Consider the following 54,951-nt stretch of genomic DNA (forward strand, 5'->3'; position numbering starts at 1 on the left):
CGCTAACACATATGGTCGGGGATGCGAGGGGGGATTTAAGGGATATCGACAGCCGTACCGCTTTGGGCTGCAGATTTAATCGCCTCGATCACCTGCACGGCGCGCAAACCGTCCGCTGCGGTGACCAGCGGCTGTGCATCGCCTCGGATCACGTCAGCGAAATGGGTGACTTGCGCAACCAGCGAGTCGCCCGGATCGACGGGAACGGCCGTGTCGTGAATGGGCGCCCACCAATCCGGGCCTTGTTCCTGCGACCACACGGTCAGGTTTGGCAAGGCGAGCGATCCATGGGTGCCACCGATGAGGTAAGAGGATTGATCCGTCTTCGGATAGGCCGGGTTTTCACCTGCGGTCAGTTCCCAACTCCACGGCCCCAGGGCGACGTCGGCCAGGTTCACCGTGCCGAGAACCCCGCTCGCAAACCGCAGGATGGCGACGCTGACCTCTTCGGCCTGTGCGCCGCGCACCGGGTTGCTTTCAAATGCCTGCACCTGCGTGATCGGCCCACACAGATGCATCAGCACATCTACATCATGGATCAGGTTGATGAACAGCGGCCCCGCGCCCGCACCCTGGCGCCACGTAGCCTCGAAGTAGTGGTCGGGTTTCGGCAGCCAGCACTGTCCGTGCACCGTGGTCAATGTGCCAAGCTTCCCACTTTCCACGATCTCCTTGGCCTTGGCGACCAGCGGGTTGTGGCGGCGGTGATGCCCCACAAGGATCGGCACGTCGCCCGCCGCCTCGACCAGCGCCTTGCCTTCGGCGGCTGTGCCGGTCAGCGGCTTTTCGATCAACATGGGGCAGGCGGCCGCGATCAGGCTGTGTGCCATGGGGGCGTGCAGCGCATTTGGCACGGCTAGGATGATACCATCCGACATCCCTGCGAGGCTGTGCAGATCAGGCGCGGTTGGCCAATCGGCATCATCGCCGACAGCGGGGTCGAAAATGGCGGAGAGGGTAATGCCCTGCGCCCGCTCAATCGCCGCGATGTGTTGCTTGCCGATCAGCCCGGCCCCGGCCACGCCGATGCGGATCATGCAGCACCCACTGCCGCCATGATGCCGCGCAGCTCTGCCAATCCGCGCATGCGTCCGATCAGCGGATAGCCGGGTAAGCTGTCGCGGTCGCGATCCAGCAGCAATTCCTGCCCGTGATCGGGGCGCATGGGGATGGCATGATCATCGCGCCCTTCGCTGTGCCGCCGAGCCTCTTCAGCCATGAGCGCGGTAATGGTGGCGACCATGTCGGTATCCCCCTCAAGGTGCGGCGCCTCGAAGAAGGATGCGCGCGCTGGGTCGGGAGAGGGGAGCCGCTTGGTATTGCGCAGGTGGGCAAAGTGGATGCGCGGGCCAAGGCGGTGCACGAACTCAGTCGCGTCAAACGCGGGCGCAACGCCCAGTGATCCCGTGCATAGGGTTGCGCCATTCGCTGGTGTATCCACAGCCTCCAGCACATGGGCGTAATCGTCGGTCGACGACATCACGCGGGGCAGGCCAAGAAGGGAAAAGGGCGGATCGTCAGGATGGCAGCATAGCCGCAGGCCCAGCGTTTCGGCCAATGGCGCGACTTCGGACAGAAAGTCGATCAGGTTCTGGCGCAGGCGATCCGCAGTGATCCCATCATAGCTGCGCAAGCGTGCGCGCACGTCGTCCAGCATCCAGCCGTCATTGGCACCGGGCAAGCCTGCGATCACAGTGCGGGTCAGCTCTGTTTTGGCTGTGTCGTCCATGCCTGCCAAGGCGTCTGCCGCGGCGTCTTGCACTGTGGCAGGATAATCCTCTGCTGCGCCGGGGCGGGCAAGGATATGCAGATCGAAGGCGGCAAAGGTGGGCAAGTCGAACAGCATCGCCGTGCCGCCATGTGGCTGAGGCGCGCGGGTTTGCGTGCGCGTCCAATCAAGGATCGGCATGAAGTTGTAGCAGATCGTGCGCACGCCCTGATCGGCCAGCGCGCGCAGGCTGGTTTTATAGTTGGCGAGGTGGGCGGCCATGTCCGGCCCCTGGGTCTTGATCGCTTCGGACACGGGCAGGCTTTCGACCACTTCCCATGTCAGCCCTGCGCGTTCGATCATGGCCTTGCGCTCGGCAATGGCTGTCGCGGACCACACCTCGCCGGGCGCGAATTCATGCAATGCTGTGACCACGCCTGTTGCCCCGACTTGCGGTAGGTCGCTCAGATGTGTGGGATCGTCGGGGCCAAACCAGCGCCAGCATTCAATCATGGCTGCCATCCTTGTCTGAGGGGGTGGGTGCCGGGCAGGGGCAGGGCCACGCGGGTGCCGTCACGGTGGGAGGCATAGATCGCAGTGACCAGCGCGATAGATTTTGCGCCATCCTCGAAAGACACGGCGCGGTTGGGCTGTCGCTTGATGGCCTTTGCGACTTCGGTCAGGAAACCGGCAAACCCGGATGGTCCCGGATCGGTCGTTGCCAGAACGTGATCCACCTTTGCCTGATCTGCTGGATCGCGCGCTGTGAACTGCCATGTGCCTTCGGCGGGGGCATAGGGGATCGTATCCGACGTGGCCGTCAGGTGTTCGAACACGAGGCGCAGCCGTGTTTCATCCGCTGCATTGCCCAGCGTAATGGAGCTCGTCGCCAGCGCGCCGCCCTCAAGATCAAAGATCAGGGCGGCCGTGTCTTCCGTCTCGATCGGGTTCACAAGAGAGGCGAGGCGCGCCGTGACCCCGGCAATGGGTGCCATGAAGTGGGACAGCAGATCGTGGGCATGGATGGCATGCCCAAGCACTGCACCGCCCTGTTCCCCGGCCCATGTTCCACGCCAAGGGATGGCGTAGTAATCCGCGCCCCGGTTCCAATGCGTCTCCAACGCTGCCGCCCTTGGCGCGCCAAGCAGACCGGCCGCGCGCAGGGCGTTCAGTTGATCAAAGGCGGGGCCGAAACGATATTGGAAAACCGGGAACACCTGTCGGTTTGCCTGCGTGGCCGCGCCCCTGATCTCGTCGATTTGCTCCATCGACGTTGCGAGGGGCTTTTCGCAAATCACGTGTTTGCCCGCCCTGAGTGCAGCAACCGCGACAGGGGCGTGCAGGTGGGGTGGCAGGCAGATGTCGATCACATCCACATCGGCGGCAATCGCGGTGTCGATATCCGCCATGCCAATGATCTCGTCGCCGCATAAGGCCGTCCGCCGGTCCGCATCCTGATCCGCCAGATGGGTGACGGTGAATGCATCAAGCGTGCGATAGGCATCCAAGTGCTGCGCCCCGATCCCGCCGCCCAGAATGGCAACGCGGATCATGGCGTGTTGTCCTCGGCCATCGCCTGCGCTTGCAGGGCCAGTTCCATCACCTTGAAACAGTGGACCTGGGTCATGGCCGTTTCAGTGCGGTGGGCAATGTCGTGGGCGAGGCGTTCGAAATAGGGCAGGCCCGCTCCGCGCGCATCCAGCGTTTCGCATCGGGTGCCGTTCACCAGCACGAGGTTGTCGGTGCCGTCGCGCCCGCCCACATCCACGTACTTGCGCAATTCGATGTACCCATCCGTCCCCAGAAGGGTCAGCCGTCCGTCGCCCCAATTGGGCAGCGCATCGGGCGTGTACCAGTCCACCCGGATGTAGCCCGAGGCGTTGGCAGAGCGCAGTGCAACCTCGCCAAAATCCTGCAAGCCCGGATCGTCCGGGTTCGCATGATTGGCGACATGCGCCATCGTCACCTCTGCCGTGTCCGACCCGGTAAAGTGCAGGAACTGGTCGATCTGGTGCGAGGCGATGTCGGTCAGCACGCCGCCATACCTCTCGCGCGCAAAGAACCAGTCGGGCCGTGTGGGCCGGTTCAGCCGATGCGGGCCCAGCCCGGTTGTGTGCACCACCCGGCCAATCGCGCCCTCTTGCACCAGTTGGTCGGCAAGGGTCACGCAAGGCACCTCGAACCGTTCGGAAAAGTTGATGGACCAGATGCGGCCCGTTTCGGCCACCGTCGCCTTGATCCGCTCTAGTTGCTCCAGCGTGGTGCAGCCCGGTTTGTCGGTCATCACGTCGTGTCCGGCTTGCATCGCGCGGATGGCCAGATCGGCGCGGTCAGCGGGAATGCAGGACACCAGCGCCAGGTCCGCCCCTGCGGCCAGCGCCGCCTCGCGCGTCTCAAACCGGTGCAGATCGGGAAAACGCTTGGTGTAACCTTCGAGCGGTTGCGGGGTGCCCTCGGTCCAAAAGCCAAGGCAGCGCGCGCCGATGCGCTGCATGTTTTCGGTCATGCCATAGATGTGGCGGTGGTCGAGGCCGAGGGCGACAAATGTCAGGGTCATGTCAGAACATCCACTGTTGCACCGCTGCGGGCGGCCTGTTCCATCGCATCGATAATGGCGTGGACATGCAACGCCTCATCCGGTGGGGCGAGCGGCGGTTTGCCTGCTTTGACTGCGCCTACAAAATCCTCGATGACGGCCTGATGCCAGGCGTGGGTAAAGGCCATGGGGTCAGCTCCGCCGCCGGTGCTTGTGTCAGCCTCTGGCGCGATAACCTCGGTGCGCCCGTCGTGCCAGTCGAGGCGCAACGTATCGCCCTCCAGATGCGCTTGTGCGCGGGTGGTGGTGAGCGTGATGCTTTCGGCGTTGCCGGGATAGGCCACGGTGCTGGCGCTGAGAACGCCAGACGCGCCGGATGTGAAGGTCAGCAGGGCGGATGCGATGTCTTCCGCTTCCATCTTATGGATCGGGCTGGTCCGCATCTGTGCTTGCAGGCGCGCCACCGGACCGATCAGCCAAGTGGCGAGGTCCAGCGTGTGGATCGCCTGGTTGATCATGACGCCCCCACCATCGCGGTCATATGTGCCACGGCCCGGCACATCATAGTAGGCCTGATTGCGCCACCATGGCACCCGGATATCGGCATGCACAATGTCGCCTAGGTCGCCACTAACGATCCGTGCCTTCAGCGCCTGTGCGGCTGCGCGGGTGCGATGCTGAAAACACAGGCCAAGCGGGACATTGGCGCGCGCATAGGTGTCGACCACGGATTTTGCGGCTACATGTGTCCGCTCGACCGGCTTTTCCATCAGCGTGGGAATGCCCGCATTGGCAAGGGCCTCTGCATAAGTCATGCGCGCGTTTGGCGGGGTGATCAGAATCGCCATGTCGGGGGAAGTTGCGAGGGCCTGTTCCAGATCGTTCAGGGCTGTGACGGGATGCCCGTTGATCGCGCGCGCCGTGTCGCAAAATGCCTGCGTGCGTGCCGCGTCACGTCCCAGCACTGACGTCAAACGCGCGCCAGCGACGTTGTCGCGCAAGGCCATCACATGGGTCTGGGCCACCATGCCCATCCCGATCAGCAACACATCCATCTATGTCCTCCCACGCGCCAGAGTGGCGGCATTTAGCACATGCGCCAAGGGGCATTCGTGCTAGTCTGCCGAAAAAGGGAGGGGCCGGAATGGTGCAGCAATTATCGGGGGTTGCCGAAACCTTGTACAACGGGGTGAAGGATGCCGCCATCGTATCGCCGCACGGGCATTGCGACCCGTCCTGGTTTGCGCAGGACACGGCATTTGCCGACCCGGCAGAGCTGTTGGTGATCCCGGATCACTACGTGTTTCGCATGCTCTATTCCCAAGGTGTGTCCTTGCGCGATCTGGGCATTGGCGTGCCGCCCGATCAGCGCGACCCGCGCGCGATCTTTCGTCTTTTTGCTGCACATTGGCACCTGTTTCTGGGCACGCCCAGCCGCACATGGATCGACTATGTGCTGCGCGAGACGCTGGGCTGTGAGATCCCGCTGAGTGTTGAGACGGCGGATGCGATCTATGACCACATCGCCGCGTGGCTGGCCGCGCCGCAGAACAGACCGCGTGCGCTGTTTGATCGTTTCGGGATCGAGGCGCTTGCCACCACGGATGCCGCCCTGGACAATCTGGGCCATCACGCTGCCATTCGCGACAGCGGGTGGCGCGGGCGTGTCATTCCCACGTTCCGTCCCGATGCGTTGTTGGACCCGACTGCCGATGGATGGCGCACATCCGTAGATGCGCTCGGGGATATGACGGGTGCGGACTCAGGCAGTTTTGAGGGTTTTCTCGAAGCCCTGCGCATCCGTCGTGCTGCGTTCAAGGCGCTGGGCGCCACCGCCACCGATCACGCAATCGAAGATCCGCGCACGGTCTGGCTGTCTGATCCGGCCGCGACATACGCGCAGTTGTTGCAAGGCGACATGGCAGGGGCCGCAGCCTTTCACGGACACATGTTGATCGAGATGGCTCAGATGTCGCTTGAGGATGGGCTGGTCATGCAATTGCATGCAGGTAGTCGGCGCAACACCAACCGCGCCATTCTGGATCAGTTCGGGCGCGACAAGGGCGCAGACATTCCCGTGGCGACAAACTGGGTGCGCGGGCTGGAACCCTTGCTGAACCGCGTGGGCAACGATCCGCGGCTGACCCTGATCCTGTTCACGCTGGACGAGACGACATATGCGCGCGAACTGGCCCCCATGGCCGGGCACTGGCCCTGCTTGCGCATTGGGCCGCCATGGTGGTTCCACGACAGCGCGGCGGGCATCGCGCGCTTCTTCGATCAGGTGGTCGAAACGGCAGGCTACTGGAACCTTGCCGGGTTCAACGATGACACCCGCGCCTTCCTGTCCATCCCGGCCCGCCATGACCTGTGGCGGCGCGCCGTGGCCGTGCATCTGGCCGGGCAGGTCGATCGCGGGTATTTCAGCACCGACACTGCTGCCGAATTGGCCACCCTGCTGGCCACTGACCTTGCCCGCACGACATACAGACTGGATTGATCATGCCCCGGATTCTGCACCTTGGCGTCGGCAACTTTTTCCGCGCGCATCTGGCGGATTACACGCAATCCTGCCCGGACTGGCGGATCACCGGGGTCAGTTTCCGGTCGCCCACCGTGCGCGACGGACTGAAGGGGAATGGGTATGCCTATGCGCTGGTCATCAAGGACGCGCACGGGACCGAGATCAAGCAGATCACCGCGTTGGACGAGATGCTTGTCCTGTCCGAGGACCCCCAGGCGATCCTGACCGCGATGCGCGATCCCGAGGTCGCGGTCATTTCGCTGACCGTCACGGAAAAGGCGTATCACCTGAACGGCGCGGGCCATCTGGATCTGGCCGCGCCTGCCATTGTCGCGGACTTGTCCGGGGGCGCATTGACACCCGTGGGTGCCCTCGCCCGGGGCCTCGTCGCGCGCACTACGCCAGTCACCGTGCTGTGCTGTGACAACCTGCCGGAGAACGGGCGCAAGTTGGAAGCTGCCGTTGCGGCGTTTGCCCACGCTGCGGGTTTGAGCCTGCTGGCCGATGTAACCTATCCCGCGACGATGGTGGACAGGATAACGCCAGCGACAACGGATGACATCCGTGCCGAGGCGGGGGACGACATGGCCGTCCCGACCGAGGCGTTCAGCGAATGGGTGGTCGAGGACCGCTTTGCCGCCGCCCGCCCCGACTGGCCGGGTGTGCAGTGGGTCGATGATGTGGCGCCGCATGAAATGCGCAAGCTGCGGATGCTGAACGGTGCACATTCCTATCTTGCTTATGCGGGCACCTTGCGTGGCCATACCTTTGTGCACGAGGCCGTTGGTGATCCGGTCTTGCGGGCAGGCGCGCAGCAGCTGATGGAAGAGGCGGCGGCCACGCTGCCCCCATCCGTGCAGGCTCAGGCAGCCGACTACACCAAGGCACTGCTCGACCGGTTCGACAACCCCAACCTTCATCACCGGCTGCGCCAGATCGCCATGGACGGCAGCCAGAAGATGCCCATTCGCATCGTCGCCACGTTGAAGGATCGCGCAGGCGCGCACAGCCCGGCGCTGCACAATGCGGTCGCGGCCTGGTGCGCCTTTGTGCAAGCCGATGTGGCGGCGGGGCGGGCGCTGGATGATCCGATGGCGGATCAGATTGCGACGGCCTGCCAGTCAGGTGATCCGGATGCCGCCTTGCGCACCCTTATCGGGGCATGATCGCGCCCTTGTGCCCGATGACCTTGGCCGCCAGATCGTGACCTGCACGCAAGGCGCGTTGCTGTGATCCGCCCGTCAGCAACGTGCCCAGGTAGCCACCGTTGAAACTGTCGCCCGCTGCTGTCGTGTCCACCACTGTCGTCGCCGCGGGAAAGTCGCACGGCCCACCAGTGCTGAGGCAAAGCGGCCCGGACGGCCCGCGCTTGAGCGCGCCGGTGCGGTCCATGAACAGGAAGCGGCGCGCGATGGTCTCGGCATCCTCGCCGGTCATGTTTTCCTCGTCATCCACGGAGGGCAACGCGATGTCCGTCAACGACCACATTGCCGTGTTCGCGGCCAGTGCGGTGTCGGCATCGACCCAGAGCTTGGGGCGGTAATTGCTGTCGTAGCAGACACGCCCGCCCGCATTGCGAAAGCTTTGCAGGAACCGCAGCAACGCGGTGCGGACGGAAGAGGACAGAATGGCCAGCGTGATGCCGGACAGATAGATCACGTCATACCGCTCGAGCGCGTAAAAATCAGGGCCGGTATCCGTGATGAACATCCGCCGCGCCGCAGAACTGTCGCGCCAATAGGTGAACGACCGTTCGCCTGTGTCGTCGGTGTTGATGGCATAGAGGCCGGGCGTGCCAGCCGGGTCACGCTCGATCCGGTCGGTGCCGATGTCTTCGCTTGCGATGAAATCCGCGATCCGATCGGAAAACGCATCCGTGCCCAGGCGGGTGATGTAATCCACCGTCAATTTCGGTGCTGTTCGTTTGAGGTAGATGGCGGTGTTCAGCGTATCGCCCGCCACGCCGACACCTGCCGTATCCCCCGCCATGGAGAGTTCAATCATCGCCTCGCCTATTGCCGCGACTTTCATGCCCGATCCTTTCGTGCTGTGCGCCACCAGATGATGAAACCGGAGATCACGATGATCGCCGCCCCCAACAAGGTCCATCCATCCGGGACATCCTTGAATACGATGTAGCTGGCGATCGCCAGATACAAAAGAAAGCTGTAGGTGTAGGGCATCAAAGTATTGGCGGGGGCGTATGCGTGGGCCCGCGAAAAGATCTCGTGCCCGGCCCAGCCCCAGATGCCCAGGCCAATCATCAGCGCCCATTGCAGCCCTGTTTCCGGCGGAATCCATGCCCAGTAGGCAAACGGTGCCAAGGTGATCGCCCCGAACGCGCCCATGTAGAACTGCATCGTTTCCGCTGCGACAATCCCGGAAATCTTGCGCGTGATGATCGAATACAGCGCGAGCGAAAACGCATTGTAGACATTCAGCAGTGCAATCCAGTGAAATTCGGCATCAAACGGGCGGATGACCACCAGCACGCCCATGAACCCCAGGATGATCGCAAACCACCGCCAGGGCCCCACCCGTTCCCCCAGCAGCGGCCAGGACAGCGCGCACACGATGATGGGGGCCGAAAACATGATCGACCCGGTCACCGTCAGCGACAGATACTTCAGCGTGATAAAGTTGAACAGTGTGGCCGAGGCCAACAGGAACCCGCGCAACAGCACCAGTCCCATATGCGCCGACTGAAAGCTTGACCAGCCCTCGCCCCGCCGCAGCAGCAGAAAGGTCGAGATCACCGCATGAGGCGCGTAGCGCATGAAGGCCAATTGGAACGCAGGCAGCCCCGCGATCACAAGCCACTTCACCGACGTGTCGATCAGCGTGAAAAACGCGTAAGCCGCCAGCGTCATCACGATGCCAAGCGCGGCACGGTCCTGTGTGGCTTGTGCCGCTATGGCCACGTGTCAGCCTTTGAACCTGTCGGCGTAGTAGTCCACCATTTGCGATACCATGTCGTCGGCCCGGCCACTGTCGCGCGCATCGCTCAGCGCCCCGAGGGCGCATTTCGACATGATCGATTCCGCCCCAGCATCCGATGCCATCTGCGCGTAATACCCGACATCCTTGGCCGCGTTCTTGATCGCAAAGGCCAGTTGGTTCGGATCACCATCAACGCCATAGCCTTTGACGAAATCCATCATGCCTGACTTGAGCGGCCCCGCAGCCATCACGTCATAGGCCTGTTGCCGGTCTACGCCCATCACATCCGCCATCGCGAACGCCTCGGCCATCGCGTTGGCGACCGTCATGCCAAAGAAGTTGTTGATCAGCTTGATCGTGTGCCCCGACCCCAGCGCGCCGAGGTGAAAGACGTTTTCGCCCAGATCGTCCAGCACGGGGCGGACGGTGTTGAACGCGCCCTCATCGCCTGCGCACATGATGTTCAGCAACCCGTCCACGGCATGGGCAGGCGTGCGGCCCAGCGGCGCGTCCAGATAATGCCCACCAGCGGCAGCCACCTCTTCGCCTAACGCGCGGGTCGATCCGGGCAACGAGGTGCCGAAATCAATCACCACCGCACCGGGCTTCAGCCCCGCAATCACGCCCTCTGCCCCGCGCATCCGCGCCTCGACATTGGCCGACGTGTCCATGCACAGCATCACGATGTCGCTGGCGGCGGCCACGTCCTTGGCTGTTGTGACTTCACTCGCGCCGCGTGCCACGGCCTGATCCACATAGGTGCGGGTGCGGTTGGCGATCACCGTCAGGGCGTATCCCTGATCCTGCAGACGCCCCACCATGGCACCCCCCATCAGGCCCAGGCCAATAAATCCGATTGTCGGTTTGCTCATGTGTCGTTTCCTTTTCCCGGAATTGTGTCGAAGGCGCGTGTCTTCAGCCCCTTCTGGATTTCATAGATCGAGATCGGCACATCCGGCTGTGGTTGCGGAATGCGGATCGGAATATTTTTCAGGCGAGGCGTCAGCGTCGGCTCCCCGCACAGCATGCGGGTGTTGTAGTCTTCGATCCCGTCCCACTTCGTCATGCTGCCCATGATCGGAAAGGCATCCGCTGCCATCATCTCGTAAAACAGAATGCGCCGCGCACGGTCGCTGGTGTTGAGGGCCGAGCCATGCACGATCCGCCCGTGATGGATGCTGATCGAACCCGCAGGGCCGGTCAGTTCCACCGCATCCGTTGGGTTCAGCCCGTTTTCCTCGGGCAGCATCGCACCGGCAAACACGCCATCGACATGGTGATCAAACACCGGCCCCTTGTGCGAGCCCGGGTAAACCATCAGCGGCCCGTTTTCCGAGGCCATGTCGTCGATGCAGATACCTATGGCGAGGATGTCGTCATTGGTGTGCGGGTAAAACGCGTAGTCCTGATGCCATTCGACGGCGGCACCATAGCCCGCTGACTTCATGTTCAGCTTGGTCGTGTGCAGGCGCAGGTTCGGGCCGATCAGGTCGCGGGCCGGGGCCAGCACATGGTCCGAATACATCAACTCGCGCATCACATCCGAAATCGTATGGGGCAGCTTGATCCGGCGCAGGCGCGGATCATCAGGGGTGTGGCTGTCCTCCAGGTCCAGCCGTTCATTGCTGGTGGTCATCGTCGCCGCTTCGGCCTCGAACCGAGTGATCTCGTCCCTGATCTTTTGCAACCACTCCGGCGGGATCTGATCTTTGACCAGCAGATAGCCATGCTCTTCGAAATGCGCCTTTTGCGCAGCGCTCAAACACTCCATCACATCACCGCGCCAATTTGCCAGGGCACGAATTCGTAATCCCCCAGCCCTTGCGCCTCTGATTTGCTCATCTCGCCGCTCGCCACACGCAGGAACAGCTCGTAAATCTCGCGCCCTTTCTCCTCTAGGCTCACACCATCGCTCAGCATCGCGCCCGCGTTGACGTCCATATCTTCGGTCATGCGGTTGAACATCTCGGTGTTGGTCGCAACCTTGATCGTCGGGCTGGGTTTCGAGCCAAAGGCAGACCCCCGCCCGGTCGTAAAGCACACAAGGTTACACCCGCCCGCAATCTGCCCGGTGACAGAGGCCGGGTCATAGCCGGGGCTGTCCATGAAGGTGAAACCGCGCGCGCGCACGATCTCGGCGTATTTGTAGACACCGGTCAGGGGGGTCGTGCCACCCTTGGCAGCAGCCCCCAGCGACTTTTCCAGGATCGTGGTCAGCCCACCGGCCTTGTTGCCGGGGGAGGGGTTGTTGTCCATGCTGCCCTTGTTGCGGGCCGTGTAATCCTCCCACCACCGGATCAGGTCCAGCAACCGCTCACCTGTTGCCTCATCCACCGCACGGGCCGTCAACAAATGCTCGGCCCCGTAAATCTCGGGCGTTTCGGCCAGCACACCGGTGCCGCCCTGGGCCGCCAGCAGATCGGTCGCATAGCCCAGCGCCGGGTTCGCGGTGATGCCCGACCACGCATCCGACCCGCCGCATTGCAGGGCCACCTTCAACTCCGACGCCGGGCACTCCGTGCGCACGGCGCCATTGGCGATGGGCAGCATCGCGGCGACCTTTTCGATCCCCTTTTCCACCGTGCGGCGCAGTCCGGCGACGGACTGGATGTTCATGGTCTGGAATGTCGGCCCCTGCTTCAGCCCCCACGCCTCAAGCAGCCAGTCGATCTGGTTCATCTCGCAGCCGAGGCCAACCATCAAGACAGCCGCATGGTTGGGATGCGCCGCATAGCCCCACATGACGCGCTGTAACGCCTCGAACCCGTCGCCATCACCAGCCATGCCACAGCCCGTGCCGTGGACAAAGGCGACAACGCCATCAACGTTCGGATAATCGGCCAGCACCTCGGGCGTGAAATGCGCCGCGATCATCCGCGCCGCCGTGGCTGAACAGTTCACGGACGTGACAATCGCGATGTAGTTGCGCGTGCCCACCTGACCGTTCTCGCGGCGGTAGCCCATGAACGTATCGCCCGTTGCGGGCGGGACCGGGCGCAGGTTGGTGCCGAATTCGTACTCCACGTCCGTTGCGCGGAACTCCACGTTGTGGGTGTGGACGTGATCGCCCGCTGCAATGTCTGCGGCGGCATAGCCGATGACTTGTGCGTACTTTCGGATCGCTGTGCCGCTGGCCATACCCACCGTTGCGATCTTGTGCCCCGACGGGATCAGGGCGCGCGTGGCCACGCCGTCGACTGCAACGCCAACCTGCAAGGCGCGGGTGGCGGTCACGACGGTGTCGGATGGATCAAGGCGGATGAAATCCATGGGGCCTCAGGCGCAAAAGGGGGCGTCGGATGCCCATCGGTGTATGGGGAAATGCGGGGTTGTTGCAAGGCGGCTGCGCGCATTGTGCCAGGCATCGCGCCAGACACGCCAATCGCGCAGGGCGGTTTCAGGTGCCGCACGGCTGCGGGCCACAAAGCTGGGGAAGTGATCGCGCCCCGTGGGCTGCCCCGTCACGTTAAAGCGCAGATCGAAAGACCAGCGGAACCCATCCGACAGGTTGGGCAGCGATGCATGCGGGACAAGCGGGTGGAACAACACGACACCCCCCGCCCTGACAGGCAGGGGCACGGCGCGGCCTGTGTCGAGGTGTCTGGGCGCAATGGCGGTCTGCACCTGCGGGCAATGGGGCAACAGACCACCGTCAATGCCGGGCACGACTTGCAGACAGCCGTTTTCGATCATTGCATCGGTGATTGCGACCCAGGCCGTGACCATGTCGGTGGTGTCCGCATCCTCGTGCCCCACACCGCGATCTTGATGCCAGTCGGTGGCGGTGATATGCGCCCGGATTTCGTCTGCCGCCAGCTCCGGGGCCGGGGGCTTGATGCGCACATGCTGGATCGGGTTGGAGGTGATTTCAGGGCCGATCAGGTCCTCGACGAGGTCCAGCAACCGGTCATGGAACACCAGATCAAAGATCGCAGGGCCAAAATGCATCGGGCAATCAGGTGTGATCTCTCCCCCCGGCAGGCTGATGTCCATGGGCTGGAACCAGTCGCAGCCCACCGCATAAGACGCGCTCAGCTTGCCCCAGAAATCCATGCCTGTGCCATCCGGCACGCGCCCCTCGGCGTGCCAGCTGGTGTAGAGCGTGTTTATCAGATCGGCATATTCTGCACGCACCCCATCAAGAACAGGGGCGGGCAAAACATCTTCGATGACCAAATACCCGTCAGTGCGGAACTGCGTCACTTGGGCCGTGGTCAGCATGGGTCACCTCTATAGCAGGATCGAGATGATGGGTGGCCAGATCAGCAACACCGACAGCGCGATCAGCTGGATCCCGATGAAGGGCAGGAACCCTTTGAAGATATCGGTCAGCGTGATGTGCGGCGGTGCCACGGACTTGAGGTAGAAGGCCGCCGGGCCAAAGGGTGGCGAAAGGAAGCTCACCTGCATGTTCATACAGAACACCACCCCGAACCAGATCGCGACATGGCGCGGGTTCAACTCTCCGAACAGGCCAATCTCGTCCAGCGGCAGCTTCAGCACGATGGGCAGGAACACCGGGATGATCAGCAGCACGATACCGACCCAATCCATGAACGCACCCATGAACAGCAGGATCAGCATCATGAACAGGATCACGACCATCGTCGGCAATTCCGATCCGACGATAAAGTCGGCCACATAGTTCGGACCGCCTGCGATGGTGTAGGCCCCGGCAAGGGCGGTGGCCCCAATGGTCACCCACACGATTGTACCGGTCGATTTCAGGGTCCGCATCAGCGAATCCCAGACCAGTTCGAACGATGCCTCGCCCCGCAGAACAGCGATCACAAAGACTGCCATCGCGCCCATGCCCGCCGCCTCGGTGATGCCGGTGATACCGCCATAGATCGACCCCATGACGACACCGATCACGACGATGGGCGGCACGAGGCCCTTGCCCATGGACCAGCCCGTCGCGGTGCGCGCGCGCCCGAACACAAAGAAGGCCAGACCCATCGAGGCCACGAACATGCCGGCAAAAATCCCGATATACTCTGCCGTTCCCCAGAATGCCGCGTCGCCCGTATTGGCCGCGTTCGAGCCGGAGAACTCAAAGAACGACGCACGCAGGAACAGTGCGGCGGTGAACCCTGCGAGAACGACATTCAGGAATGCGCCAAACAGCTTCCACTTTTCGGCCCCTCGGGGCTGCGATTCCAGGTCGGCCTGTTCGGCCAGAAGGTCCGCTTTTTCGGCTTTTTCCTCGTCAGTCAGGTCTGCAATGCCGTCCAAGGCCGCCAGCCGCTTGGCAATCGTTTCCTCGGGCAGTGGCGCGTCCTCTGGTTTCAGCGTGGTGCGGATGATGATGTAGATGATGATGAACGAGGCCAGCATGAAACCGGGGATAAAGGCGGCAGTGAACAGCGCCTTGATCGAGGTTTCGGTGATGAGGCCATAGATGATCAGAACAATCGACGGCGGGATCATCGTACCAAGTGACCCCGAAGCACAGATCACACCAATGGCGAGGTTCTGGTTGTAGCCCAGCCGCAGCATCTGCGGCAGCGCGATCAGGCCCAGCAAGACGACCTCGCCCCCGATGATCCCCGACATCGCGGCCATGATCACGGCCATGATCGACGTCACGATAGCGATGCCGCCGCGCGTGCGGTTCAGCCAGACGTTCAGCGATGAATACATCTCCTTGGCGATGCCCGACCGCTCCAGCAGGGCGGCCATGAAGATGAACAGCGGAATGGATATGAGGACGTAACTGGTTAAAACATCGCCGTATATTCGTTGCGGCAGGATGTTCAGCGGCCCGGATCCCGGGCGCCCGGTCAACAGGCCCTCGCCCCACAGCGACGGGTTCATCAGCAGCGCAGGCTCGAATTTCATGAACAGCACGGCAACGGCCATGAAGGCCGAGGCAAAGCCAAGCGGCATGCCGATGGCCAGCAGCAGGATCAGGCCCAGCATCAGGACCAGAGAAATTGTTCCGACGTCCATGACTTAGTCCCCTGCCACTTGCGCTTTGATACGCTCAATTTCTTCTTCGTCGAGGTCTTCGCCGCCGTAGTGCACCTCGTCCTTGTTCCAGTCCGAGATCAGGTTGACGACGGCCTGCAGGGCCACAAGCGACACGATCAGCAGCACCATGGGTTTCATGGTTGCGGGGATGGGCGGGTCAAAGGCGGTGCCAAAGGTTTCCCAGCGATAGAACTTGTCAAAGGCCTCACCATAGCCGCCGTAGCAGAGGAAGAAGGCGAAGATGATGATGCACAGGGTCGAAATCACGTCGAACACACGCTGCACGTTGCGCGGCACGGCGTCATAAAGGAGGACAATGCGGATGTGGCTGCGTTGCTGCATGGCATAAAGGCCCGCGCACAGGAAAACGAACCCGGCCAGCCAAAGGCTCATCTCGTTGGCCCAAAGCGTCGGCGCTTCGAACACGTAGCGCAGCAGCACCTCGAACAGCATCACACCGGTCAGGATAACAATCAGCATCATGGTGACGCGGCCAATGAACACGGCGAGGCGGTCGGCTGGCTTCCAGCTTTCAAACTCCATGCCAGCGCGCCGCACGGTGCGCACGCCGAAATAGGCGGTGACGGGGATGCCGATCAGGGCCAGCCAGTCGACAACGTCGGCAAAACCGCCAAACAGGCCGCCAAGGCCGGAACTGACGTCAACACGCTGAAACAGCGCCGACAGTTTATCGAATTGGGACGGGTCAGTGGGCGGATAAAATGTCAGGGTAAAGGCAGGCATGTGCCAGATCACCCAACCTGCGCACAAGATAAAGGCCAGTGGCACAAGCCATTCAACTGGAGTGCCGGAGCGCACCTGCATCTTCATATCCCCCTCTTGTCGTGGAAAATCCCGGCCCGGTCTTGCCGTCAGCCTCGGGTCAGTATGGGGCCCCGCGCGTGCAGGGCCCCAAAAGTCGCTTACTCGGACACGAGGCCGAGCTGCGTCAGGTAGCTCAGGTGCGCTTCGACCAGCGCCTTGGCTTCCGGCGTGTCGGCGAACTCGGGCCATGTGGCCTGTGCCGCGTTACGGAACTTCTGCAGTTCTTCAGGCGCCCACTGGCTCAGTGTCACACCGTCGGCGCGCAGTTGTGCCGCCGCTTCGGCGTTCTTTTTCTCGAACGTCAGGGCGGTGCGCAGTGCCAGCGCTTCCATGGCGACCTTCATGATGGTCTGGTGCGCTTCGGGCATCGCGTCGAACACGGCCTTGTTGCACGCCAGGTGATCCGAAGGCATCGAGTGGAAGCCGGGGAAGTTGGCGTACTTCACGATGTCATAGAGACCAAGGCCGACGTTGTTGGCGAGGCCAGAGGCGTCCGCACCGTCGATGATGCCTGTTTCCAGAGCGGTAAAGATCTCGGTGAAGTCCATCACGATGGGCGAGGCGCCCAGCTTTTCAAAGATCTTGGTTTCCATGCCGGGGGCGACCGGAATTTCCAGTCTTTGAAGTCGGCAACCTTCTCGATCGGCTTGGACGAGGCAAAAGATTCCTGGCCGTAAACCCACCAGCCGATCAGCTCCATGCCATACTTGTTGTACAGCGGTGCCGCCGCTTCACGACCGCCACCGAAATACAGCCAGCTCAGCTGTTGGTAAGGCGTTTCATAGCCGCCCATGATGTCGCCCACGAACTGGAACGCCGAGTTCTTGCCGGTCTGATACCCGCCGCCCGTCATGTCGCAATCCAGAATACCCGTGGCTGCCGCGTCGAATGTCTCGACCGACTTCACAACGGACGAGCTGTAGAACATCTCGACCTGAATGCCGCCACCAGACATGGTCTGAATGTCTTCGACATACTGCGCTGCCAGCTTGCCCGACACAGTTTCAGGCGCATAGTGGGTTTGAATCCGCAGTTTGGTTTCGGCGTGGCCGTCTGCCATCGCGCCGGTTGCAGCCAGTGTGGCCGCGACAGCGACAGATGCCGCCTTTTTCATGAATGTCATGTTTTCCTCCCAGACAATTCGCACATGCGCACGGCAAGGATCTTTTGCCCTCTTTGACGCACCGTAAGGAAAGGCTAAGCGCAGATTTCCAGCACGACAACACAAAAAGTGAAATTCGGCTGATTTTTGAGATTTCGTTGAAATTTCGAGATTTTATGATTTAAGTCGGGGATACGAAGCGATTCCCTACGGCCCCACATGTCCTACGACGCCGACATATTTGAGATCCTGCGGCACCGGTTGATGACCAACGGATTCGAACATGGCCAGAAGGTCAAAGCCGAGCATTTGCGGGTGGAATTCGGCTGTTCTGCCAGCACGATACGCGAGGTTCTGTTCCGGCTGTCCACCCTTGGCCTGGTCGAGTTTCGCGAACAGCGCGGATTTCGTGTGCCAGAGAAATCTCGCAAGGTTCTCAACCAGTTAACTCATCTGCGTGTGCTGCTCGAGGCGGAAGGAACGGCCATGTCCATTCGCATGGGTGGCGTCGCATGGGAGGCGCGCCTGACGGCCGCGCATCATCAGCTCAGCCATCTCGAGATGCGGCTGCAATCTGCGACCGATACGACACCGTTCGTCGATTTGTGGTTCGCCGCCGAACGTCAGTTTCACGAAACCCTTATCTCGGCCTGTGGGTCCGACGTTTTGCGCGCGGCACATAACCAGGTCTACTGCCAGTTCCGCCAGCAGCTAATGGTCGAGGACAAGGCGTTCGATTTCATCTCGGAAAACATCAAGCACCACCAGCAGATTCTGGATGCCGCAATGTCCGGGGACGAGGCGCTGACGCGTCAGAAAATCCACGACCACCTCGCGCGACATCTGACGCCCGAAACGGTAATGGAACCGGGCTGAACCGGCCCTATCGCGGCAGCGGATTGGCTGCCTTGTTATAGGCTGTCCAGTCGGTGATCTCGGGGTAGTACATCTCGCGCCACTTGTTCACCCGCGGGTTCATCACGCGCCGCCAGATACGCGGCATCATCGCGGCGATGGTCATCACCGGATAGCCGTAGGGCAGTTGCGGCGCGTCCGCCTCGGTATAGTTTTGCAGGACGGGAAAGCGGCGGTCGGGCTTGTAGTGGTGATCCGAGTGCCGCTGCAGGTTGATCAGCAGCCAGTTCGACGCCTTGTGCGCTGCATTCCACGAATGACGTGGCTGGACGTGCTCGTACTTGCCGTCGCCCAGATGTTTGCGGGTCAGGCCGTAATGTTCGATGTAGTTCACAAGCTCAAGCTGCCAGATCGCGACACCGGCCTGCACGATGAACAGACCGACCCCGGCCCAGCCACCCAGTGCAAAGGCCAGCACAAAGCAGATCAGTTGCAGGCCCGCATATTTCCAGAACGGGTTTGAAAAGTCGCTCGATGGCAGATCCTTGCGCGCCAGCATCGCCTTTTCCGCATTCCATGCCGAATGAAAGCACTGTTTCAGCACGCGCGGGTAAAAGCGGTAGAAACTCTCGCCCAGACGCGCCGTGACCGGATCGCGTGGTGTGGCGACATAGCGGTGATGCACCAGCAGGTGTTCCGAGCGGAAGTGCGAGTAGAGCACCATGGCCAACAGCGCATCGCCCAGCCAACGCTCAAGCTTGTTCTTCTGGTGCATCAGCTCGTGGCTGTAGTTGATGCCGACCGTGCCGGTGACTACCCCAACGCCAAAGAACACGGCGATCTTCTCGAATGTGTTGAGGTGTTCGGCGGGCGCCACGTAGGCGATCAGGCCAAACAGCATCAGGAATTGCGCAGGGACCCAGGCGGTTGTGATGGCGCGGTACCAGAACAACTCGTCCTCGGTCGTGTCCAGATCGGCATTGTCGGTGTTCAGACCCACCGCCAGATCGAGGATCGAAAACATGTACCACGTCACCACTGGCAACAGGATCACCGTCCAGCCGCCATAGATGGCTGTGAGGATCGCCAGCGGGATCAACAGGAACGACATGGCAAAAGGCAGGGCGTTTTGCAGTTTGGCCACGGTCTGTGGGGGTAGGATCATCTGGGTTCCTCGGTTTGCGCGCGTGAAAAACATAAAGCGCGATGCGACCGCCTGCCAAGCGTGACGCTGCGCCGCGCCCTATTTCTGCGCCAGATCGAAGGCTTTGCGCATCACTGTCGGCAGATCGGATGGGCGAAACTGGTCGCGCGGCAGGAAGGTGCCTGTCGCCGTCTCGTGCACCTCTGCCACCATCACATCCAACAGCAGGTGAAAATGGGTGAACGTGTGACGCACTTCGCCCGGCAGTTTTACCCAATCCGCGTCGAGCGGAGGTTTGGTGGGGCGCGGCCCGCTGGCATCGACCCAGTCCGATCCGGGCCAGCCCAGCATGCCGCCCAGCAACCCGCTGTCGGGGCGCGTTTCCAGCAGCCATGCGCCGTCGCTGCGTTGTGCCAGATAGACAGTGCCGTGGCGCACAGGCTTGGCCTTTTTCGGGGTCTTTTTCGGCAGTTCGGGCGCGGTGCCTTTGTCACGCGCGCGGCAAGGATCGCGCCAGGGGCAGATACCACAGGCCGGGTTCTTGGGGCTGCAGATGGTCGCCCCCAGGTCCATGACCGCCTGCGCGTAGTCACCCGGGCGCTTATCGGGGGTCAGGCGTTCGGCATGGGCGGTCAATATAGGCTTGGCCGCGGGCAGGGGCGTGTGTTCGTCAAACATGCGGGCCATGACACGTTCGACATTGCCGTCCACCACGGTGTGGCGCAGGTCGAACGCGATAGAGGCGATGGCCGCCGCCGTGTAGGGCCCAATGCCCGGCAGTTTGAGCAGGGCCGCGTGATCGGCTGGAAACGCACCGCCATGATCGGCCACAACGGCGCGGGCGCATTTCAACAGGTTGCGCGCACGGGCGTAATAGCCAAGGCCCGCCCACTCGCCCATCACCTCTGCATCCTCTGCTGCGGCCAGATCGGCCACGGTTGGCCAACGCGCGATGAAGCGTTGAAAATAGGCGGTGACGGCGGCAACGGTGGTCTGTTGCAGCATGATCTCTGACATCCAGACGGCATAGGCATCCGGGCGCACACCGGCCTGTTTGTCAGCAGGCGGCACCCGCCATGGCATCGCGCGGGCATGCACATCGTACCAATCCAACAGATGATCGCTCAGGTCACGCAAGATTTATGACTCCGGATGTGGTGACGGCTGGTTGCTCACGCCGTCATCCTCTATGTTCAAATTCAAGTGAAGGAGAACATAGCCATGGCCCCGCGCCGCGCCACTACAAAAGGGTTCAAACGGACAGCATCGCTGCTGACCGGGCGAATCCGGCAGGCCAGCGAAAGCCGTGGGTTCGCACAAAGCCGCCTTTTGACCGACTGGGCCGAGGTGGCCGGGGCCGACGTGGCGGCGGTCGCCCGCCCTGTCGAGGTCAGCTATGGCCGGGGTGGCATGGGCGCGACGCTGACATTGCTGACCACCGGCGCGCAGGCCCCGATGCTCGAGATGCAAAAGGACCAGTTGCGCGAAAAGGTGAACGCGGTCTATGGCTACAACGCCATTGCGCGCATTCGGATCACGCAGACAGCGGCCACGGGGTTCGCCGAAGGCCGCGTGGCGTTTGATCACAGGCCCAAGGACACCGGCCCGAAAGACCCCGCGCCCGAAATGCACAAAGCGGCAGGCAAGGTTGTGGCCCCGGTCGAAGACGAGACATTGCGCGCAGCCCTCGAGCGGCTGGGCGCGAACATCCTGACAAAAGAAAAACAAGGAACACGCACATGAAGCGCATCATTCCCGTCCTTGCCGTGATCATCGGCGTGGCTGGCTATTTCTGGTATTCGTCGACGCAGACGAGCGGGCCGACACCACAGCAGCAGGCGCAGGCCGAAAGCCTGCTGGGGGCCGCGAACGCGCAAACGGCAAGTGACGATATCGACACATCCGGCGTGGTCGAGATGATGATCGGGAACCCGGATGCGGCGGTGACCGTCATCGAATATGCGAGCTATACCTGCCCCCATTGCGGCCGCTTCCATGAAGGGCCGTTCAAGCAGTTGAAGGCGGACTATATCGACACGGGCAAGATCAACTTCATCTACCGCGAAGTCTATTTCGATCGCTTCGGTTTGTGGGCTTCGGCCATTGCGCGCTGCGCGGGCACGACCGAGACGTTCTTTGGCATCACCGACATGCTTTATGCCTCGCAAGCCGAATGGAGCCGTGCGGGCGGTGGTGATCCGGCGGTGATCGCGGATGAGTTGCGCAAGATTGGCCGCTTGGCGGGTCTTGATGGCGACACGATCGAGGCTTGCCTGACGGATGCGGAGAGCCTGCGCACACTGGTGGCCTGGTATCAGGGCAACGCAGAAGCGGACGGCATCCGCTCCACCCCCAGTTTTGTCATCAATGGCACCACATACAACAACATGGCCTATCCCGAGATGGTCAACCTGATCGAAGAAGCTGCAGGCAGCTGATGGTTGAACGGCCTGCGGGGCCCCTTGCGGGGCTTCGCGTTGTGGAACTCGCACGTGTGCTGGCCGGCCCATGGGCCGGCCAAACGCTTTCTGACCTTGGGGCCGAGGTGATCAAGGTCGAGGCGCCGCGCGGTGATGACACGCGCCAATGGGGCCCACCCTTTGTCACCCGGGACGAGGACGTGTCGGCCTCGTATTTCCATTCGACCAATCGCGGCAAGGCATCTGTCGTGATCGATTTTCGGCAAGAGGCGGGGCGCGCGCGGCTGCTGGAGCTGATCGCAAGCGCCGACATCCTGATCGAGAATTACAAGGTTGGCGGGCTGGCCAAGTACGGGCTGGATTACGAGTCGCTGAAGGACCGGTTTCCGGCGCTGATCTATTGCTCGATCACGGGGTTCGGACAGACTGGACCTTACGCGCATCGCGCAGGGTACGATTTCATCATTCGGGGCATGTCGGGCCTGATGTCGATCACGGGCGAGCCCGAAGGGCAGCCGCAGAAATCCGGCGTTGCGATCACCGATATCTTTACCGGCATCTATGCGACCACGGCCATTCTGGCAGCCATTCACCAGCGCAGCCAGACGGGGCGGGGGCAGCATATCGACATGGCCCTGCTGGATGTGGCCGTGGCGGTGACGGCCAATCAGGCCATGAACTATCTGACCAGCGGCGTGGCACCGGGGCGCATGGGCAACGCGCATATGAACCTCACGCCCTATCAGGTGTTTGACTGCGCGGACGGGCATATCATCATCGCCACCGGCAACGATGCGCAGTATCAGCGCCTGTGCAGGCTGCTGGGGCTGGATGACATGGCCGAGGCGCCTGCGTTCCTGCGCAATGCGGACCGCATTGCCAACCGGGACGAGATGACACGCAAGCTGACGGCGGCGACCGTATTGCGCAGTCGTGCCGATTTGCTGGCGGCGTGTGAGGCCGAGGGTGTTCCGGCAGGGCCGATCAACGATCTGGGCGACGTGATGGCGGACCCGCAGGTGCAGGCGCGCGGCATGCAGATTGAACTCGATGGTGTGCCCGGCATTCGCACGCCAGTTCAGTTTTCCGATGCGGCCCTGGCCTTGCACCGTCCCGCGCCCAAACTTGGTGAAGACGACTGAGGCTGCTGTCGAATAGAGGCGCTGCCGCGCCACGCGATTTTATTCAGAAGGGCCTTTTCAGACCCTTCTGGCACATGCCTCCGGCGGGGATTTTCCTGGAACAGAGAAGGTCAGGGTTTGGCCAGGGTCGCGAGCGCGCTGTCCAAGATGTCCGTCTCTTCAAAGGTCAGGCGCACGGGCAGGGTGATGACCTTGGCGCGGAAGCTGGCAGGCAAGCGCACCGCGTCCTTTTCCGTGGTGACCAGCTGTGCGCCTGTTGCACGTGCTTCACTCTCGAGCCGGGTGAGAAACGCCTGGGACAGCGGTTGGTGGTCGGCCAGCGCTTCGGTGCGCAACAGCGTGGCGCCAAGCGAGCGGAGCGTGTCGAAGAATTTTTCGGGCCGCCCGATCCCCGCAAAGGCGATCAGCGGTGTGTCTGTCCAGTCCATGCCGGTTTGCAGCGGGGCGAGTTCGGCGCGGACACGGGGCAGGGTCGCGGGCAAGGGCGTGCTGTCGAATTGTGTCTGGGCGCCCTCTGACCCGATGGAGAGCAGCAGATCGGCGCGGGCCAGACCGACGCTTGCAGGTTCGCGCAAAGGCCCGGCAGGCAGGCAGAGCCCGTTGCCGAAACCGGTTTCCGCGTCCACCACCACGATGGACAGGTCATATGCGAGGCTGGGGTTCTGGAAGCCGTCATCCAGCACGATGACCGTGGCCCCGGCCTCCACCGCCGCCTGCGCGCCTGCGCCCCGATCCTGCGCCACCCACGTGCGGGCAAACGCGCTCAGCAGGAGCGGCTCGTCGCCCACTTGATCCGCGCGGTGTCGTGCCGGGTCGACCTCTACCGGCCCCTCGAGTGTGCCGCCATAGCCGCGGCTGATGATATGCGGATCGTGAAAGGCATCGCGCAACCGTTCGACCAGGGCCATGACGGTTGGTGTTTTACCGGTGCCGCCCGCATTGATGTTGCCCACGCAGATCACGTGAACGGGCAGGCGGGTACGGGCGCCCCCCGCCAAGCGGCGCGCCGTGGCGCGGGCATACAGCGCACCAATTGGCGACAGCAGGCGTGCGCGCCAGTCACGCGGCCCTTCGGGGGATGTCCAGAAGCCCGGGGCGCGCATTATGCGGCCCCGCCTTCCACGCCATCGAGTTGCGCCTGAACGAGGTCGATGATGCGATCAAGGCTGTCAGCGCCCTGGGTCACGACCTCCCATCCGGCCATGGCCATCTGGGCCGCTTGATCGGGGGCGATCATCTGGCTGACCGCGCGGCCAAGCGTGTCCGAACTGTTGACGATCCGGGCCGCGCCCGCATTCATCAGCCGTGTGAACGCATCTGCGTGACCGCCCAGATTGGGGCCATAGATCAGCGCCGTGCCATGCGCCGCCGCGCTGTAGGGGTCGCAGACCTCGTGCCCTGCACGCAGCGATCCCGCCAGAAAGGTCACCGGCGCAACGCGCAGCCACAGCCCCAGATCATCGGCCGAGTCCGCCAGCAACACCTGGCAGTTGTCATCCGGCAATTCGCCCGCGCCCCAGGAGGCAATGCGCAGGCCCATGTCGCGCGCGATGTCGCACACCCCACCGGCGTCCGCATGATCCGCAATCTGCAGGATCAGCAGCAGGCGGTGCGATGCCTTGAGCGAGAGCTTGTGCGCGGCCAGAACGGTATGTGCCTCGGAGAGGGGCGCACCGGTGGCAAGCCAGACAGGGCGGCCCCCCAATGCTTCGGTCACATCCGTGATATCGCTGTCGGCGGCATGCAACATGCGTCCGAACGGATGCAGAGGCTCGGTCAGTTCGATCAGTTCGAGCGGGCGGCCAAGTTGGGCGATGCGCAGATGTGCCTCGGAATCGCGGGCCATGACCTTGTGGAACTGCGCGAGAAGGCGGCGGGGCACTTCGGGCAACCAGCGGTCGCGGCGGCGGTCAAATCCGTCACGGGCGGCGTCGACCAGCATCATGTAGGCCCCGCTTTGGGCCGCGGACAGGATCAGGTTGGGTCGTAGTCCGCCCCAGGCCCAGATCACCACATCCGGTTGCCAGTGTTTCAGGAACACATCCGTCACGCTGGGGTGGTCGGGCGGCAGCGCCTCGCACAGCACCGCGTCATTGCCGCGTTTGCCGATCTGTCCATGTTCGGCGGTGATCATCACGTGGCAGCCGTGCCGTGACCCCGCAAGACGGTGGGCCAGGTCGTTGAGGGCGCGGTTGTTGCCCTCTTCTGCGGCGTGGATCCACACCAGTTCGCCCCGGGGGCGGGCGTGTTCGGGCACGTAGTCGGGCGGCGCGCGCCGACCGGACAGGGTCCGGTAGGCCGACAGCCCCAGAGATCCCCGCACGGGCTGCGTCAGCCCAGCTCTTCGGTCGAGGTGGCTGCGTTTTCCTCGTCCCGAAGGCGGTGCAGGTGCGCGATGTAGTAACGGGCGTGGGCGTTGTCCACGGTCCGCTGCGCTTCGGATTTCCAGGCGTCGTAGGCGCTGGCGTAATCGGGAAAAATCCCCACGATGTGCAGGTCATCCACGTTTTTGAACACGTTCTTGGATGGGTCCACCAATTCACCACCGAAAACGAGGTGCAGGCGCTGGGGCATGGGATGTTCCTTTGCAAAGCGGGGTTGAGCGGAGTCTCGCGCAGTTTGCGCAATTGGGAAGGGTGGTCAAGCAGGGTGGGGGCCCAGCCGTGCGGCCAATGCGCCGTGCAGGGGCGGGCCTGCTGCAAGAACGCCGTTCAGTGTCGGGTAGGGATTGTTGAACCTCAGGGCCGCGCCGGTGCGGTCCGTGATGGTGCCCCCGGCCTCTTCCACGATCAGGGCACCGGCGGCGATGTCCCATTCCCAACTCGGGCGCAGCGTCAGCATTGCGTCGAATTTTCCTTCGCCCACAAGGGACAGACGATAGGCGAGTGAGGGTCGATAATGGCGATCGATTGCGGGCGCCTCACCCCGCCAGTTCTTGGCCTCGAGGTTGGGGCGCGCTGCCAGAACCGTGCTGTCGGTGCTCATCGGTTGCGTTGTCACCGTCAGGTCTGATCCGTTCAGCGAGGCACCGGCACCCAGACCCGCGGCATACAGCTTGTTCCGCAACGGCAGGTAGATCGCCGCGGCGGTCACAGCGCCACGATGGGCCACGGCGATTGAGATGGCCCAGGTGCGCGCGCCTTCGACAAAGCTGCGGGTGCCATCGATTGGGTCGATGATGAACACGGTGTCCCGGCCCAGGCGGCATTCGTCATCCTCGGTTTCTTCGGACAACCAGCCATAGTCGGGGCGCGCCGTGCGCAGGGTGGATTCCAGGACAGCGTTCACCGCCAGATCAGCCTCGGTCACGGGGCCTGCACCGCCCGGTTTGTCCCAGCGCGCAGCGGTCGGGCCGGAATAGCTGGACGCCACCCGGCCTGCGACGCGCGCGGCGTCCATGAGCAAAGGCAGATCAGCTGCCGGCAAGGGTCATCCCCGGCACAAGGAGCGAGGGCACAACGCGTGACAGATGCGTGCGCGCATCATTGGCAGGCACCAGGCTGCGCAGCATGTCCGGCAGGCTGCCCGCGATGGTACATTCGTTGACGGGATAGGTGACCTCGCCATTTTCGATCCATACACCCGCCGCCCCGCGCGAATAATCCCCGGTATTGGGATTGATGGTCGAGCCGATCATCGACGTGACCAGCAGCCCCGTGCCCATGTCACGGATCAGATCCTCGCGGCTGGCGCTGCCCTGATCGAGGGCGACGTTCCAGTTCGACGGGCCGGGCGGCGAGGATGTGCCGCGCGCCGCATTGGCGGTCGAGGGCATGCCCAGCTTGCGCCCCGATGACAGATCAAGGGTCCAGCCCGTCAGAACTCCGTCTTCGACAATAGCGCGACGACGTGTGGGTAGGCCCTCGGCGTCAAAGGGGCGGGTGCCGCTGGTCCTTGGGCGGTGCGGGTCTTCGACCAGGTTGATGCCTGCGGGCAGCACCTGTTCGCCCAGCAGGTCCCGCAACCAGGACGCCCCGCGCGCGATGCTGCTGCCATTGGCAGCCGCCAGCAAATGACCGATCAACGAGGAGGCGATGCGTTCGTCAAAGAGAACCGGAAACGCCCCCGTGGGGGGCTTGCGCGCGCCATTGCGTGCCACGGCGCGTTCTGCCGCCTCGCGCCCGATCTCGGCGGCATCGCGCAGGTCGGACTGAAAGATACGGCTGTCGCCGCTGTAGTCCCGCTCCATCCCGGCACCGGTGCCGCTGATCGCCACACAGCTCAGCGCGCGGTCGGTCCGGCTGTAGCCGCCGGAAAACCCGTTTGACGCAGCGAGCCAGATATCGCGCGACCCATAGGCCCCCGTCGCCTGCTGCACCTGCGTGACACCGGCCACGTCCATCGCGGCGGCTTCGGCGGCCAACGCATCGGCTTGCAACGCATCGGGGCTGGGTTCGGGCGTGGCGTCGTACAATTCCAGCGCGTCGATGTCCCAATCGGTTGCCAGTTGATCCGCCTCTGCCAGCCCTGCATTGGGATCATCGGGGGCTTCATTGGCCATGGCCACGGCGCGGGCGGCCATCTCTTCCACAGTGCGGTCCGAGGCATCGGACGAGGACACATTGGCCTGTTTCTGACCCACAAACACCCGCAGGCCCAGATCGATCCCTTCGGACCGTTCCGCCTGTTCCAGTGCCCCGGCGCGCACATCCACCGAAACCGACGTGCCCTGAACGGCCATTGCATCCGCCGCGTCGGCGCCTGCGTTACGGGCGGCCTCGATCAGGCGCTGCGTCAGGGTCGATAAGTCGGAAGGGGTCATGGGCGATGCTCCGCTGGCTTGGGCATCAGGTAGCGGTGCAAACGCATGGGCGCAAGGGCGGGCACCATCGGCCCGCCCCGGCCAAGTCTGTCTCAGCGGATGCGCTGACCGTTGGCCAGCACGTGGCCTTCGTCGTTCACTTCGATGCGGGAATTCAGTGTATCCTCGCCCTCACCCGGTACGGCAAAAAGGCCCATCATCATGCGCGCACCCATGGCCTGTTCCTCCGGCAAGAGGCCCATGCCGACCAGTTTGTCGATCAGCCCGTTGCCGCCCACCAGGGTCAGATCCACTCCGCCCTTGGGGCGGGGCAGACCGTCGAACGTGGTCAGATCGCTGTTGTCAAAGGTGAAATCACCCGCACCGGTCAGGCGCGCGCCTGCGGCATCGACCTCGAGCGTGTTCAGCGTCAGCGCGTTCAACTCGCCCGGTACGGCGCCTGTTTCCTCAAGCACGGCCGCCTGCGCGGGGTCGAGGAAATCAAACAGCACCTTGGCCTGACCGCTCAGGTCCAGAACCAGCGTGGCCGGGTCACGCGGCAGTGTGCCTGCCGGATCGAACAGACCCCAGATGACATCAGACATGGTAAAATCGCTCAGACCGATGCCAAAGCCGAACTCCTGTTCCTCGGGTGACTTCTGGAGGGGGATCAGAACGTTCGTGCCGACTTCGGCGGCGGAAAAGGAAATCGGCAGGGGGAATTCGGTCAGCAGCACATTTGTGGTCACGTCTTTCTGCACAACGTCATAAAGTAGACCGTCGGATGTGAAGGCCATGCGCAGATCGGCCCCTTGCGACGCGCTGTTGGCGGTGCCGCTGCCGTCGGGCCCGCTGAACGACATGTCATAGTTGCCGCTGGTGGTGGTGAACGTACCATCAAAGCCGAAACCGTCGTTCAGCATGGCGTTGACGTCCTGCGTGTCCGTCTCAAGAGGCAAGTCGCCGCCGCCTTCGAAATTCAGGCCCTGCATCGCGCCGACCAGCTTGATTGATCCCTCGCCCTCGGGATCGGTAAAGCTGAGGTTATAGCTGAGGCCCGCCACGTCCATGGATTGCGCGATGTTCCGTAACTCGCCGACGCTGGTGGTGGTGACATAGGACAGATCGCTCATGTTGATATCGACCTTGGCGATATCCTCGCCGATGCCGACACCGTCCACCGTCAGGTTCGACATGACCATCGCCGCCGCAGAGGCGCCGTATTCATAGGTCAACTCGGCCGGATCGCCGGTGGCGGTCATGACCGGGTCCGTCTGGGTGAAATCAATGGTGACCTTGATGTCTTCGCCCGTTTCGGGGGCAAATGCCATGTCAAAGGATGTCTCGGCAGGAACTTCGATGGCTACGCTGCCATCACCTTGCTCGACAAAGCGGATGGCGTCCATTGCAACGGTCATCGTACCGTCGCCCGTGTCATCGCTCAAATCCATCGACATGGTCATGTCGGACACGGTCAGCGTGTCGCCATCACGCGCCTCGGACGAGGTCAGGGTGTAGCCTGCGCTGGCCATGTAGGACTGCCAGTCCGCCCACACATCGTCGGCTGTGAGGTCGGCAAATGCTGCCGTTGCGGGCAGGCAGAGCGCGAGGGCCGTGCTGCGATACATCAGGGAAATACGGGGCATATAAGAATCCTTACGTCTGACTATAGGCACATCGTCCGGCAGTGCGCGGGATGCGTCAAGGCTACTAGGGTGGACGTAGGCGCGCGCCCGCCCTACCACAAGACCAAAGGTAGACGACGAAGGGGCATCACTATGCAGGATTTGACCGGAAAGACGGTTCTCATCACCGGGGCAAGTCGCGGGATCGGCGCAGATACGGCACGCGTGTTTGCTCGTGCCGGGGCCAATGTGGCGTTGGCCGCGCGGGGCGAGGCCGCGATTGCTGCACTGGCGGCCGAGATTGGCGCACAGGCCATCGCACTGCCCTGTGACGTCAGCCGATATGCGGATGTCGACGCCGCCGTGCAGCGCACCGTCGCGCAGTTTGGCGGTCTCGATGTGCTGATTGGCAATGCCGGGGCGGTCGAGCCGATTTCCCACCTTGCCACAGCCGATCCCGAAGACTGGGGCCATGTGATCGACATCAACCTCAAGGGCGTCTTTTACGGTATGCGCGCCGCGTTGCCCGTGATGCTTGAGGCCGGTGGCGGCAGCATCTTTACCATCAGTTCGGGTGCGGCACATGGCCCGGTCGAGGCCTGGTCGCACTACTGCGCGTCCAAGGCGGGGGCCGCGATGCTGACGCGCTGCGTGGACAAGGAAAACGGCGGCGATGGCATCCGCGCTATCGGCCTGTCGCCCGGCACCGTCGCCACGCAGATGCAGCGCGAGATCAAGGCGAGCGGCATCAACCCGGTCAGCCAGCTTGACTGGTCTGACCACATCCCGCCCGACTGGCCTGCGCGCGCCCTGCTCTGGATGTGTTCGCCCGAAGCGGACCCGTGGATCGGACAGGAAATCTCGCTTCGCGATCCGGACATTCGCAAGAAGGTGGGCCTGACATGATTGACATCGATTCCAGCGGGCCGATCTGGACCGTGACGCTGAACCGCCCTGACAAGGCCAACGCGCTGACCGAAGACATGTTGCGCGAACTGCGTGACGTCGCCATTGCGGCAAAGGACGCGCGCGCGCTCATCCTGACAGGCACGGGCCGGGTGTTCAGCGCGGGTGCCGATCTGGACGCGGCCAAGGCGGGCCTTGCCACATCCCCCTTGTGGGAAGAGCTGTCAGGCGCCATTGCCGCCTTGCCCGGCCTGACGGTCGCGGCCCTGAACGGCACCGTTGCGGGCGGGGCCAACGGCATGGTGCTGGCCTGCGATCTGCGGATCGCGACGCCGGGAACCAGGTTCTTCTACCCGGTGATGAAACTCGGCTACCTGCCCCAGCCCAGCGACCCCGTACGCATGGCCGCGCTGATCGGTCCCGCACGCACCAAACTCATCATGCTGGCCGGGCAAAAGATCGACGCGGACAGGGCATTGTCCTTTGGGCTGATCGACGACATCGTGACGGACGGGGATGTGATGACGCGGGCCAAGGCGCTGTGCGATGACACCATTGCCGCGTCGCAGGACACAGCGCACGCGATCAAGGCCATGTGCCCGTCCGGGGGGTGATCCACCGACAGGCGATTGCTTGCCGATGCGGTCCCGAATCCATTCGGTGCAACGCCCCTGGTGTGGTATTATTTGGCAAGATGGCTCGGGATCAGTACATCAAGCGCCTTGACCTGTCGCTCAAACCACTCTCTCAGACGTCAAGGCGCACAAAACCGCTCAGCCGGGAACAGCGTGTCCAACTTCTGGTGATCCAGGCTTTGGGCGATGTGCGAAAACGCCTGTGCGACAAGCCCACGACCCTGCCCCGGCGCAGACCCAAGGACCGCCCGGGCGATACGTCACCTTAGTTCAGCGCTTGCGCCGCGCGCCGGGCACCTTTGAGCCAAAGCCGGGCGGGCGTTTGGCCACCCATTTCACGAACTTTGCCAGCCTTGGATGGGCGCGCAGCGCGTCCGGCGTGTTGAAGTTGCGCGCCAGTTCGGCCTCGGTCAGGGTGGCGTGAATCTCGCGGTGGCAGATGTGGTGCAGCAGCACCGTGGGCCCGCCTTTCCCGCCTTTCAGCTTGGGGATCAGATGATGCACGCTTTGCGCCGTATCCGCGGGGATCGGGCGCAGGCAAAGCGGGCAAATGGGATCTGTCATGTCCGAGGTCTCTTGCGCAAAGGGCGTGCGTCATGACATTTGACGCGGCAGGTGCGTGAGGCAAGGGGTGCGCGGTGGAGTTTGATCTGGAGAGCCAGCCGGAGATTGTGCAGACAATCGTTGGCTACGGCCAACAGGGCTGGGACCTGGCGATGAGCTGGCTGCTCAGCCCCGCAGCGTGGTCGCAATTCGGGCTGCTGCTGGTGGCCTATCTCGCCGCCGTGCTGGTCACGCGCCGCCTGCAGCCGACCCTGCAACGCCTGCTCGATCCCGGCGAAAACGACAGCATCATCGCCAAGGCGCGCCGCTTCGTGGCGCAATTCCTGCCGCTGCTGCTGCCCTTGCTGGCCTATGTCTTCACCGGCATCGGCGAAAGCGTCGTGCGCTCGATCTTTGACAGTGGCGCGGTGATCGCGTTCGGCAAACGGGTGTTCCTGTTCCTCGCCGTGCGGGCGATGGTGCGCGATATCGTCAGCGATCCGTTCCTGAAACTGCTCGGGCGCTATGTGCTGCTGCCGATTGCAGGCCTTTATGCGCTGGGGCTGCTGGAACCGGTCGCCACGCGGCTTGAGGCGACAATCGTGCCGCTGGGCAACCTGTCCTTCAACCTGCTGTGGCTGATCCAGTTTGTCGTGGTGGGCGGTGTGATTTTCTGGCTCGGGCAGTGGTCCAACAGCCAGTCCACCGACTTTATCCAGAAACAGGAAGACATGCGCCCGTCGCTGCGCCAACTGGTGGCCAAGGCGATCGAGTTCACGATCTTTGCCGTCGCCTTCCTCGTGCTGATGAACATCATGGGGATCAACCTGTCGGCTTTGGCCGTGCTGGGCGGTGCCATCGGTGTGGGGCTTGGTTTTGGCCTGCAAAAGATCGCATCGAACTTCATCTCAGGCGTCATTCTTCTGGTCGAGGGGCAGGCGACCGTCGGCGACTATGTCGAACTCGACGGGGGCGAGGCGGGCACCATCGTCAAGATGACGGCGCGCGCGGCCATCCTCGAAACCTACGATGGCCGCTGGATCGTTGTCCCGAACGAGGATTTCATCACAACCCGTGTGGTGAACTATTCCGACAGCGGTTCGGCCAACCGCTACGAGGCGCCGTTTTCCGTCAGCTACGACACTGACATCAACGCGATCCCCGCGATGATCGAGGCGGCAGTGGCCAAACACCCCGAGGTGCTGGATGCGCCCTATCCGCCGGATTGCGAGCTGCGCGGGTTTGGCGACAGCGGCATCGATTTCGCGGTGGAGTTCTGGGTCAACGGCATTGATGACGGGCCGAACAAATACACGTCCGACGTGCTGTTCCTGATCTGGAACGCGCTCAAGGAAAACGACATCACCATCCCCTACCCACATCGCACTGTCGAGTTGACGGGCGAATTGCGCACGCGCGCCGAATGAGCCGCGTTGGCGTCATCGGTGGCGGCCCCGCCGGGTTGGCCGCTGCCGAAGTCATGGCCGAAGCCGGGCTGAGCGTGACGGTCTATGACGCCAAGCCATCGCTTGGGCGCAAGTTCCTGATGGCGGGCAAATCCGGTCTGAACGTGACCAAGGCCGAAGCGCTGGCCGACATGCTGCCCCACTACACGGACGCGGCCCCGCACCTTGCACCTTGCATCGCCGGGTTTGACAGCGCTGCAATCGTGGACTGGGCCAACGGGTTGGGCCAGGAGGTGTTTCAGGGATCCACGGGCCGTGTCTTTCCCAAGGCGATGAAGGCGTCGCCGCTGCTGCGCGCATGGCTGGCGCGGCTCGAGGCGCTGGGCGTGGAACGCCGCACCCGTTGGCGATGGATGGGATGGGACGGGCAGGCTTTGACCTTTGACACGCCCGAGGGTCCGCAAACTGTCCCGCACGAGGCCTGTGTTCTGGCCATGGGCGGCGCAAGCTGGGCGCGCCTTGGCTCGGACGGGGCTTGGGCGGACATGTTGCGCTCTGCCGGTGTCGACATCGCTTCTTTCGCCCCGGCAAATGCCGCCATTGCCGTTTCGTGGTCCGAACACATGTGGCGCCATCGCGGACAGCCGCTGAAAGGCGTGGCGTGGCGCGCGGGGCCCTACCGGTCGCGGGGTGAAGCGGTGATTTCGCAACGCGGGCTTGAGGGCGGCGGCATCTATTCCGTGTCGCGCGGTGTGCGCGAGGGCGCGCCGCTCTACGTCGATCTGCTGCCCGACCTCAGCGTGGACGATGTTGCCGCGCGTCTCGGCAAGCCGCGCGGCAAGGCGAGTTTCTCGAACCACCTGCGCAAGGCGCTCAAGTTCGACCCGCTCAAGATCGCGCTGGCGCAGGAATGGGGCCGTCCGTGGCCGGACAGCGATGTGGCCACCGCCCGCAGGCTCAAAAAGCTGAATGTCGGCCATGACGGTCTGCGCCCGATGGACGAGGCGATTTCGACAGCCGGGGGCGTGCCCTTTGCAGCCCTCGATGCCGATCTGATGCTGCGGGCCAAACCGGGTGTGTTCTGCGCGGGCGAGATGCTGGATTGGGAGGCGCCCACAGGGGGCTACCTGCTGACCGCCTGCTTTGCGACCGGTCGTCAGGCGGGGCAGGGCGTTGTCGATTTCCTCAGGGCTTAGCGCGCGGCCGCCGCGCGAAAGGCCGGGCGGGCACGCAAGCGTTTGGAATAGGCTTTGACTGGTTCGGGCAACTCCGGGAACTGCGCCCCAAAGGCCCAGCCGAAACAGTGCACGGCAAGGATGTCCGGCACGGTGATCTCGTCGCCCATGATGAAATCGCCCGATGCCTCGAGGAACCCCGCGAACTTGTCGGTGTTCCGCGCAAACTCCTTGTGCAGGGTGGGTTTGATATCGGGCACCCGCAGCTTTTCCGGCAAGGCAAAGCTGTGCTTGGTGTTGGTCCACAAGGCCGCGTCCAACTCGTCAATCAGCCACAGGGTCATGGCGTCCTGCCGGGCGCGCGCCGGGGTGCCTGCGGGGGCGGTCAGACCAGCATGCTTGTCCGCCAGATAGGTCATGATCGCCACGCTGTCCGTCAGCACGTCATCACCGTCGATCAGTGCGGGGATCTTGCCCAGGGCGTTGTATTGGCGCGCAATGTCCGACTGCGGTGTCGCCTCGACCAACGTGTAGGGCTGGCCCAGCTCTTCCAGCGTCCACATGACGCGCATTGCCCGGCTTTTAACGGTTCCGATGACTTTGTACATGTGGCCTCCTGTCGGTTGCGCGAAGGATTGCAAGCCCTGTCACCACACGCAACCGCAATCGGGCTCCTGTCATAAAATGGCAGTACTCCTTGCTAGCACGCAACCAGTCATTTTTATCGGAGTACGCCTCATGCCCCATACCGGATCCTGCGTCTGCGGCGCGGTACAGTTTTCCATCACCACCCCCGTCACCGAAACCGGCGCGTGCCATTGCGGGATGTGCCGCAAGTGGTCGGGCGGCGTGTTCATGTCCGTCGCCGTGCCCAAGGACGGGATGGAGATCACGGGCGCCGACAACCTGACCGCCTATGCTTCGTCCCCTTGGGCCGAGCGTGTGTTCTGCAAGACCTGCGGCAGCAGCCTGTTCTACAGGGTCACCGCTCAAGGGCCGATGGAAGGAGAGATGCATGTGGGCCTCGGCACCCTCAACGATGTGGCGGGCATCCCGTTCAACGGCGAACTCTACATCGACCTCAAACCCGACGCCTACGCATTTGCCGGGGGCGAGGCCCGCAGGCAAATGACCGAGGCGCAGGTGAACGAGATGTTTGCCGAACACACGCCGGACGGGACGTAATCTGCAATCCGGTGCGGTGGCGCGGATTGCTCCTTAGCGCCGCGCCAGCATCGCCAGCCGGATAAATGTACGCTCCACCAGCGCAAGGGCGGGCGCGTGTTGCCCGGCCGAGCGCAGTTGCAGATCGGTGTCGGTCAGCTCTGTCAGCGCCTGTTCCAGCTTGATCGGTCCCCATGCGCGGGCCTGCGCCGCCATCTTGTCGCGGTTCGGCCCCCATATCTGCGCACGGCCCGACGTGTCGGTGGCCGCGCGGTGCAGGGTGCGGAAATGGCGCATGGCCCCGATGCACAGGGACACGGCGTTGACCCCCTGCGCCTGCAGGCGCTGCATGACGGGGCCAATCGCTGCGGCCTGCCCATCCCCCACGACCAGCAGCACATCGTCCACATCCGCCTCGATCGAGGCGGGGGCACAGGCGGCAATATCCTCGGCACTCAGGGGGGTGTCATCGTTCAGCTTGTAGAGCCCGATCTTGGTCAGTGTCTGGCGAAAATCACCGGGCTCCAGATCGCGGGCCAGATCCATCAGGACATGCATTGCCTCTTGCGGCGGGTTCTGGATGCCAGCGGCGTGCAGGTCACGTTCGATCTCGTCTCGCGTGGGGGGCGTGTCGTAGATACCGGCGGCATAGGCCTGCCCATGCCCCTCGAACGCCTTGCGCATCTTCGAGGTGGGCTTGAGCGCACCCGCGGTGACGATGATCTGGGCATCGCCGGGTTGCCAGCCGTCCAGCGCGTCGGTGACAATCGGGCCAACGGTCTCGTTCGCGTCCTCGACAAGGGCCACGCGCGGGCCCGGGAAAAACCCGATGGCCTTGACCGCGTCCTGCAACAGCGCAGGTTCGCGCCGCAACTCGGCCCCCGAAATGCGGGTCAGGCGCATTTCCTCTTCGCCCGCTGGGCCGATCAACCTGGCCACGACCTCTTGCCGCTTGAGGGCGATACGCATCGCGTCCGCGCCATAGATCAACAGGCCAGCGGCCTCCGGATCCGGCTTGGCAAAATAGCCGTTGGCCTGACCGGTCGACAGTTTCACAAGGCGCTTGCCTGCAACTGCAACACGATCTCGTCCGCAAGGATGGTCATCAGACGCTCTTGGGCATCGCGCTGTGCGGCCAGTGTGGCAACAGTCGTGCCCGTGGCGGAATAGCCGACAAAGTTGTCTACCGTGTCGGATCGCACAACGGCCCCGGTGGCCATTTCGGTCAGCGTATATGTGGCGTCGCCAATCATGTGGAACCGCCGGATATCGCCGTCCGAGTCGATGGCGCGCGCCTCGCGGCCCACGTTCAGGTCAACGGCCAGGGTGTAGGCGGGATCGCCCGCACGGCCCAGCCGCTCTTCCAGACGTTGCACCAGCAGGAAACCATCCCGGTCAATCGGGCGATCCACCTGTACCCGGTTTTGCAGCTGCGTTCCCGCACCGCCGGGGCCGTAGACGGGCGTGAACCCGCAGGCAGCAAGCGCGAGGCACAGCAGGGCGGATTTGAACCAGTGCATGTTGTTCCTATACCACGATGTTGACGATCCGACCGGGGACGACGATCACCTTTTTCGGTGTGCCCCCCTCGAGCGATCTGACCACAGCTTCGTGCGCGAGCGCCTGTTTTTCAACCTCTGCCTTGTCCATGTCCGCAGGCACGACAAGTTCGCCGCGGCGTTTGCCGTTGATCTGGATGGGCAGGGTGACCGTGTCGGACACCAGCATCGTCTCGTCCGCCTGCGGCCAGGGCGCGGTTGTGACCAGCCCTTCACCGCCCTGGTGCGCCCAGATATCCTCGGCCAGATGCGGGGTCATCGGGGCCATGAGTTGTGCGAGCGTCATGATCGCCGCGCGCTGGGCCGCATACCCCGCCTTAGATTTCTGCAAGGTCGCGGTAAAGGCATAAAGCTTGGCAATCGCCGCGTTGAAACCAAAGGATTCCACGCCCAGTGTCACGTCATTGATGGTCTTGTGCATGGCGCGCAGCAGGTCGTCATCGCCGTTGCCCGGCGCGTCCTTGTCCATGGCACCAATCCGGTCGCACAGGTTCCAGACACGGGTGAGGTGCTTGTAGGCCGCCTCGGCTCCGCTGGCGGTCCACTCCACATCCCGTTCGGGCGGGCTGTCGGACAGCACGAACCAGCGCGCGGTGTCGGCGCCGTAGCTAGCGATGATGCCCAGCGGGTCCACCACGTTCTTTTTCGATTTCGACATCTTGGCGGATGGAATCACCTCGACCGGTGCGCCGCTTGCGCCCAGGCGTGCGCCCGACTCGGTCCACTCGATATCCTCGGGCAGGTGATAGACGGGGCGGTCGCGCTCATCCCGCGTCACGTAAATCTCGTGTGTGACCATCCCTTGGGTGAACAGCGCATCAAATGGCTCTTCGCAGCCTTGCGGCAGGTGGCCCGTGATCCGCATCGCCCGCGCAAAAAAGCGGGAATAAAGCAGATGCAGGATCGCGTGTTCGATGCCGCCGATGTACTGGTCCACATTCATCCAGTACGCCGCATCGTCCAGATCGGTGGGCGTGTCGGCATGTGGCGCGGTGAAACGCGCAAAGTACCATGACGAGTCCACGAACGTGTCCATCGTGTCCGTCTCGCGCCGGGCGGGCTTGCCGCAGGACGGGCAGGGCACATCGCGCCACGTCGGGTGCCGATCCAGCGGGTTGCCCGGAATGTCAAAGCTGACATCGTCTGGCAGGACCACTGGCAGGTTTTCCTTTTTCTCGGGCACCACGCCGCAATCGTCACAGTGGACAACGGGAATGGGGCAGCCCCAATAGCGCTGGCGGCTCAGGCCCCAGTCGCGCAGGCGGTACTGCGTCTGCCCTTTGCCCAGGCCGTGCGCCTCGAAATAGTCGATTGTGGCGTCGATGCCGTCCTGGCTTGTCGCCTGGGTGATACCGGCAAAGTGGTCGATATAGACAACCTTCTCGGTCTTGGTGGGCACAAGCGCTTCGTTTGCGACATCCGTGTCATCGCCGGGCATGTGAAACGCATTCTGCACGGGCAGATCATATTTGCGGGCGAAATCAAGGTCGCGTTGATCATGGGCGGGGCAGCCAAAGACTGCGCCTGTGCCGTAATCCATCAGGACAAAATTGCCGATCCAGACGGGCAGCTCGCGGTCTGCATAGACCGGGTGCTTGACGCGAATGCCGGTGTCGACGCCCTTCTTTTCGGCCTTCTCCATGGCCGCCTCGGTGGTGTCCATCTTGCGACACTCTTCGACAAAGGCGGCAAGGTCGGGATTGTCCGCCTCGAGCCCCTTGGCGACCGGATGGTCAGGCGAGACGGCGATGAACGAGGCACCGCGCATGGTGTCGGGCCGGGTCGAATAGCACAGGATCGTGCCATCCCCGTCCGTGCGGACAAAGGGGATGTCGATGCCGCGGCTCTCTCCGATCCAGTTGTCCTGCATCAGGCGCACCTTGGCGGGCCAGTTGTCCAAACCGTCGAGGGCGGATTTCAACTCTCCCGCCATGTCGCTGATTTTAAAGAACCATTGCGTCAGCTCGCGCCGTTCGACCTCGGCCCCGGATCGCCAGCCCTTGCCGTCGATCACCTGTTCATTGGCCAGCACGGTCATATCAACCGGGTCCCAGTTCACCTGCGCGTTCTTGCGATAGACCAGCCCGGCCGCGAGCATGTCGAGGAAGAGGGCCTGTTGTTGGCCGTAGTATTCAGGGTCGCACGTGGCGAACTCACGTGACCAGTCGATGGACAGGCCCAGCGGTTTCATCTGGCCGCGCATGTCGGCGATGTTGTCGTAGGTCCAGGTCTTGGGGTGGCCACCAATGGCCATGGCCGCGTTTTCGGCCGGCATCCCGAATGCGTCCCAACCCATGGGGTGCAGCACGTGGTGCCCGGTCGACATCTTGTAGCGCGCGATCACGTCGCCCATCGTGTAGTTGCGCACATGGCCCATGTGGATGCGCCCCGAGGGATAGGGGAACATCTCGAGCACATAGTACTTCGGCTTGTCGGCGCTGGCGGTGGCACGGAAAATGCCGGCCTCGTCCCAGGCGGCCTGCCAGCGGGCTTCGATTTCGGACGGGGTGTAGGTGGCCATGATGGACTATCCTGGTCTTGGACATGAAAACGCCGGGCTGTTGGACCCGGCGCATGTCTTAGTGTGGAATGAAAAGCGCGGAAAGGGCCTAGAGGCGGTTGTCTGCGATACGTAGCTGACGCGCGCGCGTCAGAATGGCGTCTTCGACGGCGCGTACGGTGGCCGCACTGGCCGGGCCGTTGCGGGTCTGAAGCGCCACGTTGAGCGACCGGGCATCAAGTGCGGGGTCACTGATCAGCACAGTCGCGCGATAGGCGCGCCCGCCGCCGGGCGGGGTGCCATAGCCGGTCACGATGACGCCCGTGAACGGATCGACAGACTGGATCGGCAGGAAATCGAGAACCTGCAGGGACGAAGACCAGATGTACCTGTTGACCTTGACGATGGATTCCTGATTGCGCCGCGCCCGCAGGGCTTCGCCAAGCGTGGTGCCACCGACACCTTCGCGGCTGCGCTGAATCTCGGGGTCGAAAAGGTCTTCGTCATCCGATGCCGTAGGCGTGAATGTCTGGCCGCACCCGGCCAGGAAAATCGCGCAGCACAACAGGGCAATCCGCCCGCTAAACCGCTCTGAAGACTTCGAGACGCCCATATACTTGCCCTACCACGCTTGGTTCCGACCCTCTGATAGACAACTTGAATTGCCCCCGCAAGCCGCTGGTATCGTGCAGGGCACAGGCTGCGCCCGTGGCAACTGTGGCAAAGCTGCACCAACCATGTCGGAATTATGTCCCAGTTTCATGCGTTGCTTGAGATGGGGGGCCAAATAGGTGACACAGCGCTCATCCCCTCGCCGGATTCCCCGGTTAGGGCGTGTGAATTGAAAACCGAGGGAAAACTCATGAAAAAAGTTCTCTTCGCTACTACTGCTCTGGTCGCCACCGCTGGCATGGCCGCAGCAGATGTTAGCTTTGGCGGCTATGGCCGTTTTGGCCTGATCTACAACGACGGCGCAGCAGACGAAACATCCATCGAGCAGCGTTTCCGCCTGAACATCACAGGTACAACAGAATCCGACAACGGTCTGCAGTTCGGTGCGCGTGCGCGTATCGAAACAAACGACGGTGCGGACTCCGACGTGCGCGCGGCTGAATTCAACGTTGAATCCGGCGGCTTCCGTCTGGACGTTGGTAACACATCCGACGTGATCGACTCCGGCGACGTGCTGAACTACTACGGCTACGGTGTTGGTCTGACAGCGATCGTCGAAACATCGACAGGCTTCGGTCTGCCAGCAAGCGGCATCTCCGGTGCTGACGATGTGCCTGCGACAATCAAACTGCGTTACACTTCCGGCGGTTTCACTGTTGCAGCATCGGTTACAGACGACCGTGACGTGACAAGCCAAGCAATCGCAAACCCTGCCGGTGGTGCTGGCACCATCACAGACACAACAGTGTCGCGTGAAGAGTGGCAAGTTGGCGTCGGCTACAGCTTTGGCAACTACAACGTTGGCCTGGCATTCGGTAACGAAGACGTCACAACAACAACAGTTGTAAACGCAGCCGCTGCAACGACTGCAAATGCTGACAACGACTTCTGGGCCCTGGGCTTCGACGGCGAGATCGGCGCATTTGCATTCACAGTGCTGATCGCAGACACAGACGCACGTCCCGACACAGCTTACGGTGTTTCGGCGAAGTATGACGTTGGCGCGGCTACCGAAATCCGTTTCGCGTACTCGGACAACGGTGACGGCACCAACAACTCCGACGCATACGGCATCGGCTTCCGCCACTCGCTGGGCGGCGGTGTTTCGCTGCAAGGCGGCGTGGGTGAAGTTGCCGGTAACACGGTTGCTGACCTGGGTGTGATCTTCAACTTCTAAGTTGAAGCACATCTGACGATTTGGGGCAGGCCTTTGGTCTGCCCCTTTTCTTTTGTGTGCCCCTCATGTTTTGTGCGGATGCACCCACATGCAAGGTACAGCACATGTCCCTGACAGATATCATCGCACAGATTGCCAAGGCCGAAGCCAAGGCAGACCGTCCCGCAGGGTCAGTCCAGCTGATCGCGGTCAGCAAGGTGCAACCGGCCGAACGGGTCGACGCCGTGTTGAAGGAAGGCCACCGCCTGTTTGGCGAGAACCGCGTTCAGGAAGCGGCAGACAAGTGGCCCGCATTCCGCGAGACATACGGCTCTGTCGATGTGCATCTGATCGGTCCGTTGCAAACCAACAAGACACGCCAGGCGATGGAGCTGTTTCAGGCCATCCATTCCGTTGACCGGCCAAAGCTGGCCAACACCCTGGCCCGGCTGGTCCAGGACCTTGGCCATTGCCCGGAACTGTTCATCCAGGTCAACACCGGGGAAGAGCAGCAGAAAGCAGGCGTTCTGCCCAACGAAACAGACGGCTTTGTCGCCTTTTGCCGGTCGCTCGACCTGCCGATTGCTGGTCTCATGTGCATCCCGCCGGTGGACGAAGAACCATCGCTGCACTTCGCGCTTCTCAAGAAACTCGCGGATCGCAACGGGGTGACCGGCCTGTCCATGGGGATGAGCGGTGATTTCGAATCCGCCATTGCGCTTGGCGCCACCCATGTGCGCGTCGGGTCCGCGATTTTCGGGGCCCGCACAGGCGGTACAGCCTGAGGACTGCGAAGGCTGTTCCGGGCGAGCCGGGCAGCTAGCGCACGATCAGCCGTGTTTGAAAACGAATGCGCGGCGCGATCCAAGCCAGATCCGTCGGGCGCAATCCAATGCAACCTTCCGTCGGATAGCCCGGCCTGCGCCAGCGGTGGACAAAGATCGCCGATCCACGCCCCGGCACCGCATAGGGCCAGTTCCAATCGGTCAGGATCACCAGATCATATAGCGGGTCGGCCCGGCGCAGGGCCTCATGGCTGTGAGGGTATGGAGCCCGTGCCATGTGATTGTAATCCTCGGCCCGAGGATCGTCCGACCAGACATCGCCGGGCCGGATCGGTACGGCCCAATCAGCCGGGCGCGCAATGCGGTCGGGACGGTAAAGCATTCCGACGATCCTGTGCACGCCGGTCGGCGTCGCCCCATCCCCTTCGCGCTTCTTCCCGGACACCCCGCCGCGTCCAATCGAACAGGGAAACATCCGCCCGGCAAATCGCAAACCCTGCGGGCAAAGCACCATGTCATGTGATTTCACAGCAGATGCCCCGACTTGGCGGCCTTGGTCGCGAGGTAATCCTGGTTGAACCGGTTCTCGCCGACCTTCAGTGGTACGCGTTCCGCGACCGCCACACCGCTGGCCTCCATCATCGCGACCTTCTTGGGGTTGTTCGTCAGCAGGCGCACGGCGGTGAACCCCATGGATTTCAGGATGTCGGATCCGATCCTGAAATCCCGCTCATCATCCTCAAAGCCGAGGCGGTGATTGGCCTCCACCGTGTCAAAGCCCTGATCCTGCAATGCATAGGCGCGCATCTTGTTGGCAAGGCCAATGCCGCGCCCCTCCTGGTTGAGATACAAGAGCACACCCGCCCCCTCGGCCCCCATCTGGGCCAGTGCACCCCGCAATTGCGGGCCGCAGTCGCATTTCAAGCTGCCCAGCACGTCGCCGGTGAAACAGGCCGAATGCAGACGGGCGAGTACAGGTGCCGTGCGGTCGGGGCGCCCGATCTCGATGGCGTAATGTTCCTCTCCACCATCTTCGGGGCGGTAGACGTGCAAACGGCCCGCCTCTGCCGCCTCAATTGGCAAGCGGGCCTGCACGACCGGGTGCAGCGCGTTTTGTGCCAGCAACAGCGGTTCTGCCAAGGCCAAGGGCACGGCTGTCAGCCCGTTCCGGGCGGCAAATGCCAACCCGTCGGCCACGTCCACGCACAGGCACGCAGGCAGCAGCCGGGCCGACTTGCACAACTGCAACGCGGCGCGATGAGGGGCTGCATCGCCGTCCCGGGCCGAGTTCAGGGGCCCCTTCATCGGCGTGGCAAGGTCATCGGCGGGATCGGCCAGCGCCTGCAACCATCCCAGCGCCACCTCATCCGGCACAAGGATACGCGCCACATCCCCGTCATAGGCCCGCGCCTTGAGGGTCTGCGCGCGCCACCCGGTCAGGGCCAGCACCGGCGTGCCGCCAAGGGCGCGGATTGCCGCCAGCCGTTCGGGCGAAACGGTCTCCACCGCGACGGCCAGCACCGAAACCGGCCCTGTCAGCACGATGGGCACACCCATCCGCAGGTCCGCGCGGGCGCGCGCCAGGGTTTCGATGATGTCGGGGGCCAGGCCCATGTTACAGAAATCCATGTATCGCTCTGCCCGACATAAGCAAATCGGCCCCGAATTGAAACATTTGCCGCGCAGCCGACACATGGGCGTGAAAAAAACCCGCAAAACTTGCCCATCAGGCCCCGGCCCCTCATCTATGCTGCAACACGAAAGGGAGACGAGACCCATGGCACAACTCAAGAAAATCCTGCTGGTCGATGATGACGAGGATCTGCGCGAGGCGCTGAGCGAACAGTTGATCATGACCGAAGACTTCGACGTCTTCGAGGCAGGCAATGGCCAGGACGCGCTGGTCAAGGCCAAGGAAGCGATCTACGACCTCGTCATCCTCGACGTGGGCCTGCCTGATACGGATGGGCGCGAACTGTGCCGCGTGATGCGCAAACAGGGGGTCAAATCGCCGATCCTGATGCTGACCGGTCACGACACCGACGCCGACACGATCCTGGGCCTTGATGCCGGTGCGAATGACTACGTGTCCAAGCCGTTCAAATTCCCGGTCCTTCTGGCCCGCATCCGCGCCCAGTTGCGTCAGCACGAACAGTCCGAAGACGCGGTGTTCACCCTTGGGCCATACACGTTCAAACCCAGCGTGAAGATGCTGATCACCGAGGACGACAAGAAAATCCGCCTAACCGAGAAAGAGACGAACATTCTCAAGTTCCTCTACCGCTCGACCGAAGGCGTGGTGGCGCGCGATGTGCTGCTGCACGAGGTCTGGGGCTACAACGCGGGCGTCACGACCCACACGCTGGAAACGCATATCTACCGCCTGCGCCAGAAGATCGAACCCGATCCCTCGAACGCGCGGCTTCTGGTCACCGAATCCGGTGGCTACCGCCTGATGGCCTGACATTGATCTGGGTCAATGCGCATACCCTTGCGTATGGCCTAGGTTGGCACAACGCCCGCGCATGTCGGGGCCGCGATGCGGCGCACATGCACCTCCCTGTTGGACTTGCCCGGGCCTGTGTGCCCGGGTTTTTTTGTACAGGGCACGCCCGCCCGTTACGACCAAACAGCATATCCCCAACACTGCCCTGCTGTTATGCTGACCAGATCGCGAGGCACACGGGGCGGAGGGTGAAACATGCAAGGGCTGGACAAGGGGGCGATCCTGGTTACGGGCGCAAGCGGCGGCATCGGCGGCACAACCGTGCGCCATCTTGTCGAGGCCGGGGCCGACGTGATCGCGAGCGGGCGCAATACGGATGCGCTTGACGCGCTGGCAAAAGACACCGGCTGCCGCACGCTGCCTTTCGATCTGACGGACGAGGAAAGCGTGAAAGGCGCCTTGGACGGGCTCGACCTGTACGGGGTCGTCAACTGCGGTGGTTTCGGGGGTGAGATCGCAACGCCGATGGACACCGACATTTCCGTCTTTGACAAGGTGATGTCGATCAACGCGCGCGGCGCCTTGCTGGTTACCAAATATGCCTCGCAATCCATGATCCGGCTGGGCAAGGGCGGTGCCATCGTCAACGTGTCCAGCCAGGCGGGTCTCGTGGCGCTCAGGGGGCATATCTCTTACGGCGCATCCAAGGCGGCGCTGGACAACATCACACGGGTGTCCGCACTTGAGCTTGGACCCCACAACATCCGGGTGAATGGTGTGCATCCCACGGTCGTCATGACGCCCATGTCAGCCTGGTACTGGGGGCGGCCAGAGATCGAAAAACCGTTCCTTGAAACCATGCCGCTGGGCCGCTGGGCGACCGAAGACGAGATCGCGGCGCCCATTGTCTTTCTGCTCAGCGATGCGGCGTCGATGATTTCCGGCGTCGCGCTGCCCATTGATGGTGGGTTTACCGCAGTCTGAGGGCCGGGCAGATCAGGGCACCACGATGGCGCGCACCTCTCCGGGTCGTGGTGGGTTGGCAATCGCCTCTGGCGTTTCAGACAACGATATCGTGCGCGAAATCAGCGGCTTCACATCAATCTCGCCCTTGGCAACCATCTGCGCGGCGCGCTCATGGGTGAACGGATTCAGAAAACTGAAATGCATCTGGATTTCCCGAAACAGCAGATCGAACGGCTTGATCGCGACTGTCTCGCCATCGGGTAGAACGCCAAGGATCACGATGCGCCCGCCCGTCCGGGTCAGGGCCGGTGACATCTCGACCGTTGCGGCAACGCCTGCGCATTCGATCACCAGATCGGCACCCTCTGGCCACTGATCCAGCACATCCTGCGCCGTGCCTGCGACCCGGGCTGCACCAACCGATTGGCCAAGGTCCTGCTTGGCCGCGCTGCGGGTCAGCAGCATGACATCCGCTCCCGCGCTCCGCGCCAGTTGAACAGCCAATAGCCCGATGACCCCTCCACCGATGATCAGCACCCGTTCGCCAGGGCGCGCCTGCCCAAGGTCCATGCCGTGCAACGTACAGGCCAGCGGCTCGCAGAACGCGCCAAAAAGCGGATCGAGGTCCGCTGGCAAAACATGTGCCTTATGTGCGGGAAAGGCGCAGTATTCCGCGAAACCGCCATCGCGCCCGATCCCGGTGGCCAGGTTGTTCTCGCACAGATTGACCCGTCCCTTGCGGCACTGCGCGCAGGCGCCGCACCAGGTGTTGGGATCGCATGTCACACGGGTGCCCACGGCGATGTCAGAGGTGCCCGCATCAACGACGATGCCGGAAAACTCATGGCCCAGTGTCGTGCCCGGCACGGATGGGAACTCTCCCTTGAACAGGTGCCGGTCGGTTCCGCAAATGCCGGCAGCCTCCACTTGCACAAGGATGTCGCCGGGGCCGGGCTCCGGCTTGGGGATGTCGACGGTGCGGATGTCTGCGACATCAAACAGGCGGCTTGCTTGCATATTGTGACCCCGTTTTCTGTGACGCTTTATGGGGCGTCTCTTACATCTTGTCTGGTTCTGGCCGTTCAACGTCCAGCCTGTGCAGCGGCGGAATGGCGGACGTCGCCGTCATGCCCTTTAACGACGCTGCGGCCACGCGGGTTGCCAAGGCCAGCGCGTCCTTGGGCGGCCATCCCTCGTGAATTGCATATAGCAGCCCGGCGCAAAACGCGTCACCCGCCCCGAGGTGACTGGCGATCTCCTCCGCCGCAACGGGGGTGACCTCCGTAACTGTTTGTGTCCCGTCTGTCCCGCACCAGACCACACGTTCGGCACTGTGTAGGATCGCGGCCCTGCGCACGCCTTTGGCCAGCAAGTGCTGTCCCATCTGCACCAGTGTGTCAGGCGCGGTGATATGCGACGGATCAGCGGCGTGGCCCGTGGCCCGCGCGGCTTCGACCTCGTTCAGGATCAGGTAGTCGATGAACGGCGCTGCCGCCGTCACGATCTGCTCGAACGCCGGATGGTGGATCGAGACAAGATCGACTGCCGTGATCAGCCCCGCCTTTTGCGCCCGCTCCAGCACGCGGGCGGCATCCGTCGCGCCGTCATCCGCAATGTGGTCCAGATCACCTAGCAGCGTGAGGTAGCCTAGATAGAACAGCCGCGCCTGCGTCTGTGCAAATGTCCCGACCGGAAAATCGGCGACACTCAGGGCGTCATTCGCGCCCCCCTGGTAAAAGAACGTGCGGCTTTGCCCGGCGACAGACATCACATGGGTATGCGCTGTGGCCACACCCGCCTTGGTCGTCATCTGCGTGACGGGCAGGCACAGTTCGCGGCACGCGTCGAGGATGTAGGCCCCGTGGGCATCGTCCCCGACCGCCCCCATCGGCCACAGGGGCAGACCCGTTTGCAACCTGGCCAGGGCCGAGATGACATTTGCTGCCCCGCCGCCCATGCCGCGCGTCTGCGCGCCGATGCGCACCAGATCGCTTTCGCCCGGCCAGCGGTCGATGTCATGGACAAGATCGACGATCCAGTTGCCTGCGCAGATGATGCCGGACCGGTTCGCCATCGCTCAGGGCCCGCTCTGCCCGCGGGTGTAGACCACGTCTTCCACGCTGTGGCGGCTGCCCGCGGTCAGGGCGGCCGTCAGAATGGCGTGATGGTCCGCCGCCTCTTGCGGGGTGACACAGCCGAACCCCTTGGCATCGCCCCCCGCCAACTCGTCGAGATAGGCCGCCCACATCTGCTGCATCGCGTCAGGAAAGCCGAATTCGAAGATACCGCCGGTGATCGCCGGGAACAGGGATTGAAAACCGAGGTCCTCGACCTGCCAGACCTGCGCGCCGCCGGAATACTCCATCCACTGCCACTGCCGTGGGGATTGGGTGGAGAAATACGCGCTCTTGCGGGTGCCCAGAACACGAATGCTCCAGGTGTTGGAATGGCCCGGCGCGATGCGCCACGTCTTGAGGACCAGGGGAAACCCGCCGCCCGCGTCCTCCACATGCCCGGTGATCGTGGCATTGTCCCACGTCTCGCACGGCACCGTTCCGCCACGCCCATCCGGTCGCGTTCGGAACCGGTTCACCAGCGTGGCCGAGACACGCGCGGGCCGCCAGCCCAGCCGCAAGGGGACGTGCAGCACATGCATGCCCAGATCGCCCATGCACCCGTAGGCCCCGTTCACATCGACCATGCGTTTCCAGTTGATCGGCTTGTCCGGGTTCAGGTCCGAGGAATGCAGAAAGGCGGCTTCGACCTCGATGATCTCGCCCAGATCCCCGCCGCGTGCGAGGTCGATGACCTTCTGAGCGCCGGGAAAGTAAGGCATCTCGGACGAACAGCGCACCAACAGCTCGGGATGGGCGTCGATGGCCGCCTGAATGCGCGCATTGGCAGCAGCATCAATGCCAAAGGGCTTTTCCCCGAACAGATGTTTGCCCGCCGCAAGGATATCCGGATACATCTGATCGTGCAGGTTGTGGGGCACCGCGCAATAGACGGCCTCGACCGCGTCAGAGGCAAGCAAGGCCCGGTAGTCGTCCGTCACCAGATCGACCGACGGGACGTTGGCCGAAAACCAGTCGGTCAGTGCCGGGTTTAGATCGCACACCGCCACGATCTCGGGGCGGGCCTTGGTGTCATTCAGATGCAACCAGCGCGCCGCCGCCGAGGCGAATTCGCGCCCCATCAGACCGGCCCCGATCACGCCGAATTTGACCGTGCGGGTCATGCAGTCATCGCCAGGGCATCCGCGACCGATGCACCGTCATGGACCACGGTCATGAGGGCGCGGGTCATGCCAGCGGGATTGGCATGGTGGATGACGTTGCGCCCATAGACGATCCCCTTGGCGCCTTGCGCCATCAGGGCTGCGGTGCGCGTCAGGATCTCTTCATCCGACACCTTGCCGCCGCCGCGCACCAGCACGGGAATGCCCTGGGCGATCTCGATGACCCGGTGGTACTCACTGACGTCATCACACGGATCGGCCTTGATGATATCGGCACCCAGCTCCACCGCCTGACGGATCAGGGGCAGGATCTTGTCGATGTCCCCGTCCACCATGTACCCGCCGCCCGCCTTGGCGTTGTCCTGCATCACCAACGGCTCGATCATCAGCGGCATGCCCGACAGCTCGCAGTCGCGTTTCAGCCGGTTGATGTTGTGAATGCACGCCTGATGCACCTCGGGTTGGTCGGGCAGCATCAACAGGTTCACCACCACACAGGCCGCGTCCAGCATCACACCCTGCGTCACCGCGTCTGCGATGACTTCGGAAAACAGGGTGCGCGGCAGCGGGGTGCCGTAGACGTTGGCAATGTCCGTGCGCAAGACGAGGGCCGGGCGGTCCTTGCCAGGGATGGCTTGCAGGATGGGGGCCGTGCCCGGGGGCAGTTGAATGGCATCCGGCGCGGCGGCCGCGACCGTTGCGATGGCGCTGTGCATGTCCTCGATACCGCCAAGAAACGAACGCTCGTTGAACATGCCGTGGTCGATTGCGACGTCAAAACAGTGGCCGGATGTTCCGAACAGACGGTTCATGCGTGCTGATTTCATCTCGTGAGACCCCCAAGGCCATTTGTGTTCCTGTTACTGTGCCGGGCGAATGCGCTGCCCGCTGCCTGTCTCGAAAAAACAGGCGCTGTCGGGATCAAAGGCGATCCCGGCCATGCTGCCGGCCCGGATGTCAAAGTCCTTGGGCATCTTGGCGACCAGCGACTTGTGCCCCGTGCGGAACGTGACCAGCGATTGATCGCCCGTCATTTCCAGCGTAAACACCTCGGCGTCCATCTGACCCGCACCGGCATCCACCACGGTGCAGTCTTCGGGCCGGAACCCCAGCGTCACGTCACCGGAGGCGGCAAAGCTGGCACAGGGCAGCGAGATACCGGGGCCCGTGAACACGCCATCCCTGATCGCACCATCGACAAAGTTCATCGGGGGCGAGCCCATGAACCCCGCCACGAACAGGTTCGCGGGGTCGGAATACACCTCTTTCGGGGTGCCGAGCTGTTGCAGCTCTCCGTCTTTCATGATGGCGACGCGATGGGCGAGGGTCATGGCCTCGATCTGGTCGTGGGTGACGTAGATCGTGGTGATGCCCAGCGTGTTCTGCATGTGCTTGAGTTCGGCGCGCATGTTGCCGCGCAGCTTGGCATCCAGGTTCGACAGCGGCTCGTCCATCAAAAAGACGGATGGGCGGCGCACGATGGCACGCGCCAGGGCAACGCGCTGCCGTTGACCGCCTGACAATTGCCCCGGCAGGCGATCCAGCAATTCTTCCAACTCGACCTGCGCGGCGGCGGCACGGATCGTGGCTTCCATCTCGGGCTTGGGCACCTTGGCGACCTTGAGGGGAAAGCCGATGTTTTCGCCCACGGTCTTGTGCGGATAAAGCGCGTAGGATTGGAACACCATCGCGATATCGCGGTACTTGGGCAGTACCTCGGTCACGTCGCTGTCGCCGATCATCAGCGTGCCGCTCGATATGCTCTCCAGCCCTGCGATCATCCGCAGCGCGGTGGACTTGCCGCAGCCCGACGGGCCCAGCAGCACCAGGAACTCACCGGGATCGACATCCAGCGACAGGTCCTTGAGCGCGTGAAAGCCGCCGTAGTACTTGTTCATCTTCTGAACGGAAATACCCTTGGCCGCCGCCTTCATGTCTGTGGATTGCGTGTTCATCTCCGCTAACCTTTCACGGCGCCCACCAGCAGGCCCTTTGAGATATATTTCTGAAGGATGACGGCCAGCACGACGACGGGGATGATCATGATGATGATCGCCACCGACATGGTCCACCACAGGATGCCGCGCTCGCCCGCATTCATCGCCGCCACCAGGATGGGCAAAGTCTGTGCCTTGGAGGTCGAGAGGAACAGCGCGAACAGGTATTCGTTCCAGGCAAAGATCATGACCAGCAGGGTCGTCGCGGACAGTCCCGCCCGCGACAGGGGCAGCACGATTTCGCGAAAGGTCATGATCATGGTCGCGCCGTCCAGTTGTGCGCTTTCCTCAAGATCGCGGGGAATCGAGTTGAAAAAGTCGTACATCAGCCAGACCACGATCGGCATGTTCACAACCGCATAGGTCAGGATCAGGGCCAGGTGGGTGTCGAGCAGGCGCACCGACTGGAACATCATATAGATGGGCACGACCACCACGATGGGCGCCAGGATGCGCTGCGAGATGATCCAGAACAGGATATCGCCGTTCTTTAGTCGCACGGTGTAAAGACGCCCCACCGCCCGCGCGAGGAGGAAGAACAGGGCCACCGCCACGGCAAGGGTGAGCCACAGATCGGCCCCGAACACCCCGATGGCAAGGCAGGCCCCGCCCAGCAGAAGGACAAAGTAGAGGATCGTGATCAGGTTGGGCGCAAACTCGATCCGGCTGAGCGAATAGGCAGCCATCGACCCGACCAGAACCGACAGCACGGTCGAGGACAGCGTGATGATGATCGAGTTGCGATAGGCCCTGAACGTATCGGCAAAGTCCTCGACAAACAGGTCCTTCCACGCATGCAGGCTGGGTGTGAAATCGACCCACGGGATAAAGAACGGGCCGTTGTTGACCCCGGCAGGCGTCTTGAACGAGGTGATCAACAGCCAGTAGATCGGAAAGATCACGAACAGCGACCACGTGATCAGCACGGCATAGAGCGCCAGCTTGGAGGCTGGCGCCATCTCACCGATCCTGCGCGGCTCGAACAGGCCCGGCTTCATGGTTTGGCCCTCACACGGGCAAGAACGACAAGGTTGAAGAAGGACACGCAGATGACCACCGTGATGAACAAAAGGATGTAGGCAATCGCCGAGGCCGAGCCGAGGTCGAGCGAGCGCCACGCGTAATAGGATTGCAACGAGACGGACTCGGTTGCGATGCCGGGGCCGCCCGATGTCATGATGTTGGGCAGGTCCACGATCTTGAACGCCTCGATCACGCGGATCAGCATGACCGTGGCGGCGATGGGCAGGACCTGCGGCCAGATGATCTCGCGAAAGGTCATCCACTTGCCCGCGCCGTCAATTTCGGCCGCTTCGTTCAGATCACGCGGCACGCTCTCGAACGCGGCGAGCATCATGATGAAAACGAACGGGATCCACTGCCAGCTGTCGGCAATCATGATGAACATCCGCGCCGCCCACGGGTCCGTCGCCCACGACCAGTTGCCCAGGCCCACCCATTGCCAGACTTCGGCAAAGGGGCCCTTGGTCGTGTCGAACATCATCCGAAAGATATACCCGACCCCGATGGGCGTGATCATCATCGGCACGAAAAAGATCACGCGGAACGTCCGGCTGCCCGAAATGTGCTGCGAGCAGGCAAAGGCCAGCGCAGTGCCGATCAGGAACTGCAAACCGCAGCCCACGATCACGTAAAATAGCGTCGTGCCGACCGTGCCGAACGGGCGCCCGCTCAGCAACGTGGCCGAAAACAGCCACGCAAGGCCCAGGGCCATCGCAAAGGTGATGAGGCGACCGACAAAGCCGATAACGGTGAAATGGCTGCGGCAATACCGATACATCCAATAGAGCAGACCCGCCGTCGCCGCGATGCCCACGATCCAGCCCAGACCGGACAAGGGCCCGAACGTGCCCAACAGGTGAAACTGCTCCGACCCGAACAGCTGCTTTTCAAAGTTCCGCCAGCCCGCAAAGCGCATCTTGAACCCACCGCCCGACAGACGCAGGCGCGAAAAGGCTAGGATAAGCGACGCCACCAGCGGAAAGACGGAAAAGATCAGGATCAGAACAACGGCAGGGGTGAGGAACAAACGACCCATGTGTCTGTCAAGCCATTGATCCATATACGGGCCCACCGTTCAGTTCAGAATTTCATTAAGTGAGATGCGGGTGCGGGCGGCCACCACGGGCCGCCCGCCACAGGATCATCAGTTCGAGATGCCAAGCGACAGCGCATAGATCGCCGCCTGCTCTTCACGTCCGAAATCGTCCGTGATTTCCTCCCAACCTTCCTCGATGTTGGCAAGGGCCTGATCGACAGTGATCTCATCCGCCAGATAGCGCGCCAACTCGCGGTCCAGAACAACGCCGGTGTACTGCTGCGCGCCCGGAATGCGGAAGTCCGATGCCATGTTCGGGTGGTTAAGGCTTTGCTTGATGGCGCTCAGATAGTTCTCTGCCGCTTCCTGGCTAAAGCCCGCTTCGACCCAGGCTGCCGTGTTTTCCAGCTGCGAGTTGCGGTAGGGGTTGTACCCCGTCCAGCCCATCGTCACGTCCACATTCGACTGCGCGGCCTGGTTCATGTAGCTCAGGAAATCATAGGCCGCCTGCTTGGTCGTGTCCTCTGCTGTCGCAGAGATGGCAGCCGTCCAGCCCCCGAAGGCCGCGAAGGGGGCATAGTTGATGCCGTCCACCGCATGGGGGCACAGGTTCGCATCGCAAGGCGCCAATTCACCAGTTGATACATCCAGCGCCTCTGCCGAACCGGGCATGATGACTGCCCCGATCTTGTCGCGGATTTCGCTGCCTTCCTCGATGGACAGCGGGCCGATATCACCCCAGTCGATCGCAAGGCCACAGCGCCCGCCGGTGACCAACGCACGGGTGTCACCGATATCCTGGTTCAACTCGTCCGCAGGCCCGAACTCGCCCGTCGCCTTGTACAGCTCAAACGCCTTGCGCCAGGCTGCGTTGTTGATCTTGGGCTTCATGGTCTCAGGGTCGAAATACAGCCCCTCAGCGGTGCCTTTCGTCTGAACCCGACTTGCCGCCATGGACTGAACCGCGAAATAGGACTGCGCATTCCGCTTCTTGAAGATGCACGAGCCATAGTCGGCCTCGCCGTCACCATTCATGTCCTGGCCATGGATGGCGGCGGCCACCTCAAGATACTCTTCCCAGGTCTTTGGCGGCTCCAGCCCGTTGTCGGCCAGAACATCCGTCCGGTAGTAAAGCATCTGGAAATCACCATCGAGGGTGATGAAATAGGTCGATCCCTGCACCTTCTGGTTAAAGTCGCGGAAATAGGGCGCGATGTCGGCAAGGTCGATCTTGTCGTCCGCCTCAAGGTAGGGATCAAGGTTTTCCACCAGGCCGCCGCTCACCAGCTCGACCCCCCAACCAGAGGCGAAAACGCCCACATCGATCGAGTTCGTGCCGGTCGCCCAATCGGTCAGGATTTTCTGGAACAGCTCGGCAAAGGGCACCTCAGCCACGCGAATCTCGGCACCGGTCATCGCTTTGAACTCTTCGCCGCGTTCGACGATGCGTCCCGCGATCACAGGCCCGGGGCGTGTCAGGATGTCGATCACCACCCCGTCGTAATGCCCGTCAGCGCTGACCGTCGCGGGTGCCAAGGCCGCGCACAAGGCCAGGGCCGACCCCTTAATCATCTTTCCAAACATGTTTTTCCTCCACTGAAGTTCGCCCAACACGCTCTTGATAACGTTGCCAAGAGGGTGCTGCGCACGGCCGATTAATTCGGCACTGAAAATGTATTTTGGCCAAAGGTATCGAGGTCTGCCGCCTTGAGTGTTCCTCCCCCGCACCTCCACGCCATGACCAGAAAGCTACTTGTGCATTGCTCTCGATGTCAACTAACATGTTAGTCTATGCAGAACACGAAAATCCTATGCCAGATGTCGACGTAACAAAGCTGCCCATACTGGACGATATGAACGGCCCCTTGGCGGATCGGGCCTATACGGCGTTGAAATCCGCGATCATGGCGATGGACTTTGCGCCCGGTGCCTTCATCCGCAAATCCGCGCTGTGTGACCGTCTTGGGCTGTCCCGTTCTCCGGTAACGGATGCCCTGGCAAAACTGTCGGTCGAGGGGCTGGTCGATATCGTGCCGCAGTCGGGCACCCGCGTCGCGCGCCTGTCGATGGCCGCAGTGCGCGAGGATGTGTTCCTGCGCGAAACGCTCGAGGTTGCGGCGGCCCGTTACGCGGCCGAGCATCGGACGGATGATGTCCTCGCCCGACTCAGCCGGAACATCGAAATGCAGAAACTGCTGGTCGTTGATGG

54 protein-coding genes and 1 pseudogene (1 of these 55 running past the window's edge) are annotated in these 54,951 nt (G+C 62.8%); 17 read left to right on the forward strand and 38 right to left on the reverse strand.

The window, feature by feature from the left end; all coding sequences use genetic code 11:
* Nucleotides 1–35: 35 nt before the first annotated feature.
* From ACMHLQ_RS13570 to ACMHLQ_RS13590, 5 genes are read right to left on the reverse strand one after another with little or no spacing between them, the layout of a single operon-like run.
* Nucleotides 36–1,037 carry a Gfo/Idh/MocA family protein gene (locus ACMHLQ_RS13570; RefSeq protein ID WP_415401185.1) on the reverse strand — a complete coding sequence of 334 codons (1,002 nt, stop codon included), beginning with the start codon at nucleotides 1,035–1,037 and terminating at the stop codon, nucleotides 36–38.
* A complete protein-coding gene (gene uxuA / locus ACMHLQ_RS13575) occupies nucleotides 1,034–2,221 on the reverse strand; it encodes a mannonate dehydratase (protein WP_415401186.1) in 1,188 nt (395 codons plus the stop codon). The genes ACMHLQ_RS13570 and uxuA overlap by 4 nt, the downstream gene beginning before the upstream one ends.
* The gene (locus ACMHLQ_RS13580; protein WP_415401187.1) at nucleotides 2,218–3,261 is read right to left on the reverse strand and encodes a Gfo/Idh/MocA family protein; all 1,044 of its coding nucleotides are present in this window, start codon (nucleotides 3,259–3,261) and stop codon (nucleotides 2,218–2,220) included. The genes uxuA and ACMHLQ_RS13580 overlap by 4 nt, the downstream gene beginning before the upstream one ends.
* Nucleotides 3,258–4,265 (reverse strand): Gfo/Idh/MocA family protein, encoded by a 1,008-nt coding sequence (locus ACMHLQ_RS13585; protein ID WP_415401188.1) that lies wholly within the window; start codon nucleotides 4,263–4,265, stop codon nucleotides 3,258–3,260. Before ACMHLQ_RS13585 ends, ACMHLQ_RS13580 begins: the two co-directional genes overlap by 4 nt.
* On the reverse strand, nucleotides 4,262–5,299 hold the full coding sequence (locus ACMHLQ_RS13590; RefSeq protein WP_415401189.1) for a Gfo/Idh/MocA family protein: 1,038 nt from the start codon (nucleotides 5,297–5,299) through the stop codon (nucleotides 4,262–4,264). Before ACMHLQ_RS13590 ends, ACMHLQ_RS13585 begins: the two co-directional genes overlap by 4 nt.
* Before the next feature lie 89 nt (nucleotides 5,300–5,388).
* Here ACMHLQ_RS13590 and uxaC point away from each other — a divergent pair, with 89 nt between their 5' ends.
* Together uxaC and ACMHLQ_RS13600 are read left to right on the forward strand one after the other, a co-directional pair.
* Entirely contained in the window at nucleotides 5,389–6,744 is a 1,356-nt protein-coding gene (gene uxaC / locus ACMHLQ_RS13595; RefSeq protein ID WP_415401190.1) for a glucuronate isomerase, read from the forward strand.
* Between the two features lie 2 nt (nucleotides 6,745–6,746).
* Entirely contained in the window at nucleotides 6,747–7,934 is a 1,188-nt protein-coding gene (locus ACMHLQ_RS13600) for a mannitol dehydrogenase family protein (RefSeq protein ID WP_415401192.1), read from the forward strand.
* On the opposite strand, the gene ACMHLQ_RS13605 is transcribed toward ACMHLQ_RS13600, so the two are convergent.
* From ACMHLQ_RS13605 to ACMHLQ_RS13645, 9 genes and pseudogenes are all read right to left on the reverse strand, one after another.
* Nucleotides 7,921–8,799, reverse strand: coding sequence for a sugar kinase (locus tag ACMHLQ_RS13605; RefSeq protein WP_415401193.1), 879 nt, complete (start codon nucleotides 8,797–8,799; stop codon nucleotides 7,921–7,923). The two genes, ACMHLQ_RS13600 and ACMHLQ_RS13605, sit on opposite strands and share 14 nt — an antisense overlap.
* The gene (locus tag ACMHLQ_RS13610) at nucleotides 8,796–9,689 is read right to left on the reverse strand and encodes a DMT family transporter (RefSeq protein ID WP_415401194.1); all 894 of its coding nucleotides are present in this window, start codon (nucleotides 9,687–9,689) and stop codon (nucleotides 8,796–8,798) included. The genes ACMHLQ_RS13605 and ACMHLQ_RS13610 overlap by 4 nt, the downstream gene beginning before the upstream one ends.
* 3 nt (nucleotides 9,690–9,692) lie before the next feature.
* Nucleotides 9,693–10,580: an NAD(P)-dependent oxidoreductase gene (locus ACMHLQ_RS13615; protein WP_415401196.1), complete on the reverse strand. Its 888-nt coding sequence runs from the start codon at nucleotides 10,578–10,580 to the stop codon at nucleotides 9,693–9,695.
* Entirely contained in the window at nucleotides 10,577–11,479 is a 903-nt protein-coding gene (locus ACMHLQ_RS13620) for a phytanoyl-CoA dioxygenase family protein (protein WP_415401197.1), read from the reverse strand. Before ACMHLQ_RS13620 ends, ACMHLQ_RS13615 begins: the two co-directional genes overlap by 4 nt.
* Nucleotides 11,479–12,978, reverse strand: coding sequence for a UxaA family hydrolase (locus ACMHLQ_RS13625; protein WP_415401198.1), 1,500 nt, complete (start codon nucleotides 12,976–12,978; stop codon nucleotides 11,479–11,481). Before ACMHLQ_RS13625 ends, ACMHLQ_RS13620 begins: the two co-directional genes overlap by 1 nt.
* Before the next feature lie 6 nt (nucleotides 12,979–12,984).
* Nucleotides 12,985–13,929 (reverse strand): phytanoyl-CoA dioxygenase family protein, encoded by a 945-nt coding sequence (locus ACMHLQ_RS13630; RefSeq protein ID WP_415401199.1) that lies wholly within the window; start codon nucleotides 13,927–13,929, stop codon nucleotides 12,985–12,987.
* Between the two features lie 9 nt (nucleotides 13,930–13,938).
* Nucleotides 13,939–15,660, reverse strand: coding sequence for a TRAP transporter large permease (locus tag ACMHLQ_RS13635; RefSeq protein ID WP_415401201.1), 1,722 nt, complete (start codon nucleotides 15,658–15,660; stop codon nucleotides 13,939–13,941).
* 3 nt (nucleotides 15,661–15,663) lie between these two features.
* Entirely contained in the window at nucleotides 15,664–16,506 is an 843-nt protein-coding gene (locus ACMHLQ_RS13640; RefSeq protein ID WP_415401202.1) for a TRAP transporter small permease subunit, read from the reverse strand.
* 98 nt (nucleotides 16,507–16,604) lie between these two features.
* Nucleotides 16,605–17,629: pseudogene (locus ACMHLQ_RS13645) on the reverse strand (TRAP transporter substrate-binding protein).
* 243 nt (nucleotides 17,630–17,872) lie between these two features.
* Here ACMHLQ_RS13645 and ACMHLQ_RS13650 point away from each other — a divergent pair.
* Nucleotides 17,873–18,484, forward strand: a complete 612-nt coding sequence (locus ACMHLQ_RS13650; RefSeq protein WP_415401203.1) for a GntR family transcriptional regulator — start codon at nucleotides 17,873–17,875, stop codon at nucleotides 18,482–18,484.
* Between the two features lie 7 nt (nucleotides 18,485–18,491).
* Here ACMHLQ_RS13650 and ACMHLQ_RS13655 read toward each other — a convergent pair whose 3' ends face one another.
* On the reverse strand, nucleotides 18,492–19,628 hold the full coding sequence (locus tag ACMHLQ_RS13655; protein ID WP_415401204.1) for an alkane 1-monooxygenase: 1,137 nt from the start codon (nucleotides 19,626–19,628) through the stop codon (nucleotides 18,492–18,494).
* Nucleotides 19,629–19,706: 78 nt separating this feature from the next.
* Nucleotides 19,707–20,690: an A/G-specific adenine glycosylase gene (locus ACMHLQ_RS13660; RefSeq protein ID WP_415405283.1), complete on the reverse strand. Its 984-nt coding sequence runs from the start codon at nucleotides 20,688–20,690 to the stop codon at nucleotides 19,707–19,709.
* A gap of 138 nt (nucleotides 20,691–20,828) precedes the next feature.
* Here ACMHLQ_RS13660 and ACMHLQ_RS13665 point away from each other — a divergent pair, with 138 nt between their 5' ends.
* The 3 genes from ACMHLQ_RS13665 to ACMHLQ_RS13675 are packed head-to-tail and all read left to right on the forward strand — an operon-like array spanning nucleotide 20,829 to nucleotide 23,169.
* A complete protein-coding gene (locus ACMHLQ_RS13665) occupies nucleotides 20,829–21,350 on the forward strand; it encodes a DUF721 domain-containing protein (protein ID WP_415401205.1) in 522 nt (173 codons plus the stop codon).
* Nucleotides 21,347–22,045 (forward strand): thioredoxin domain-containing protein, encoded by a 699-nt coding sequence (locus ACMHLQ_RS13670; RefSeq protein ID WP_415401206.1) that lies wholly within the window; start codon nucleotides 21,347–21,349, stop codon nucleotides 22,043–22,045. Before ACMHLQ_RS13665 ends, ACMHLQ_RS13670 begins: the two co-directional genes overlap by 4 nt.
* Entirely contained in the window at nucleotides 22,045–23,169 is a 1,125-nt protein-coding gene (locus ACMHLQ_RS13675) for a CaiB/BaiF CoA transferase family protein (RefSeq protein WP_415401207.1), read from the forward strand. Before ACMHLQ_RS13670 ends, ACMHLQ_RS13675 begins: the two co-directional genes overlap by 1 nt.
* A 110-nt stretch (nucleotides 23,170–23,279) precedes the next feature.
* Here ACMHLQ_RS13675 and lpxK read toward each other — a convergent pair whose 3' ends face one another.
* The 6 genes from lpxK to ACMHLQ_RS13705 form a co-directional block, all read right to left on the reverse strand.
* Nucleotides 23,280–24,272 (reverse strand): tetraacyldisaccharide 4'-kinase, encoded by a 993-nt coding sequence (lpxK, locus tag ACMHLQ_RS13680; RefSeq protein ID WP_415401208.1) that lies wholly within the window; start codon nucleotides 24,270–24,272, stop codon nucleotides 23,280–23,282.
* Nucleotides 24,272–25,492, reverse strand: a complete 1,221-nt coding sequence (locus ACMHLQ_RS13685) for a 3-deoxy-D-manno-octulosonic acid transferase (protein ID WP_415401209.1) — start codon at nucleotides 25,490–25,492, stop codon at nucleotides 24,272–24,274. The genes lpxK and ACMHLQ_RS13685 overlap by 1 nt, the downstream gene beginning before the upstream one ends.
* An 8-nt stretch (nucleotides 25,493–25,500) precedes the next feature.
* On the reverse strand, nucleotides 25,501–25,743 hold the full coding sequence (locus ACMHLQ_RS13690) for a DUF4170 domain-containing protein (RefSeq protein WP_415401210.1): 243 nt from the start codon (nucleotides 25,741–25,743) through the stop codon (nucleotides 25,501–25,503).
* A 66-nt stretch (nucleotides 25,744–25,809) separates the two neighbouring features.
* On the reverse strand, nucleotides 25,810–26,595 hold the full coding sequence (locus ACMHLQ_RS13695) for a 3'(2'),5'-bisphosphate nucleotidase CysQ (RefSeq protein ID WP_415401212.1): 786 nt from the start codon (nucleotides 26,593–26,595) through the stop codon (nucleotides 25,810–25,812).
* On the reverse strand, nucleotides 26,582–27,931 hold the full coding sequence (locus ACMHLQ_RS13700) for a TldD/PmbA family protein (protein ID WP_415401213.1): 1,350 nt from the start codon (nucleotides 27,929–27,931) through the stop codon (nucleotides 26,582–26,584). The genes ACMHLQ_RS13695 and ACMHLQ_RS13700 overlap by 14 nt, the downstream gene beginning before the upstream one ends.
* Nucleotides 27,932–28,023: 92 nt before the next feature.
* Nucleotides 28,024–29,556 carry a DUF2125 domain-containing protein gene (locus ACMHLQ_RS13705; protein ID WP_415401214.1) on the reverse strand — a complete coding sequence of 511 codons (1,533 nt, stop codon included), beginning with the start codon at nucleotides 29,554–29,556 and terminating at the stop codon, nucleotides 28,024–28,026.
* Between the two features lie 132 nt (nucleotides 29,557–29,688).
* Here ACMHLQ_RS13705 and ACMHLQ_RS13710 point away from each other — a divergent pair, with 132 nt between their 5' ends.
* The 3 genes from ACMHLQ_RS13710 (at nucleotide 29,689) to ACMHLQ_RS13720 (ending at nucleotide 31,345) form a co-directional block, all read left to right on the forward strand.
* Complete coding sequence (locus tag ACMHLQ_RS13710; RefSeq protein WP_415401215.1) at nucleotides 29,689–30,441, forward strand: SDR family oxidoreductase; 753 nt, start codon at nucleotides 29,689–29,691, stop codon at nucleotides 30,439–30,441.
* A complete protein-coding gene (locus ACMHLQ_RS13715; protein ID WP_415401216.1) occupies nucleotides 30,438–31,055 on the forward strand; it encodes an enoyl-CoA hydratase/isomerase family protein in 618 nt (205 codons plus the stop codon). The genes ACMHLQ_RS13710 and ACMHLQ_RS13715 overlap by 4 nt, the downstream gene beginning before the upstream one ends.
* 80 nt (nucleotides 31,056–31,135) lie before the next feature.
* Nucleotides 31,136–31,345, forward strand: a complete 210-nt coding sequence (locus ACMHLQ_RS13720) for a hypothetical protein (protein ID WP_415401217.1) — start codon at nucleotides 31,136–31,138, stop codon at nucleotides 31,343–31,345.
* Nucleotide 31,346: 1 nt separating this feature from the next.
* Here the strand turns inward: ACMHLQ_RS13720 and ACMHLQ_RS13725 are convergent, their stop codons facing one another.
* Nucleotides 31,347–31,640, reverse strand: coding sequence for an HNH endonuclease (locus tag ACMHLQ_RS13725; RefSeq protein WP_415401218.1), 294 nt, complete (start codon nucleotides 31,638–31,640; stop codon nucleotides 31,347–31,349).
* Nucleotides 31,641–31,714: 74 nt separating this feature from the next.
* On the opposite strand from ACMHLQ_RS13725, the gene ACMHLQ_RS13730 reads away from it, so the two are divergent.
* Both ACMHLQ_RS13730 and ACMHLQ_RS13735 read left to right on the forward strand, forming a co-directional pair.
* Entirely contained in the window at nucleotides 31,715–33,046 is a 1,332-nt protein-coding gene (locus ACMHLQ_RS13730; RefSeq protein WP_415401219.1) for a mechanosensitive ion channel family protein, read from the forward strand.
* A complete protein-coding gene (locus tag ACMHLQ_RS13735) occupies nucleotides 33,043–34,221 on the forward strand; it encodes a TIGR03862 family flavoprotein (RefSeq protein WP_415401220.1) in 1,179 nt (392 codons plus the stop codon). The genes ACMHLQ_RS13730 and ACMHLQ_RS13735 overlap by 4 nt, the downstream gene beginning before the upstream one ends.
* Here ACMHLQ_RS13735 and ACMHLQ_RS13740 read toward each other — a convergent pair.
* On the reverse strand, nucleotides 34,218–34,808 hold the full coding sequence (locus ACMHLQ_RS13740; protein WP_415401221.1) for a glutathione S-transferase family protein: 591 nt from the start codon (nucleotides 34,806–34,808) through the stop codon (nucleotides 34,218–34,220). The genes ACMHLQ_RS13735 and ACMHLQ_RS13740 overlap by 4 nt on opposite strands.
* Nucleotides 34,809–34,938: 130 nt before the next feature.
* On the opposite strand from ACMHLQ_RS13740, the gene ACMHLQ_RS13745 reads away from it, so the two are divergent.
* Entirely contained in the window at nucleotides 34,939–35,385 is a 447-nt protein-coding gene (locus tag ACMHLQ_RS13745; RefSeq protein ID WP_415401223.1) for a GFA family protein, read from the forward strand.
* A gap of 33 nt (nucleotides 35,386–35,418) precedes the next feature.
* Here the strand turns inward: ACMHLQ_RS13745 and holA are convergent, their stop codons facing one another.
* From holA to ACMHLQ_RS13765, 4 genes are all read right to left on the reverse strand, one after another.
* Nucleotides 35,419–36,420, reverse strand: coding sequence for a DNA polymerase III subunit delta (holA, locus tag ACMHLQ_RS13750; protein WP_415401224.1), 1,002 nt, complete (start codon nucleotides 36,418–36,420; stop codon nucleotides 35,419–35,421).
* The gene (gene lptE / locus ACMHLQ_RS13755) at nucleotides 36,417–36,884 is read right to left on the reverse strand and encodes an LPS assembly lipoprotein LptE (RefSeq protein ID WP_415401225.1); all 468 of its coding nucleotides are present in this window, start codon (nucleotides 36,882–36,884) and stop codon (nucleotides 36,417–36,419) included. Before lptE ends, holA begins: the two co-directional genes overlap by 4 nt.
* Before the next feature lie 7 nt (nucleotides 36,885–36,891).
* Nucleotides 36,892–39,444, reverse strand: a complete 2,553-nt coding sequence (leuS, locus tag ACMHLQ_RS13760; RefSeq protein WP_415401226.1) for a leucine--tRNA ligase — start codon at nucleotides 39,442–39,444, stop codon at nucleotides 36,892–36,894.
* A gap of 88 nt (nucleotides 39,445–39,532) precedes the next feature.
* A complete protein-coding gene (locus tag ACMHLQ_RS13765; RefSeq protein WP_415401227.1) occupies nucleotides 39,533–40,036 on the reverse strand; it encodes a DUF3576 domain-containing protein in 504 nt (167 codons plus the stop codon).
* A gap of 249 nt (nucleotides 40,037–40,285) precedes the next feature.
* Between ACMHLQ_RS13765 and ACMHLQ_RS13770 the strand changes: the two genes are divergently transcribed.
* Both ACMHLQ_RS13770 and ACMHLQ_RS13775 read left to right on the forward strand, forming a co-directional pair.
* Nucleotides 40,286–41,272, forward strand: coding sequence for a porin (locus ACMHLQ_RS13770; RefSeq protein WP_415401228.1), 987 nt, complete (start codon nucleotides 40,286–40,288; stop codon nucleotides 41,270–41,272).
* A gap of 104 nt (nucleotides 41,273–41,376) precedes the next feature.
* Nucleotides 41,377–42,036: a YggS family pyridoxal phosphate-dependent enzyme gene (locus ACMHLQ_RS13775; RefSeq protein WP_415401229.1), complete on the forward strand. Its 660-nt coding sequence runs from the start codon at nucleotides 41,377–41,379 to the stop codon at nucleotides 42,034–42,036.
* A gap of 34 nt (nucleotides 42,037–42,070) precedes the next feature.
* Here ACMHLQ_RS13775 and ACMHLQ_RS13780 read toward each other — a convergent pair whose 3' ends face one another.
* Nucleotides 42,071–42,550: a L,D-transpeptidase family protein gene (locus tag ACMHLQ_RS13780; protein WP_415405285.1), complete on the reverse strand. Its 480-nt coding sequence runs from the start codon at nucleotides 42,548–42,550 to the stop codon at nucleotides 42,071–42,073.
* A gap of 11 nt (nucleotides 42,551–42,561) precedes the next feature.
* Complete coding sequence (gene ribA, locus ACMHLQ_RS13785; protein WP_415405286.1) at nucleotides 42,562–43,650, reverse strand: GTP cyclohydrolase II; 1,089 nt, start codon at nucleotides 43,648–43,650, stop codon at nucleotides 42,562–42,564.
* A gap of 163 nt (nucleotides 43,651–43,813) precedes the next feature.
* Here ribA and ACMHLQ_RS13790 point away from each other — a divergent pair, with 163 nt between their 5' ends.
* Together ACMHLQ_RS13790 and ACMHLQ_RS13795 are read left to right on the forward strand one after the other, a co-directional pair.
* Nucleotides 43,814–44,500, forward strand: coding sequence for a response regulator transcription factor (locus ACMHLQ_RS13790; protein ID WP_415401230.1), 687 nt, complete (start codon nucleotides 43,814–43,816; stop codon nucleotides 44,498–44,500).
* Between the two features lie 237 nt (nucleotides 44,501–44,737).
* Nucleotides 44,738–45,466 carry an SDR family oxidoreductase gene (locus tag ACMHLQ_RS13795; protein WP_415401231.1) on the forward strand — a complete coding sequence of 243 codons (729 nt, stop codon included), beginning with the start codon at nucleotides 44,738–44,740 and terminating at the stop codon, nucleotides 45,464–45,466.
* 12 nt (nucleotides 45,467–45,478) lie between these two features.
* On the opposite strand, the gene ACMHLQ_RS13800 is transcribed toward ACMHLQ_RS13795, so the two are convergent.
* The 8 genes from ACMHLQ_RS13800 to ACMHLQ_RS13835 form a co-directional block, all read right to left on the reverse strand.
* Complete coding sequence (locus tag ACMHLQ_RS13800; RefSeq protein WP_415401232.1) at nucleotides 45,479–46,465, reverse strand: zinc-dependent alcohol dehydrogenase family protein; 987 nt, start codon at nucleotides 46,463–46,465, stop codon at nucleotides 45,479–45,481.
* 40 nt (nucleotides 46,466–46,505) lie between these two features.
* Complete coding sequence (locus ACMHLQ_RS13805) at nucleotides 46,506–47,522, reverse strand: carbohydrate kinase family protein (protein WP_415401233.1); 1,017 nt, start codon at nucleotides 47,520–47,522, stop codon at nucleotides 46,506–46,508.
* Between the two features lie 3 nt (nucleotides 47,523–47,525).
* The gene (locus ACMHLQ_RS13810; RefSeq protein WP_415401234.1) at nucleotides 47,526–48,686 is read right to left on the reverse strand and encodes a Gfo/Idh/MocA family protein; all 1,161 of its coding nucleotides are present in this window, start codon (nucleotides 48,684–48,686) and stop codon (nucleotides 47,526–47,528) included.
* Complete coding sequence (locus tag ACMHLQ_RS13815; RefSeq protein WP_415401235.1) at nucleotides 48,683–49,513, reverse strand: class I fructose-bisphosphate aldolase; 831 nt, start codon at nucleotides 49,511–49,513, stop codon at nucleotides 48,683–48,685. Before ACMHLQ_RS13815 ends, ACMHLQ_RS13810 begins: the two co-directional genes overlap by 4 nt.
* A gap of 33 nt (nucleotides 49,514–49,546) precedes the next feature.
* Complete coding sequence (locus ACMHLQ_RS13820) at nucleotides 49,547–50,641, reverse strand: ABC transporter ATP-binding protein (RefSeq protein ID WP_415401236.1); 1,095 nt, start codon at nucleotides 50,639–50,641, stop codon at nucleotides 49,547–49,549.
* 5 nt (nucleotides 50,642–50,646) lie between these two features.
* Complete coding sequence (locus tag ACMHLQ_RS13825; protein ID WP_415401238.1) at nucleotides 50,647–51,681, reverse strand: carbohydrate ABC transporter permease; 1,035 nt, start codon at nucleotides 51,679–51,681, stop codon at nucleotides 50,647–50,649.
* Entirely contained in the window at nucleotides 51,678–52,766 is a 1,089-nt protein-coding gene (locus tag ACMHLQ_RS13830; RefSeq protein WP_415401239.1) for a carbohydrate ABC transporter permease, read from the reverse strand. Before ACMHLQ_RS13830 ends, ACMHLQ_RS13825 begins: the two co-directional genes overlap by 4 nt.
* 84 nt (nucleotides 52,767–52,850) lie before the next feature.
* On the reverse strand, nucleotides 52,851–54,314 hold the full coding sequence (locus ACMHLQ_RS13835; protein ID WP_415401240.1) for an ABC transporter substrate-binding protein: 1,464 nt from the start codon (nucleotides 54,312–54,314) through the stop codon (nucleotides 52,851–52,853).
* Between the two features lie 239 nt (nucleotides 54,315–54,553).
* Here ACMHLQ_RS13835 and ACMHLQ_RS13840 point away from each other — a divergent pair, with 239 nt between their 5' ends.
* Nucleotides 54,554–54,951 carry the 5' portion of a GntR family transcriptional regulator gene (locus ACMHLQ_RS13840; RefSeq protein ID WP_415401241.1) on the forward strand. The gene runs 304 nt beyond the window's last position, so 398 of the gene's 702 nt are visible here — the first part of the coding sequence; it begins with the start codon at nucleotides 54,554–54,556; the stop codon falls past the right edge of the window.

Source organism: Tateyamaria algicola (genome assembly GCF_047715485.1).
GTDB lineage: Bacteria > Pseudomonadota > Alphaproteobacteria > Rhodobacterales > Rhodobacteraceae > Tateyamaria.

Bases quoted from the DNA above. Each gene is read 5' to 3' on its own strand.
- ACMHLQ_RS13570 (WP_415401185.1), bottom strand. From the start codon at position 1,037: ATGATCCGCATCGGCGTGGCCGGGGCCGGGCTGATCGGCAAGCAACAC.
- uxuA (WP_415401186.1), bottom strand. From the start codon at position 2,221: ATGATTGAATGCTGGCGCTGGTTTGGCCCCGACGATCCCACACATCTG.
- ACMHLQ_RS13580 (WP_415401187.1), bottom strand. From the start codon at position 3,261: ATGATCCGCGTTGCCATTCTGGGCGGCGGGATCGGGGCGCAGCACTTG.
- ACMHLQ_RS13585 (WP_415401188.1), bottom strand. From the start codon at position 4,265: ATGACCCTGACATTTGTCGCCCTCGGCCTCGACCACCGCCACATCTAT.
- ACMHLQ_RS13590 (WP_415401189.1), bottom strand. From the start codon at position 5,299: ATGGATGTGTTGCTGATCGGGATGGGCATGGTGGCCCAGACCCATGTG.
- uxaC (WP_415401190.1), top strand. From the start codon at position 5,389: ATGGTGCAGCAATTATCGGGGGTTGCCGAAACCTTGTACAACGGGGTG.
- ACMHLQ_RS13600 (WP_415401192.1), top strand. From the start codon at position 6,747: ATGCCCCGGATTCTGCACCTTGGCGTCGGCAACTTTTTCCGCGCGCAT.
- ACMHLQ_RS13605 (WP_415401193.1), bottom strand. From the start codon at position 8,799: ATGAAAGTCGCGGCAATAGGCGAGGCGATGATTGAACTCTCCATGGCG.
- ACMHLQ_RS13615 (WP_415401196.1), bottom strand. From the start codon at position 10,580: ATGAGCAAACCGACAATCGGATTTATTGGCCTGGGCCTGATGGGGGGT.
- ACMHLQ_RS13620 (WP_415401197.1), bottom strand. From the start codon at position 11,479: ATGGAGTGTTTGAGCGCTGCGCAAAAGGCGCATTTCGAAGAGCATGGC.
- ACMHLQ_RS13625 (WP_415401198.1), bottom strand. From the start codon at position 12,978: ATGGATTTCATCCGCCTTGATCCATCCGACACCGTCGTGACCGCCACC.
- ACMHLQ_RS13630 (WP_415401199.1), bottom strand. From the start codon at position 13,929: ATGCTGACCACGGCCCAAGTGACGCAGTTCCGCACTGACGGGTATTTG.
- ACMHLQ_RS13635 (WP_415401201.1), bottom strand. From the start codon at position 15,660: ATGGACGTCGGAACAATTTCTCTGGTCCTGATGCTGGGCCTGATCCTG.
- ACMHLQ_RS13640 (WP_415401202.1), bottom strand. From the start codon at position 16,506: ATGCAGGTGCGCTCCGGCACTCCAGTTGAATGGCTTGTGCCACTGGCC.
- ACMHLQ_RS13650 (WP_415401203.1), top strand. From the start codon at position 17,873: ATGACCAACGGATTCGAACATGGCCAGAAGGTCAAAGCCGAGCATTTG.
- ACMHLQ_RS13655 (WP_415401204.1), bottom strand. From the start codon at position 19,628: ATGATCCTACCCCCACAGACCGTGGCCAAACTGCAAAACGCCCTGCCT.
- ACMHLQ_RS13660 (WP_415405283.1), bottom strand. From the start codon at position 20,690: ATGCCATGGCGGGTGCCGCCTGCTGACAAACAGGCCGGTGTGCGCCCG.
- ACMHLQ_RS13665 (WP_415401205.1), top strand. From the start codon at position 20,829: ATGGCCCCGCGCCGCGCCACTACAAAAGGGTTCAAACGGACAGCATCG.
- ACMHLQ_RS13670 (WP_415401206.1), top strand. From the start codon at position 21,347: ATGAAGCGCATCATTCCCGTCCTTGCCGTGATCATCGGCGTGGCTGGC.
- ACMHLQ_RS13675 (WP_415401207.1), top strand. From the start codon at position 22,045: ATGGTTGAACGGCCTGCGGGGCCCCTTGCGGGGCTTCGCGTTGTGGAA.
- lpxK (WP_415401208.1), bottom strand. From the start codon at position 24,272: ATGCGCGCCCCGGGCTTCTGGACATCCCCCGAAGGGCCGCGTGACTGG.
- ACMHLQ_RS13690 (WP_415401210.1), bottom strand. From the start codon at position 25,743: ATGCCCCAGCGCCTGCACCTCGTTTTCGGTGGTGAATTGGTGGACCCA.
- ACMHLQ_RS13700 (WP_415401213.1), bottom strand. From the start codon at position 27,931: ATGACCCCTTCCGACTTATCGACCCTGACGCAGCGCCTGATCGAGGCC.
- ACMHLQ_RS13705 (WP_415401214.1), bottom strand. From the start codon at position 29,556: ATGCCCCGTATTTCCCTGATGTATCGCAGCACGGCCCTCGCGCTCTGC.
- ACMHLQ_RS13710 (WP_415401215.1), top strand. From the start codon at position 29,689: ATGCAGGATTTGACCGGAAAGACGGTTCTCATCACCGGGGCAAGTCGC.
- ACMHLQ_RS13715 (WP_415401216.1), top strand. From the start codon at position 30,438: ATGATTGACATCGATTCCAGCGGGCCGATCTGGACCGTGACGCTGAAC.
- ACMHLQ_RS13720 (WP_415401217.1), top strand. From the start codon at position 31,136: ATGGCTCGGGATCAGTACATCAAGCGCCTTGACCTGTCGCTCAAACCA.
- ACMHLQ_RS13725 (WP_415401218.1), bottom strand. From the start codon at position 31,640: ATGACAGATCCCATTTGCCCGCTTTGCCTGCGCCCGATCCCCGCGGAT.
- ACMHLQ_RS13735 (WP_415401220.1), top strand. From the start codon at position 33,043: ATGAGCCGCGTTGGCGTCATCGGTGGCGGCCCCGCCGGGTTGGCCGCT.
- ACMHLQ_RS13740 (WP_415401221.1), bottom strand. From the start codon at position 34,808: ATGTACAAAGTCATCGGAACCGTTAAAAGCCGGGCAATGCGCGTCATG.
- ACMHLQ_RS13745 (WP_415401223.1), top strand. From the start codon at position 34,939: ATGCCCCATACCGGATCCTGCGTCTGCGGCGCGGTACAGTTTTCCATC.
- lptE (WP_415401225.1), bottom strand. From the start codon at position 36,884: ATGCACTGGTTCAAATCCGCCCTGCTGTGCCTCGCGCTTGCTGCCTGC.
- leuS (WP_415401226.1), bottom strand. From the start codon at position 39,444: ATGGCCACCTACACCCCGTCCGAAATCGAAGCCCGCTGGCAGGCCGCC.
- ACMHLQ_RS13765 (WP_415401227.1), bottom strand. From the start codon at position 40,036: ATGGGCGTCTCGAAGTCTTCAGAGCGGTTTAGCGGGCGGATTGCCCTG.
- ACMHLQ_RS13770 (WP_415401228.1), top strand. From the start codon at position 40,286: ATGAAAAAAGTTCTCTTCGCTACTACTGCTCTGGTCGCCACCGCTGGC.
- ACMHLQ_RS13775 (WP_415401229.1), top strand. From the start codon at position 41,377: ATGTCCCTGACAGATATCATCGCACAGATTGCCAAGGCCGAAGCCAAG.
- ACMHLQ_RS13780 (WP_415405285.1), bottom strand. From the start codon at position 42,550: ATGGTGCTTTGCCCGCAGGGTTTGCGATTTGCCGGGCGGATGTTTCCC.
- ribA (WP_415405286.1), bottom strand. From the start codon at position 43,650: ATGGGCCTGGCCCCCGACATCATCGAAACCCTGGCGCGCGCCCGCGCG.
- ACMHLQ_RS13790 (WP_415401230.1), top strand. From the start codon at position 43,814: ATGGCACAACTCAAGAAAATCCTGCTGGTCGATGATGACGAGGATCTG.
- ACMHLQ_RS13795 (WP_415401231.1), top strand. From the start codon at position 44,738: ATGCAAGGGCTGGACAAGGGGGCGATCCTGGTTACGGGCGCAAGCGGC.
- ACMHLQ_RS13800 (WP_415401232.1), bottom strand. From the start codon at position 46,465: ATGCAAGCAAGCCGCCTGTTTGATGTCGCAGACATCCGCACCGTCGAC.
- ACMHLQ_RS13805 (WP_415401233.1), bottom strand. From the start codon at position 47,522: ATGGCGAACCGGTCCGGCATCATCTGCGCAGGCAACTGGATCGTCGAT.
- ACMHLQ_RS13810 (WP_415401234.1), bottom strand. From the start codon at position 48,686: ATGACCCGCACGGTCAAATTCGGCGTGATCGGGGCCGGTCTGATGGGG.
- ACMHLQ_RS13815 (WP_415401235.1), bottom strand. From the start codon at position 49,513: ATGAAATCAGCACGCATGAACCGTCTGTTCGGAACATCCGGCCACTGT.
- ACMHLQ_RS13820 (WP_415401236.1), bottom strand. From the start codon at position 50,641: ATGAACACGCAATCCACAGACATGAAGGCGGCGGCCAAGGGTATTTCC.
- ACMHLQ_RS13825 (WP_415401238.1), bottom strand. From the start codon at position 51,681: ATGAAGCCGGGCCTGTTCGAGCCGCGCAGGATCGGTGAGATGGCGCCA.
- ACMHLQ_RS13830 (WP_415401239.1), bottom strand. From the start codon at position 52,766: ATGGATCAATGGCTTGACAGACACATGGGTCGTTTGTTCCTCACCCCT.
- ACMHLQ_RS13835 (WP_415401240.1), bottom strand. From the start codon at position 54,314: ATGATTAAGGGGTCGGCCCTGGCCTTGTGCGCGGCCTTGGCACCCGCG.